Here is a 55772-nt window from a genome sequence, read left to right on the forward strand (position 1 = left end):
AGGCGCGACAGGGTCATCACGATGCGTGGCGGGTTCATTGCGGAGCCTTTCTCACCGTGGCCCAGAGGCCGTAGTCATGCATGGCCTGCGCGTGCAGCTCCATCTGCTCGCGCGGGCCCTCGGCGACCACGGCGTGGCCGTGCTCATGCACCTCGAGCATGCGGCGGGTGGCCTCGGCGGGGCTGAACCCGAAGTACTGCCGAAAGACGTGGACGACGTAGCTCATGAGATTGACGGGGTCGTTCCACACGACCGTCTGCCAGTTGATCGGATGATCCACGGACTGCGCCGCGATGGTGTCGAGGTCGGGCAGGGCAGGAGCGATCATGCCCACCCCAGTTCGTGCAGTCGGTCGTCGTCGATGCCGTAGAAGTGCGCGATCTCATGGACGAGAGTGGTGTGCACTTCATCGCGCAGGGCGTCCATATCGTCACACACCGCGAGGTGCGGCTCTCGATACACGATGATGCGGTCGGGAAGCTCGCCGACGCCGTACCGGTCGCGCTCCGTCAGAGCGGTGCCGTCGTAGAGACCCAGAAGGTCGAGTGAGCCGTCTTCGGGGCGATCTTCGACCACGAAGACGACGTTGTCGAGACCATCGACCATGTCATCGGGCAGCAGGTCGAGTTCACCGACCACGAGGGTCTCGAATGTCTCGGCATCCATTTCGATCATTGGGGTGAGTAACGGGACTTGAACCCGCGGCCCCCTGGACCACAACCAGGTGCTCTACCAACTGAGCTATACCCACCATGTGCCCACGCGTGCGGGCAACCCGCCAATTGTATTACACCCCGGGAGCGAACGACGACACGACGGCGGCCGCCGCGGCGCGCGCGCCGTCACTCGTGGGACCGGGCTGCGGCACGAACACGGCCTGCCGGTAATAGGCGAGCTCACGCACCGATTCCCGGATGTCGGCCAGCGCACGATGCCCGCCATCCTTGGCGGGGGCGTGGATGTACGCCCGGGGGTACCACCGCCGCGCGAGCTCCTTGATGCTGGACACATCGACGTTGCGGTAGTGCAGGTAGCGGTCGAGACGGGGCATGTACTTGGCCAGGAACATGCGGTCGGTGCCGATCGTGTTGCCGGCCAACGGGGCCTTGCCTTCGATGGGTGCGAACCGCTGCACGTACTCCAGCGCGAGGAATTCGGCCTCGGCGAGGCTGACGCCGTCCGGGATCTCTTCAAGCAGGCCCGAGGAGCGATGCATCTCCGTGACGAAGTCGTTCATGTTCGCCAGGGCTGACGCGTCGGGCTTGATGACTACGTGGAAGCCCGGGTCGAGCACTCGCAGCTCGAAGTCGGTCACCACCACCGCGATCTCGACCAATTCGTCGACCGCAAGATCGAGCCCTGTCATCTCGCAATCGATCCACACGAGGCGATCGTTGTCGCTGCCTGCCATTGGGCCATCCTAGCCAGGGGCTCGGACGGCCCACCCGCGACGCCGCGCAGGGTTTCCCGATGTGCGCGATAACCTGGGTGGCAGATGCCCCCGTAGCTCAATGGATAGAGCATCGGCCTTCTAATCCGGTGGTTGCAGGTTCGAGTCCTGCCGGGGGCGCCGTCGTGGGTCTGGCTTTCTCGACGACGCCGGCGTAGCGTCGGCCTCGTCGAAGGGAGTTCGAAGATGAGCCAGACAACGACACACCATGCACTGTGGGTCGCGTACGGAAGTTCGGGCGTGGTCGGAACGATCCGCAAGGACGATGAGGGGTACACGGTCACCATGGCGGATGCCGACACCGTGACGGGGACCTATCCGTCGATGGAGGTCGCCAAGAGCGCCCTCTACTCCCACATGCGGGCCGGGAGCGACTGGCCGACGTTCCGAGAGCACTGAGAGTCCGCGGGCTGCGGGATCTCCGCGGCCCGCGGCCTTTCGGCCCTGGCGATTCGGCGGGTGTCGAAGACACGCAGGAACGCGTGGGCCAACGGTCCGATGGTGAGCGCGAACGCGACCGTGCCGATGCCGATAGTGCCTCCCAGCATCCATCCCACGAGGAGGACGCTGAGTTCTACGCTCGTGCGTGAGAGCCAGATCGGCCAGCCGAACCGGGCGGAGATGCCGGTCATGAGGCCGTCACGGGGCCCCGGACCGAAGTGGGCGCCGATGTAGAGCCCGCTCGCGAATCCCACGATGACGATCCCCGCAGCGAACATGAACGCGGCGGGAACGAATCCTGAGGGCCGGGGGAGCACCGAAAGCGCAAGCTGCATGGCCGTGCCGACCAGAAGGATGTTGAGCACCGTGCCCGCACCGGGCCGCTGACGCAAGGGAATCCACAGAGCGAGAACGGCGAGGCCGATCAGGTTGGTCATCCAGCCGATCCCGATGCCCGTCACCTCGGAGAGGCCCTGTGCGAAGACGGTCCACGGGTCCAGCCCAATCCCCGCGGCCACCATCACCGCGCACCCGGTGCCGTACAGCGGCAGGCCGAGGAGGAGTTGGATCAGGCGGCGGGTCATGGCATCCATTCCACGCGCAAAGTGGACTGGTCACCAGAGGCCAATCTGCCTAAGGTGGACCCATGCCGGACTCACGACTGTCATCACGCGCCTTCATCCAGATGCTCGGTGAGTGGCGCGGTCGCGGGCCGGCCTACCGCGGGCTCGCCGACGCCGTGCGTGTGCTCTGCCTCGACGGGCGCATCGCGCCCGGCACGGCGCTGCCGGCGGAGCGCGACCTCGCCACCCGTATGCAGGTCAGTCGGACCACCGTCGCCGCCGCATATCGCGACCTGCGCGATTCCGGACACATCTCGAGCCTGCGTGGATCAGGCAGCATCGTGCGTGCTCTCGGCCGAACGGCTCCACCGCCCGAAGGCGGTGAGGGCCACACGATCGATCTGCATCAGGCGAGCCCGGCGGGGTGGCCGGGGCTCTCCGACCTGTATGCGCAGGCCGCGGCCGATGCGGGCCGCTGGGTGAGGCGATCCGGGTACGACACGGTGGGCAATCGTGCCCTTCGGGCGGCCATCGCGCAGCGTTACGAGAATCGCGGTCTTCCCACACACCCCGACCAGATCGTCGTCACCACGGGGGCGCAGAGTGCGATCGCGCTCGTCGCCGACGTCATCGTGCGTCGGGGTGATCGGGTTGCCATCGAGACGCCGACCTACCCGCACGCGGCTGACGCGCTCCGCGAGTCGGGCGCGCGGCTCGTGGCGATCCCGGTCGACCCGGTGCGCGGCTGGGACATGGATCGAGCCGACAATGTTCTGCGGCGCACGGCTCCCAGCCTCGCCTACCTCATGCCGGACTTCCAGAACCCGACGGGGGCGTCGATGGATGCTGCCACCCGTGAGCGTCTGCTGGTGCTGGCTGCCGAGTCCGGTGCCATCCTTGTGGCCGATGAGACCACGGCTGAGCTCGACATCGACCGCGGCTCCGTGATGCCCCCGCTGGGAGCGGGCATGGGAGCGGACCACGAGCGCGCACTCGTCACGGTCGGATCGCTCGGCAAGACCGTCTGGGGCGGACTGCGCATCGGATGGATCCGCGCAGACCCCGATCTTGTGCCTCGTCTGATCGCGGCCCGCCCTCGGCGCGAACTCGGCACACCGGAGTTCGAACAGGAGGTCGCACTGCTCGCCTTCGACCGCATGCCGGAGATCCTCGCGCAGCGCGCTGACCTCTTGCGGGCCGGGCGCGACGCGCTCGTCGATGCACTGCGGACGCGTCTGCCGGAATGGGGTGTGCCGGAGGTGCACGGGGGCGTCGCCCTGTGGATCGCGCTGGGGCTGCCGGTGAGCTCGCCCCTCGCGCTGGCGGCGCGGGAGCGTGGGCTGATCCTGTCATCGGGACCGAGGTTCGGCGTCGACGGCGGTCACGAACGGCATCTGCGGATTCCCTTCACGGCGGCGCCGGACGTGCTCGAACAGGCTGTCGAGATCCTCGCCGAGGTGTGGCCGCAGGCGCGCGATCGTGGGCGACCGCTCGCGGAGCCTCCGCTGACCGCGGTGGTCTGACGATCACGATCCGCGCAGCACGCTGACGGCCTCGTCCGCGGTCCAGAAGTCGCCGATTGAACGGAATCGGGCGAGCGCGGGCTGATACCGGAGCGCCGCGAACCGCGCCCCGAGCGGATGGGCGAGGACGGCGAGGTGTCCGAGGATGCGCCCCGTCGAATCGGCGACGCGATACAGCGCGGGCCCCGCGGGCAGGATCCGGACGCGCAGAGCGGGGTCGACGGCGGGGGGCTCGGCCGTCGCGGTCAGCGGGTCGAGCGATCTGGGTGAGGCGGTCATGGTGGGTCTCCTTTCGCTACTCGAACATACGTCCGGCCGCCGACATCGCCTCGGTCGGGATGATTCCTCCACAGGCCGCCCTCGCATCGGGCGCTGCACCGATGATCGCTCCCGCGCCCTGCGGTCCCCCCGTGCTGCTCGATCCTGGCGGGGGCCGCGGCCCGCGTCCGGGAGAGTCCCGGCGCAGAAGGGAAGAACAGTGACTGACTCCATCACCATCGCAGGCAACATCGCGGGGGAGATCCGCCATACGGTGACGGCGAGCGGTGTGCCCATCACCGCATTCCGGGTGGCGAGCCCCCAGCGGCGCTACGACCGCGTCTCCGGCAGCTGGGTCGAGGGCGATCCGAACTGGTTCTCCGTGTCGGCCTATCGTTCACTCGCCGTGAACGCCTTCGCCTCGCTGCAGCGCGGACAGCGGGTGATCGTCACCGGCCGGCTCAAGGTGCGGCGATGGGAGAACGGCGAGCGCTCGGGGATCGCCGTCGAGATCGACGCCGACGCGCTGGGTCCCGATCTGCTCTGGGGCACCGCGTCCTTCCAGCGCGTCACCGGCGCTCGCGACGGCCAGTCCGGGTCCGACACGGCGGGGGCGACCGATGGTGAGGCGAGCGAGGCCGCCTGGCACGTGCCCGGCGCCGAGGAGCCGGCGAGCGCGCCGATCGCGGCGGGTGGGATGGACGGCATCGCAGCCGGCGATGACGAGCCTCAGGGTGCGGAATGGGCGGGTGCCGTGACGCCGTTCTGAGGTTCGTCGATGATGGGCGGGCCCGCATAGACTCGCAACGTGCCCCGCTCCCCACGCTCCGCCCTCACCGGCGCGCAGCGGATGCTGGTGCTCGTCGCCGTCGGAGCGGTTGTGACCGCGTGCACGGCCGCCCCCGAGCCCGTCGCGTCGACTCCGTCGGCCACCGTCGCGCCCGCGCCCGTCGAGTCGCCCTCCGAGCCGGCGGCGCCCGCCTTCGTGCCGGACGGGACGGCGACGGAGAACCTGCCGTACTTCGCGGAGGTCGTCGGGGGAGTGTGGGCCGGGCCCGACTCCGCGGCCGGCCGCGCGTACATCGATGCGTTGGTGGCGGCGGGATTCGATCGCAACGCGATGCAGGTCACCAACGACACCACGACGCTCGGCAACCCGGTTGAGAGCATCCAGTTCTCGGTGCTCTTCGCCGACGAATGCCTCGTGGGGCAGGTGGGCCCCGAGACGGGAGACCCCGTCACGGTCGTGCTTCCGGTGATCGAAGGAACGCACTGCCTCGTGGGACAGACGCGCCCGATCGACTGGTGAGGCGGGGCGCGGTCCGCCGACGCCCGTAGACTGGACCGGATATGGCTGAGTACATCTACCAGATGGTGCGCGCCCGCAAAGCGGTCGGCGACAAGGTGATCCTCGACGACGTCACGATGGCGTTCCTCCCCGGCGCGAAGATCGGCGTCGTCGGACCGAACGGCGCGGGAAAATCGACGATCCTCAAGGTCATGGCGGGTCTCGACCAGCCATCCAACGGCGAGGCGAAGCTCTCACCGGGCTACTCGGTCGGCATCCTCATGCAGGAGCCCGAGCTCGATGAAGACAAGACCGTGCTCGAGAACGTGCAGCAGGGTGTCGGCGACATCAAGGGCAAGCTGGATCGCTTCAACGAGATCTCGGCGCTGATGGCTGACCCGGACGCAGACTTCGACGCGCTCCTGGCTGAGATGGGCACGCTGCAAGAGGACATCGACACCGCCGACGCGTGGGACCTCGACTCCCAGCTCGAGCAGGCGATGGATGCCCTGCGCTGCCCGCCGCCCGAGGCGATCGTGGCGAACCTCTCCGGCGGCGAGAAGCGTCGAGTGGCGCTGTGCAAGCTGCTGCTGCAGAAGCCGGATCTGCTTCTGCTCGACGAGCCGACCAACCACCTCGATGCCGAGAGCGTGCTCTGGCTCGAGCAGCACCTGGCCAAGTACCCCGGTGCGGTGCTCGCTGTGACGCACGATCGGTACTTCCTCGACCACGTCGCGGAGTGGATCTGCGAGGTCGACCGCGGCCGCCTCTACCCGTACGAAGGCAACTACTCCACGTATCTGGAGAAGAAGCAGGAACGTCTGCAGGTACAGGGCAAGAAGGACGCGAAGCTCGCCAAGCGCCTCGCCAGCGAACTCGAGTGGGTGCGCAGCAACGCGAAGGGACGGCAGGCCAAGTCCAAGGCTCGCCTTGCGCGGTACGAGGAGATGGCGGCCGAGGCCGACCGCACCCGCAAGCTCGACTTCGAAGAGATCCAGATTCCGCCGGGCCCGCGCCTCGGCCAGATCGTCCTCGAGGCCAAGAAGCTGCGCAAGGGCTTCGACGACCGTGTGCTGATCGATGACCTCTCCTTCTCCCTGCCCCGCAACGGGATCGTCGGCATCATCGGTCCCAACGGCGTCGGCAAGACGACGCTGTTCAAGACGATCGTCGGCCTGGAGCCGCTCGACGGTGGCGACCTGAAGATCGGCGAGACCGTCGAGATCTCCTACGTCGACCAGAGCCGCGGCGGCATCGACCCGAACAAGTCGCTCTGGGAGGTCGTCTCCGACGGACTCGACTACATCCAGGTCGGCAAGGTCGAGATCCCCTCCCGCGCGTACGTCTCGCAGTTCGGGTTCAAGGGGCCCGATCAGCAGAAGAAGGCCGGCGTGCTCTCCGGTGGTGAGCGGAACCGGCTGAATCTGGCGCTCACCCTCAAGCAGGGCGGAAACCTCCTCCTCCTCGACGAGCCGACCAACGACCTGGATGTCGAAACGCTCGGCAGCCTCGAGAACGCACTGCTGGACTTTCCCGGCTGCGCCGTCGTGATCACACACGATCGCTGGTTCCTCGACCGCATCGCCACGCACATCCTGGCGTACGAGGGCACCGACGACGATCCCGACAACTGGCACTGGTTCGAGGGAAACTTCGAGGCCTACGAGCAGAACAAGATCGAGCGACTCGGCCCCGACGCCGCCAAGCCGCACCGCTCGGCCTACCGCAAGCTCACTCGTGACTGACGTCCCGGCAGGCTCCGAGCCCGTCTCGACCGGGTCGGGATCCGTCGCGACGGGCGCCCGGCTGCACATGCCGATCCATTTGCGCTGGGGCGACCTCGATGCGTTCAATCACGTCAACAACACCTCCATGCTCAAGCTGCTGGAGGAGGCGCGCGTGCGGGCCTTCTGGCGTCCGGCAGCGGGTGAAGACGCGCCGCCGACGGCCGTCCTGGATTCCGGTGTCGAGCACGGCGCGCTGACCCTGATCGCGCGGCAGGAGATCGAGTACCTGCTGCCGGTGCCGTACCAGCGGCATCCGCTGGATGTGCAGATGTGGTTCGGCAACCTCGGCGGATCGAGCATGGAGGTCTGCTACGAGGTCTGGAGCCCGCGCGAGGGCGGCGAGCAGCGCCTGTACGCGCGGTCGAGCGCGATCGTGGTGATGGTGGATGCCGATTCCGGCCGCCCGCGCCGACTCAGCGACCAGCAGCGTGCGGCCTGGCAGCCCTACGTCGGCGAGCCGATCGCGTACGCACGTCGGCGCTGAGGCGCCCGGCCGCGAAGCCGGCGCCGGGGTCAGGGCACCCGGATGACGACCTCCTGCGCGATGCTCGCCACCAGCATCCCGTCGCGGGTGTACATGCGCCCGGTCGCGAGACCGCGGCCGCCGCTCGCGCTCGGAGATTCCTGCACGTAGAGCAGCCAGTCGTCGACCCGCGCGGGGCGGTGCCACCACAGGGCGGAGTCGAGGCTCGCCAGTTTGAGGCCGCTGCGCACCCACTCGATGCCGTGCGCGCGCATGATCGGCTCCTGGATCGTGATGTCCGAGATGTAGGCGATCGCCGCGCGGTGCAGCGCAGGGTCATCCGGGAGGGCGCGCCGGGCGCGCACCCACGCGATATTGGTCGGGCGGCGTTCGGCGTCGGGACGCAGGTAGATGTCGGGCAGCACGTGGCGTACCTCGACCGGGCGATCATCGAGCAGGCGTCGCGAGAGAGGATGCTGCGCGCCGGCGGACGGATGCAGGGGGGCGACCTCGTCGGGGCCGGGGACTCCCTCGGGCATGGCCGCGGCGTGGTCCAATCCCGCGCCCTCGGCCTGGAACGAGGCGATCATCGAGAAGATCGGCTCGCCCTCCTGATACGCCTGCGTGCGCCGCGCCGAGAAGGAGCGTCCGTCGTGGATGCGGTCCACGGAGAAGGTGATGTCGCGCGTCGCATCCCCCGGTCGCAGGAAGTATCCGTGCATCGAGTGCGCCGCGCGGCCTTCGGGCACCGTGCGTTCGGCGGCGATCACGGCCTGCCCGAGCACCTGTCCGCCGAACACCCGGCCCGAGGGCATCGGTTCGGATCTGCCGACGAAGATGTCCTCCGTCGTCCGTGCTTCGCCGCCGCGCAGCTGCAGCGTCTGCAGAAAGCGGCCGACGGGATCGGATGCTGCGGCGTCGGGCGAATCGGTCACGGCACTCCTCGGGCGGTCGGTCGGGAGCACCGCCGCCTGTAGTTTAGAAGGGATGCCTGCCGCCCTGAGATTCGCCGACTCCGAGGCGCGTGACGACCTCCTCACCTTCGCCTCGCGCACGGCCAGGCTCTCCGACCCGGAGGTTCGGCTCCAGGCGGCCGGGGGAACGCTGGCGATGTGGGCGCCGGCCCTCATCCCGCGGGGAATCCTCGATGCGACGCCCACCATCCTCGCCCTGCGCGTGCTTCCGGTGGACCCCGAGCTCGTGTGCGATCTGACGGTCAACGCGTCGGGCATCGCCGCCGATCCGCAGGATCCGCGAGGTGCGACCCTGCCGGCGAGCGCGGTACGGGCGGTCTGGGCGGGCGTGGGTGCACCACGCGGCGCCTGGCGGCGGGTCGGCGAGATCGACGCGGCCGCGCTGGCCGCGCGTGCGCACGAGGGAATCGCCCGCGTCGCGGACGATGTGCCGCGTGACGCGGGAGCCGAACTCGTGCAGAAGGTGCGCTCCGCCGTCTGGGGCGAGCCGGTCTCCGAGTGGTTCGGTCTGCCCCGCGGCGTGGGGTTCGCGGCCTTCTCCCTCGGATTCATCGCGGGGGGCGAGGCGGCGGGTGTGCATCGATCCGGCGCGTGGGCGCGCGTGAGCCTTCGCCGTGGTCACGTCCTGGTGCGCGGCGCCGAGCTCACGGTCTGAGCGCGGGCGATCAGTCCTCGTTCGACGACGCGGGCGCGGCGGGCGCGGCCAGCCCGCCCGGGATCTCCGCCCGGCCCGCCCGGGTGGGGCCGATCGAGCTCGCCTCGAAGGTGTTGACCATGGCCATGGCGGCACGCTGGAGGTAGTCCCACAGCGTCGCCTCGTGCAGCGGCGCCAATTCAAGCTCGTCGACGGCGGCGCGCATGTGGCGCAGCCACCGATCGCGGGCGTCGGGATTGACGTGGAACGGCGCGTGCCGCATGCGCAGCCGAGGGTGCCCGCGGGTCTCGCTGTACGTCGTGGGCCCTCCCCAGTACTGCTCGAGGAACAGCGTCAGCCGCTCGGCGGCGGGGCCCAGGTCCTCTTCGGGATACATGGGGCGCAGCACCTCGTCGTCCGCGACTCCCCGATAGAAGGCGTCCACCAGGGCGACGAACGTCGCGTGGCCCCCGACCTCCTCGTAGAACGAGCGCGGGGTGCCCTCTTCGGCGGTCACGGCTTCTCCTCGTGGTCGGTGTCCGCTTGGTCGGATGCTGTCGCACTCTCGTCCGCGCCGTTTCCGGCAGGTTTCTCCGTCGCGCGCTTCGAGGTGCGTTTGGGCTTCCAGACGGGACGTTCCGCGACGGCGACCGGCGTGGGGCGCGTCTTGGGTGGATTGGCGCCGCGCACACGCTGCGCGCCTTCGAGCCCCGTGAGGGTGATCGAGTTGAGCTGGGGGAGGGTGAGTCCCATCGCGTCGATGGCCCGTTTGAGGCGCATGCGCAGTTCACGGGCGACATCGTCCTTCGCGTTCGCGCGTGTCTTCATGACGAGACGGATGACGAGCGCATCGCCGGACACCGACTCCAGGCCCCACACCTCGGGGGCCTCGATGATCCGCGTGCGCCACTTCGGCTCTTTCGCCAGTGCTTTGGCGGCGCCGAGCATTGCCGTCTCGACGGCCTCGATGTCGGCATCCACCGGCACGGCGAGATCGATGATGACGCGCGACCACCCCTGCGACATGTTGCCGATCCGCGTGATCTCGCCGTTGCGCACGTACCAGAGCGTGCCGTTGACGTCACGCACGTGCGTGATCCGCACACTGACGTACTCGACGACGCCGGTGGCGAGCCCGAGATCGACGACGTCGCCGATGCCTACCTGGTCTTCGGCGACGATGAAGATGCCGTTGAGCACGTCCTTGACGATGTTCTGCGCGCCGAAGCCGAGGCCCGCGCCGATCGCGGCCGTCAGCAGGGCGAGGGAGCCCAGGGCGTTGGGGGCGATCGCATTGATGACGAGCACGATCGCCACGACGCCGACGGCGACGTTGACGATGTTCTGCAGGATCGAGCCGAGGGTGCGCGTGCGCTGCACGAGCCGGACCGCCGCGAGCGGCGATCGCTCGAGGGCCTGGGTGTCGTCGACGTTGGCCTTGTTCTTGGCACCGCTGACGATGCGGTTGACGACGCGGCGGATCACGATGCGCAGGATCCAGGCCAGCAGGAGTGCGCCGATGATGATCAGCGCGGCGTTGATGAGGCGGAAGCCGCCCGTCGCGGCACGGTCGAGCAGTTCGGCCCACCAGCCGGGATCGGTGATGGTGTCTTCGCCGGTTGCCGCTGTGAACATCGGGACCGATCCTACCCAGGCAAGCCTCGTGAAACCTGGGCGGCCGGCGCCGCGCCGGACTCGGGCATCGGCGCCGACGTGGTGACGCCGAGACGGTGCGCGAGGATGACCGCCTGCACGCGATCTCGCGCGCCCAGCTTGGCGAGCACCCTGCCGACATGCGTCTTGACGGTGGACTCGCTGACGAAGAGCGCGGCGCCGATCTCGGTATTGGTCAGGCCGGCGCCGATCGCGGCGAACACATCACGCTCGCGCTCGGTGAGGACGGCCAGCGCGGATCGATCGGTGCCGGCGTGTGGCAGTCGGCCGCCGACGAGGTCGAGCAGGCGGCGCGTGACGCGCGGGGACAGCGTGGCGTCACCGTGATGCACCGCCCGGATCGAGGCGGTGAGCTCGCTCGCCTGGGCGTCCTTGAGGAGGAAGCCGCTGGCGCCTGCCGCGAGGGCACCGAAGGCGTATTCGTCGAGATCGAAGGTGGTGAGGACGATGACGCGGCACGCGGGGCGTTCGGCGAGGATCTGGGCGGTCGCCGAGATGCCGTCCATACGCGGCATGCGCACATCCATCAGCACGACGTCGGGTGCGTGCGCGCGAACGGCGTCGAGCGCCTCGACTCCATTCGCGGCCTCACCGACGACGAGAAGGTCGGGTTCGGCCTCCAGGACCATGCGGAAGCCGATGCGGATCAGCTGCTGGTCATCGACCAGCAGCACCCGGATCGTGGCCGGTTCACTCATTCGCCCCCTCCAGCGGGATTCGGGCGCGCAGGCGCCATTGATCGGGTGAGATCATTCCGGCCTCGAGGGTGCCGCCGAGGTGCTCGAGCCTCTCGCGCAGTCCCATCAGTCCGAGGCCCGTGCCGCGGGAGGGCTCGTGCGGACGGGAACCGTCGTTGCGGACGTCGACCGTGATCTCGGCGGGCGCGTGGGTGACGTGCACCCGGATGAACCGCGGGTCGTGCGCATACCGCATCGCATTGGTCAGACCCTCCTGGACGACGCGGCGGATCGCCTGCATGATCGCCGGCGGAGAGGTCGGCGATCCGGTGAGGGCGAGCTGCACCGGAAATCCCGCGCGGCGCGCGGCATCCACGATGTCATCGAGCGAGCCGTCCTGCGCGGGGGCGAGGGGTGCGTCCTCCGGCCGGTCATCGCGAAGCACGCCCAGCATCTCCCGCATCTCCGTCAGCGCATCGCGGGCGGTGGTCGCAACGGCCCGCGACGCCTCGCGCGAACGCTCCGGATCGGCCGTGACGCTCGCGCCTTCCGAGAGGGCGACGATCACCGTGAGCGAGTGCGAGACGACGTCGTGCATCTCGCGGGCGATCCGCGTTCGCTCTGCGGCCGCCGCGAGTCGAGCCTGCTGATCACGTTCGACGAGCAGCTGCCGGGAGCGTGCGATGAGGGCCTCGAGGTATCGCTTGCGGTTGCCGACGTTGACGCCGATCAACGCCCCGAGCAGAAGGAAGACGACTGTGCTGATATCGACGTTCAGGTACGTTCCCGCACTCGATGGTTCGGCGGAAACGCCCACGAGCGTCTGGGTGGCGATCAGACCGCCGGCGACGGCGAAGGCGATCCAGCACACTCGGGCGCCCCGGTAGACGGCGATCGTGTACATCGCGATGACCGAGACGGGGCCGCTGAGCGTCGTCGACAGACTGGGGTCGAACAGCAGCGTCGGAACCAGCGACAGGGAGAACACCGACACGGGCCATCGTCGGCGCCACACGAGCGCGATGCAGCCGACGATCAAGAGGGCGAAGGCGGCGCCGAGCGACCAGCCGCCTGCGGGTGCGGCAACCGGAGACCGCATGACGAGCGCCGGGGTCGTGAGCACGAAGGCGAGCACCGCGAGCAGGATGTCGGCGGCGAGAGGATGCCGAGACCAGAACCGCCGGATCAGCCCGGGAGGACGCGGCAGACGCAGCTCGTCCTCGGCCGGGTGGACGCCCTGGCCGAGGACGAGGTCGCGTGCTGCGGGCATCGACCGACTCTACGCGTCGCGTGTCTTCAGGACCGCGATGCCCCCGACGAGAGCGGCCACGGCCCACGCGATGATCGTGACGACCGCGGGCGCGGTCTCGAGCGGGTTGCCCGAGATGCCGCTGGAGAGGAAGAGCGACTGCCCGGCGTTGGAGGGCAGGTAGCTGGCGAGGTCGTGGATCCATGCGAAGTCGTCGACCCGCGGAAAGAAGCTCACGATCAGCGGCGCGACGAACACCAGCCCGATGCCGACGGCGAGCGCGCCGGGGCCGTTGCGGATGATGAAGCCGAGGCCCACGCCCATCATCGCCATCAGCGCGAGGTAGCCCGCGGCACCGAGCAGCGGCATGAGTGAGGAGTCCGCGTCGCCGATGTCGAGCGCGTTCGCGTCGAGGATCGGGGCTGTCACCACCGCCGTGACGGCGAAGACGACGACGCTCGTCACGAACATCGTGACTCCCACGACGAGAGCCTTTGCGAGAAGGGCGCCGAGCCGGGCGGGCGCCGCGGTCAGGGTCGAGCGCACCATTCCCGTCGAGTACTCGCCGGTCACGGTGATCGCGCCGAGGATGACGGCGAGCAGCTGGGTGAGCACCGTGCTGAAGACGATCACCTGCACGGCCACCGAGTTGCCCTCCGGCATTCCCCCGCCCGTGCCGGCGAAGCTGGCGAAGGATGCCGCCATCAGCAGGCTCAGCCCGATCGACAGCGCGATCACCAGCGCGATCGACCACCAGGTCGAACGCACCGTCGTCAGTTTGATCCACTCCGAGCGCACGAGACGACCGACCGTGAGGTGGACGCGGGGGTCGGCGGGGCGCTTCGAGGTGAGGTCCGGGGCGGGCGTGGTGAGGGTGCTCATGCGATGTCCTTGGTCTTGTACTCGACGTCGTCGCCGGTCAGGCGCAGGTAGGCGTCCTCGAGGGTTCCGGATGTCGGGGTGAGTTCGTGCAGGGTGATTCCGGCGCGGGCGGCGAGATCACCGACGGCTGCGGCGTCGATCCCGGCGATCTCGAGCACGCCCGTCTCGACGGAGGTGATGGTGATGCCCTCGCCCGCCAGCGCCTCGGCGAGCGCACCCGCCTGCGGGCTGCGCACGTGCACCGAATGACGCGTCCACTGGGAGACGATGTCGCCGACGGAGGCATCTGCGAGCACCCGGCCGCGCCCGAGGACGATGATGTGGTCGGCGGTCACCGCCATCTCGCTCATCAGGTGGCTCGAGAGCAGCACGGTGCGACCCTCCGCCGCCGCCTGCCGGACGAACCGTCGCACCCACATCACGCCCTCCGGGTCGAGGCCGTTCACCGGCTCGTCCAGGATGAGGGTGTGCGGGTCGCCGAGGAGTGCAGCGGCGATGCCGAGGCGCTGCCCCATACCCAGGGAGAATCCGCCCGCGCGCTTGCGAGCCACCGACCCGAGACCGGTGATCTCGATCACCTCGTCGACCCGGGAACGGGGGATGCCGTGGGTCGCGGCCATCGCGCGCAGGTGATTGGTTGCGCTCCGTCCGGTGTGGACGGCCTTGGCATCCAGCAGCACACCCACTTCGGTCAGGGGAGCGCGCATCGAGGCGTAGGAGTGCCCATCGACGGTGACGTGCCCACCGGTGGGACGGTCCAGGCCCACGATCATGCGCATCGTGGTCGACTTGCCGGCACCGTTGGGCCCGAGGAAGCCGGTGACCCTCCCGGGCCTGACGGTGAAGCTGGCGTCTGCGACGGCGTGCCGTGCCCCGAAGTCCTTGCTGAGGTTCTCTGCGACGATCATGGCTTCACGCTACGGAAGAACCCCCCTGGATCGCGTCCGACCCAGGGGGGTTCTTGCTCCGTCGCGGGTCGTACCGTGGTACCGGTCCGCGCGGGTGAGAGTCAGGCGGCGTCGCGCTCCTGCACCGAGAGCGCACGCTCGACCCCGGCGAGGTTCTCGTTGACGAGCCGGCGCAGAGCCGCGGGAGCATCCGGGTTCGCGGCCAGCCAGGCGCGGGTCGCATCCTGCAGCGCGGCGTTCGCCAGCGGCGCAGGATACAGACCCGTGATGAGGTATTGGGCGATCTGGTAGGTGCGCGACTCCCAGATCGGCAGCAGCATCTCGAAGTACGCCGGGACGAAATCCTCGAGCAGGTGCGCCGTCGCGGGGTGGGTGAAGCCGAGGGCCGCCTGTCGCACGATCGTGTTGGGCAGGTCGGCCTTGGACACGAGCGAGTCCCAGGCGGCTCGCTTCGTCTCTCGATAGGGCTGGGCGGCACGGGCGAGAGCGGCGAACTCGGCGCCCTTCGAGGTGTTGTCGGCGGCCAGCGCATCCTCGATGTCGGCGGCCGTCACCACGCCTCCCGCGGCGAGCGAAACCAGGAGCTGCCAGGAGAGGTCCGTGTCGATCTCGAGGCCGGGGAGAGTCGTCTCGCCGGCACGCAGCGCACGCACCGTCTCCCACTGCGCCGGCACCGCGGCGGCGTTGGCGAACGCGGTCACGAACTGCAGTTGGCTGTCGCTGCCGGCCTCGGCGCTCTGCGCGAGATCCCACAGGCCGTCGGCGACACGCACGCGCGTGGCATCGCGCGTTTCGGGCGCGACGTAGGAGTTGGCGGCGAGCTGGAGTTGGGCGAGAGTCGTGCGCACGGTGGTCGACTCGGTCTCGGCGCCGATGTTGCGCAGCACCAGATCGACGTAGTCCGAGGGCGAGGCCTCGGCATCCCGGGTCTGATCCCATGCGGCGCCCCAGACGAGCGAGCGCGCGAGCGGATCGGAGATGTCGCCGAGATGGGCGATCGCGGTGGCGAGAGAGCGCTCGTCGAGCCGGATCTTGGCGTACGCGAGATCGTCGTCGTTCAGCAGAACGAGATCGGGACGCGGCAGGCCGGTGAGCTCGTCGACATCGGTGCGATCGCCGTCCACGTCGAGCTCGATGTGGTGCACGCGGGTGAGCGCGCCGTCCTTCACCGAGTAGAAGCCGACACCCAGCCGGTGGGGGCGGATGGTCGGGTAGTCGGCGGGAGCGGTCTGCACGATCGCGAAACGCGAGATGGTGCCGTCCGCCGCCTCTTCGATGAGCGGGGAGAGCGTGTTGACTCCGGCCGTCTCGAGCCACTTCTTCGCCCACGACGACAGTTCGCGGCCGCTCGTGGCCTCGAGCTCGGCGAGCAGGTCGCCCACCTCGGTGTTGCCCCACTCGTGGCGGGCGAAGTACGCCGCGACGCCGGCGAAGAACTGCTCGATCCCCACCCAGGCCGCGAGCTGCTTGAGCACCGATCCGCCCTTGGCGTAGGTGATGCCGTCGAAGTTGACCTGCACGTCTTCGAGGTCGTTGATCTCGGCCACGACGGGGTGCGTCGAGGGCAGCTGGTCCTGCCGGTAGGCCCAGGTCTTCTCCATGGCGTTGAAGGTCGTCCAGGCAGCCGTCCACTCGGTGGCCTCGGCGGTCGCGATCGTCGACGCCCACTCGGCGAAGGACTCGTTCAGCCAGAGGTCGTTCCACCACTTCATGGTGACGAGGTCGCCGAACCACATGTGCGCGAGCTCGTGCAGGATCGTCACGACGCGGCGCTCCTTGACCGCGTCGGTCACCTTGCTGCGGAAGACGTAGGTCTCGGTGAAGGTGACCGCGCCCGCGTTCTCCATCGCACCCGCGTTGAACTCGGGCACGAACAGCTGGTCGTATTTGGCGAAGGGGTAGGGGTAGTCGAACTTCTCCTCGTAGTAGGCGAAGCCCTGCCGCGTCTTCTCGAAGATGTAGTCGGCGTCGAGGTGCCGCCAGAGGCTCTTGCGGCCGTACACGCCGAGCGGGATCACACGGCCGGAGGCGCTCGTGAGCTCGGAGAACGTGGACTCGTAGGGCCCCGCGACGAGCGCGGTGATGTACGAGGAGATGCGCGGAGTGGGCTCGAAGGCCCACGTCGCCGATCCGTCGCCCTCGGGTGCGGGCTCGGGCGTGGGGGAGTTGGAGATCACCTTCCACACCTGGGGCGCCCGGACCGTGAAGCGGAACTCGGCCTTCAGATCGGGCTGCTCGAAGACGGCGTACATGCGTCGGGAGTCGGGCACCTCGAACTGCGAGTAGAGGTACACCTCGCCGTCGACGGGGTCGACGAAACGGTGCAGGCCCTCGCCGGTGTTGGTGTACAGGCAGTCGGCGTCGACGATCAGCTCGTTCTCGGCAGCCAGGTCATCGAGCGCGATGCGCGAGTCCGCGAACGCCGTCGCGGGATCGATGGAGCGCCCGTTCAGGGTGATCTCGCGGACCTCGCGCGCGATCAGGTCGATGAACGTCGAGGCGCCGGGGGTGCCGCCGAAGCGCACGAGCGTGCGGGATCCGAAGACCTCCGCACCCTTCGTCAGGTCGAGATCGACGTCGTAGGAGTGCGTCTCGACGACGGCGCGGCGCTCCTGCGCCTCGATGCGGGTGAGGTTCTCTCCAGGCACTGCGATGCTCCCGTGGGTGGTGGGTGGAGGCGCGGACGCGCCGACGCGGATGTCGCGACCGGGCTGCTGGCGCCGGTGGCAACCGCCCCAGCCTACGCCCCGTGACGCGGCGCCGACCATGTCGCCGGGTGGCAGGATTGGGGACGTGCCCATCGACACCCCCGCGACAGATCCGGTCGTCCTCCACGCCTCGCCCGCCGCGGCCGGCGGCGCTGCCCACATCGAGACCCCGGTGCCGTACGACGGCATCCTCCTCGCCAGTTTCGGCGGCCCCGAGGGCCAGGAGGACGTCATCCCGTTCCTGCGCAATGTGACCCGCGGGCGGGGTATTCCCGACGAACGCCTCGAAGAGGTCGCGCACCACTACCGGCACTTCGGGGGCATCAGCCCCATCAACGCGCAGAATCGCGAGTTGAAGACCGCGATCGAGGGTGAGCTCGCCCGCCGCGGCATCGACCTGCCGGTCTACTGGGGCAACCGCAACTGGGGCCCTTTCCTCGACGAGGCGGTGCGAGAGGCCGCCGAGGCCGGTGACACGACCCTCCTCGCCGTCGCCACGAGCGCCTACAGTTCGTTCTCGAGCTGCAGGCAGTACCGGGAGGACTTCGCGCGCGTCCTGACCGATACGGGGCTGGCAGGCACCGTCACGATCGACAAGGTGCGTCAGTTCTTCGATCACCCGGGCTTCGTCGCGCCCTTCGTCGCCGGCGTGCGCGAAGCCGTCGCCGGCTTCCTCGCCGAGGGCGTGGAGGCCGCCGCCATCCACGTCCTCTTCTCCACCCACAGCGTGCCGATCGACGACGCCCGTCGCTCCGGCCCGCGCGACCGCGAATGGGGCGACGGCGGAGCATACGAGGCGCAGCACCTCGCCGTGGCCGAGTACATCATGGCGCAGGTGGCCGACGAGTACGCGGATGCCGCCACCGTGCCCTGGCAGCTGGTCTATCAGTCGCGCTCGGGCCCGCCGACCCAGCCCTGGCTCGAGCCCGACGTCTGCGATGTGATCGAGACGCTGCCCGCTCAGGGAGGCAGAGCGGTCGTCATCGTGCCGCTGGGCTTCGTCAGCGATCACATGGAGGTCAAGTGGGACCTCGACACCGAGGCGATGGATGCCGCCGCCGAGGCGGGTCTGCGTGCCGTGCGCACGCCCACCCCGGGCATCGACCCCGCCTACGTCGCGGGTCTGGTCGATCTCGTCGAGGAGCGACTGCACGGCACCCCGGCCGCCGATCGACCGCACGTGACCGACCTCGGACCGTGGTTCGACGTGTGCCGGCCCGCCTGCTGCGAGAACATCCGTGCGGGGTTCAAGCCGGCAGCATCCGGGATCGCCCCGTAGGCGCTCCCTAGGATGAATGCCATGCGCATCCACATCGCGACCGATCACGCAGGTCTCGAATTCTCCACCCGCCTGCAGCACCACCTCAGCGACCAGGGCCACGAGGTCATCGATCACGGGCCCCTCGAGTACGACCCGGTCGATGACTACCCGGCGTTCTGCATTCGTGCGGCGGAGGCCGTCGTGCGCGATCAGGCCGAGGGCGTCGAGGCTCTGGGTGTGGTCTTCGGCGGCTCGGGCAACGGCGAGCAGATCGCGGCCAACAAGGTGCGGGGCGTGCGCGCCGCCCTCGCCTGGAGCACGGCGACGGCGGAGCTCGCCCGGGAGCACAACGATGCGAATGTGATCGCGATCGGTGCACGTCAACACACCTTCGAAGAGGCCGCGTCGTTCATCGACACCTTCATCGCCACGCCGTTCTCGCAGGACGAGCGGCATGTCCGCCGTATCGCCCAGGTCGGCGCCTACGAGATCGACGGCTCGCTCCTGCCCGACCCGCGGGCGGCAGCGCCCGCCGGCGGCGAGTCGGCCGACGCGATCGACCCCGAGGCGGGCTGATGCCCGAGGGGCACTCCGTCCACCGGATCGCCCGGCAGTTCGACCGCAACTATGTCGGGCGCGAGGTCTCGGCCTCGAGCCCGCAGGGCCGGTTCCTCGAGGGCGCCGCGGCCATCGACGGACGGTCGGCGGTCTCGGTGCGCGCCGTCGGCAAGCAGATGTTTCTCGAATTCGACGCCGATCTGTGGCTGCGGATACACCTCGGGATGTACGGGGCCTGGGACTTCGCGGGCGAGATCCTCGTCGACCCGACGATCGCGGCCGCCAACGGGCGTATGGGACAGACCAACCAGCGCGGCACCGCTCTCGAGGGCGAGCCCGTGTTCGATGCCGCAGGGGAGAACTCCCTGAGTTCGATCGGCGCGCCGCGCCGGGCGCGCGTGCACGTGCGCATGTCGGAGCAGACGACGGGGCTCGCGGACGAGGGCGACGAATGGCCCCCGCCCGTGGTCGGCCAGGTGCGTCTGCGTCTGCTCACGGGCAGCACCTGCGCCGATCTGCGGGGCCCCACTGCCTGTCAGCTGCAGAACCCCGACGAGGTCGCCGCGACCATCGCGAAGCTCGGACCCGACCCGCTGGTCGACGACGTCGCCGCGGGGGAGGAGCGCTTCGTCACGGCGGTGCGCAGGAAGACGACGCCGATCGGTCTGCTGCTGATGGATCAGGCGGTGGTCAGCGGCATCGGCAACGTGTACCGGGCCGAGATGCTCTTCCGCGCACGGCTCGACCCGCACACGCCGGGCCGGGACGTGCCGACCGATGTAGTCCGCGAGCTGTGGCGCGATTGGGTGCGGTTGCTCGCGATCGGCGTCGAGACCGGCCAGATGATGACGATGGACGACCTCGACCCCGACGCGTACCGACGCGCGATGGCCCACCGCGACGACCGGCACTGGGTCTACCACCGCGCGGGTCTGCCGTGCCGGGTATGCGGCACCGAGGTGCTGCTCGAGGAAATGGGTGCCCGCAAGCTCTACTGGTGCCCGAGCTGTCAGCGCTGACAGCATCCATCCGCACGCGCGGATCGTAGGCTGATCGGGTGCGCCAGAATCCCTCGTTCGCGATGACCGACGTCGGCGAACTGCGTCGGCTGATCGACCTGAATCCCTGGGTGACCCTCGTCAGCCACACCGCCGACGGAGCCGTCGCCTCGCACTACGCGGTCCTTCTCGACGACGCGCGCGACGACCTCACGATCGTGGGGCACGTCGGCAAGCCCGACGACCTGATTCACGGTCTCGGCGACCGGGAGCTGCTCGTGATCGTCCAGGGGCCGCACGGCTACATCTCGCCGGGATGGTACGGCGATGTCGCGGCGGTGCCGACGTGGAACTTCGTCTCGGCCCACCTCTCCGGCGTACCCGAGCTGCTCAGCACCGAGGACAACCTCCGCGTGCTCGAGCGCCTCGTCGACCGGTTCGAGGGCACGATGGCTCACCCCCGGCCGATGTGGCAGGCGCCGAACGATCCGGTCTTCGTCGAGCGCCTCGAGCGCGGCACGGTGGGGTTCCGGCTGACGCCGACACGTGTGGTCGCCAAGCGCAAGCTCAGCCAGAACCGCCCCGCCGAGGTCGTCGAGACGATCATCGCCGAACTCTCGGGCGACGGCGTGTACGCTCAGCCCGCCCTCGCCGACGAGATGCGACGTGCTCTCGACGCACGACGGGCGCCGACGCCGTGAACCACGGCGAGCACGTCACGGCCGTCCTCGGCGCACGCATCGTTTCGGCGGGATCGCCGCTGCCCGGCGGCGACGACGAGCCGCACGACGTCTTCGTCGCCGACGGCCGCATCATCGACATCGCCCCGGCCGGCGCACTGCGACCGCGGGGCGCCGCGCTCGACGGCACGGGATGCTGGCTGACGCCGGGCCTGTGGGACCACCACGTGCATGTGATGCAGTGGGCACTGGTCGCCCAGCGGGTCGAGCTCGGCTCCGCCGCGTCGGCGGTCGACGCGGCGCGCATCATGGCGGATGCACCCGTGCTCCACGGTGTCCAGGACGACGGTCGACGTGTGGGCACGGGATACCGCGACGCCCTCTGGCCCGACGCGCCGAGCCTCGGTCTGCTGGATTCGGTGACGGGCGAGGTGCCGACCTACCTGATCAACGCCGACGTGCACAGCGTCTGGCTGAACTCCGCAGCGCTGCGTCGGGAGGGATTCGTCGACCTCGCCGACGACGGCGTGCTGCGCGAGGGGCCGGCGTTCGAGATCTCGCGCCGTCTGAACGACATCGAGCCCGCGATCGCCGACGCGTTCGTCACGCGCGCCGCACGGGCCGCCGCGGCGCGAGGGGTGGTCGGGATCGTGGATCTCGACATGGCCTGGAACGAGGGAGCCTGGACCCGCAGACTCGTCGGGGGGTTCGACGCGCTGCGCGTCGAGTTCGGCATCTACCCGGAGTATCTCGATCGCGCGATCGCCGAGGGGCTGGTCTCCGGCGCTCCCGTCCGCGGAGCCGACAGCGACCTGGTGCACGTGGGCCCCCTCAAGGTGATCACCGACGGATCGCTCGGCACGCGCACGGCGGCGTGCTCGCATGCCTATCCCGACGACCCGCACAACACGGGACTGCTCACCGTTGCGCCCGAACGGCTGATCGAGCTCATGACGCAGGCGACGGGAGCGGGCCTCCGATGCGCGGTGCACGCGATCGGCGACGTCGCCAACACCCGAGCCCTCGACGCGTACGCCCTGACCGGCGCCACCGGCACGGTCGAGCATGCGCAGCTGGTCGCCCACGCCGACATCCCCCGGTTCGCGCGCCTCGGCGTGGGTGCGAGCGTGCAGCCCGTGCATGCGCTCGATGACCGCGACATCACCGAGCGGGAGTGGGCGGCGCAGACGGCGCTGGCCTATCCGCTGCGTGCGCTGGCCGATTCCGGGGCTGCGCTGCTGTTCGGTTCGGACGCGCCCGTGTCACCGCTCGATCCGTGGGCGGCGATGGCTGCGGCGGTCTTCCGCAGCCGGGGCGGCCGCGCGCCGTGGCGTCCGCAGGAGGCCGTCCCGATCGGCACGGCGCTCGATGCATCGACGCACGGCGGCAGCGGCGGAGGCGCCGCGCGCATCGAACCCGGTGCGCGCGGCGATCTCGCCCTGTGCACGGCCGATCCCCGGACCGCGGATGAGCCGGGCCTGCGCGCCATGGGGATCGCCGCGACCCTGCTCGGCGGTCGGCTCACGCACATCGCCTGAGCTCGAGCCGTCCGAGGGACCTGCCCGGCGTGCACAGCTTCGGACGGAAGCGCCGACACGCCGGTTCATTGAGCCTGCGCGCGGCGCGTCGGGGACAGCATCCGCCGTTGTGCACGGGCGGGGATGCCGGGGCCCGGGCATGACGAAGCCCCCGGGCCGTGCGGCACCGGGGGCTAGATGTACTTCCCCGGCAGGTTGTGAACGGCTGAGGTAGGCGAAGACCTCCGGGCAGGATGTGGGTTACCACACTCGCACCCTGACCACGGAGGTCTTCGTGACTCACGCTAACGCGCCTTTGACGCCGGAGGGGCGTCGTCGTCTTGCTGTTCTCATCGTCGATGAGGGATGGACGTTGCAGCGCGCGGCGGAACGGTTCCAGTGCTCACCGGCGACCGCGAAGCGGTGGGCCGACCGGTATCGGGCCGGGTTGGCGTTGACGGACCGCAGCTCGAGGCCGCAGTCGTCGCCGAATCGGCTGCCGCAGAAGACGGAGCGGCGGATCGTGTCGTTGCGGTTCACCCGCCGGTGGGGGCCGCATCGGATCGCGTATCAGCTGCGGTTGCACCGCTCCACGGTCGGGCGTGTCCTCGCCCGATACGGCATGCCGAAGCTCGCGAATATCGACCAGGCCACCGGGCTCCCGGTCCGCAAGCCCAAGCCGAAGCGGTATGAGCTCGACACGCCGGGCCAGCTCGTGCACGTGGATATCAAGAAGCAGGGCCGGATCCCGGACGGCGGCGGTTGGCGGGTGCACGGCAAGGGGTCCGTGCAGGACCGGGCTGCCGGCGTCGCTCGCGGGAAGGCGACACGTGCCGGCGCTGCGGGCTCACGCGGATACCGGTATCTGCACCACGCCGTCGACGACCACTCGCGTGTCGCGTACTCGGAGATCCTCGACGACGAACGCAAGGAGACCGCCGCCGGGTTCTGGACCCGCGCGAACGTGATGACAGACAACGGCGCCTGCTACCGCTCACATGCCTTCGCCGCGGCGCTCGGCGACGATGTCAAGCACAGATGGACCAAGCCCTACCGGCCGCAGACCAACGGCAAGGTCGAACGGTTCAACCGCACCCTCGCCGCCGAATGGGCCTACGCGAAGCCCTACGCCAGCGAAGCCGAACGGACCTCCGCCTACGAGGCCTGGCTGCATCACTACAATCACCACAGACCCCACACCGGCATCGGCGGCCAGACCCCCTCAGCCCGCGTTCACAACGTCACGGGGAAGTACAGCTAGACGACAGCTGCTACGCGCTGACGTGGGCGACGAGGAACCAACGGTCCTTCTCGAGGCCCCGCTTGATCTCGATCGCGACGTCCTGGCTCGTCAGATCGACCTCGTCGAGGCCGTCGATGGCGGCCTGGAGGTCGGCGAGCACGGCGTCCATGTCGGCGATCACGTCGCGCACCATCTCGTCGGAGGCCGTGAAGCCGGCCGGGACGGCCGTCGGCGTCACCTTGCCTGCGATCGTCGAGAGGCGTGCGTCGATGGGCAGGCCGAGGGCGACGATGCGCTCTGCAGCGGTGTCGGCCCAGTCGCCCGCGTGGTCGACGATCACGTCGAGCAGTTCGTGCACGCCCACGAAGTTCGCCCCGCGCACGTGCCAGTGGGCCTGCTTGCCGTTGACGACGAGGGCCTGGAGGCCGAGCACGACGGGGGAGAGGAACTGGGCCGCGCCGACGGCGACGGTGGGGTCGACGGAACTGGTCGAAACGGTGTTGGAATCGGTGTGTGCCTTGGTCATGACATCCCCTCCTGCCACGGTTCTCGTGGCTCATTGGGCCCAACGCTACTCAGCCTCAGACATTCCGCAAGCAAGCTGAGGCTGGGCTAAGCGCCGCGGAACGACGCGGAAATACCGGGATCGGGTGCACGGGCGGGTACCGTCATCTGGTGCCCTCCGCAGACCACGACCTCGGCCCCCAGAACCTCGGGTCGCCTGCCCGCACCGTCCTGAGAGAGCCGCCCGCGGCGTCGCCGGAGCACGCGGAGCCGTCGCGCTTCATCCCGCACGTGCAGGGCCTGCGCGCGATCGCGGTGCTCTTCGTCGTGCTGTACCACTTCTGGCCGGGGCGCCTCTCCGGCGGGTACGTCGGCGTCGACGTCTTCTTCGTCATCTCCGGCTTCCTGATCACGGGCCACCTGATGCGCGAGATCGAGGCGACCGGAGGCGTGCGCCTGGCCCAGTTCTGGGCGCGTCGCGCGCGGCGGCTTCTGCCGGCATCCCTGCTCGTGCTGCTCTTCAGCGCGCTGGTCGTCGCGTCGCCGTATCTGTTCCCCCTGTCCGCGCTGCCCAACGAGGTGCGCGAGATCATCGCCTCGACCTTCTACGTCGAGAACTGGTACCTGGCGATCTCCTCCACCGATTACCTCGCGCTCTCGGGGGAGCCCACGACGGTGCAGCATTACTGGTCGCTCTCGCTCGAGGAGCAGTTCTACGTGCTGTGGCCCCTGATCATGCTCGGTGCGGCATACATCGCGGTGCGATTCGCGCGGGGCGCCCGTCGCCGCGCGATCCTCTGGACGCTGGGCGTGGTCACGCTGGCCTCGTTCGTGTTCTGCGTGATCTTCACGATCACAGATCCCGCACCCGCCTACTTCGTCACGTTCACGCGCATGTGGCAGTTCGGCGTCGGGGCGATGATCGCCCTCATCCCGATGCTGCGCGTGCGGCACGCGGTCGGCAGCTTCGTCCTCGGCTGGGCGGGCGTCTTCGCGCTGCTGTATGCGGCGTTCTTCTTCGACGGTCAGACGCCCTTCCCGGGATACATGGCGCTCGTGCCGACTCTCGGCGCGGCAGCGGTGATCGCGGCATCCAACACGCAGCGCTGGTGGTACCCGACGCGGATGCTGTCCATCCGGCCCGCGCAGTTCGTCGGCGACATCTCCTACAGCCTCTACCTGTGGCACTGGCCGCTCATCGTCATCGCCCCCTCGGTGCCCTTCTGGGGGCTCACGATCTACCACCGCGTCGCACTGCTGGCGCTCTGCTTCGTGCTCGCGTGGCTCACCAAGCGCTTCGTGGAGGACCCGGCGCGTTCCTGGAAGGTCCTGACCCGCCGCCGCCCGCGCGTGACGCTGTGGTCGTCGCTGGTCGCCATGATCCTCGTGGCCGCCACCGCCGCGGGCGCGTGGGCCGTCAACGCGCCCGCCTACCGCGACGGCGTCGCGGCGATCGCCTCGCTGCGCGAAGACCCGCCGGAATGCTTCGGCGCGCAGAGCGTGCTCGACCCCGCCTGCGCCGGCACCGACTTCGGCGACCAGGTGCTCCCCGCACCCGGATTCGCCGCCGCGGATCGGCCCGCCGAGGAGCAGTGCTTCGTGCAGTTGAACGACACGCGCCCCGTGACGTGCGAGTTCGGCTCGGACGCCCCCGACGCGCCCGAGATCGTGCTGATCGGCGACAGTCACGCCTTCCAGCTGCTGTCGACGTTCGAGCGCATCGCGACCGACAACGGGTGGCACCTCACGACCCTCTTCAAAGGCGCGTGCCCGTGGAGCACGACACCCCTGTCCACCCCCGGCGCGTTCGGCGAGGCATGCACCCAGTGGCGTGAGAACGCCGTGGAGGTGCTCGAGCAGCGAGCACCCGACGCGATCTTCACCGCCGCCATCTCCACCACCCCCTACTCGACCGCGGGCTTCGACTCGCAGCACGACGCGGCGGTGGCCGGATATCGCGAGGCGTGGGCCCCGATGCTGGATGCCGGCATCCCGATCGTCACGGTCGTCGACAACCCCGTGTGGGAGAACGATCCCAACAAGTGCCTGCGCACGCGCGGTGTCGCCGCGTGCGACGGTCCGCGCGATGCGCTGCTGGGCGACCAGGATGCGCTGCGCGACGCCGCCGACGGTCTGGATGGTGTCACCGTGCTCGATTTCACCGATGTCTTCTGCGACGACACGACGTGCTTCCCGGTCATCGGCGGGGCGAACGTGTATCGCGACGAGGATCACCTCACCGTCAGCTTCGTCGATTCGCTCGCGCCGCAGTACGAGGTCGCGCTGAGATCGGCACTGGGGATGGGCGACGGCTCGCTGACGCAATAGCCTCGAGCGCATGACGATCTCACCCGACGCCTCGCTGATCGCCCTCGAGGGGGCGGAGCCCGTCGTGCACCCCGCATCCTTCATCGCCGCCGGCGCGCGCGTGGTCGGCGGGGTGACCCTCGCCGAGGGTGCCAGCGTCTGGTACAACGCCGTGCTGCGGGGCGACTCCGCCTCGATCCGCGTGGGTCCGGGCAGCAATCTGCAGGACAACGTCTCGGTGCACGTGGATGCCGCGCACGGCGTCGAGATCGGCGCCGACGTCTCGGTGGGGCACAATGCGGTCGTGCACGGCTGCCGCATCGGCGACGGCACCCTCATCGGCATGGGAAGCGTCGTGCTCTCGGGCGCCGTCATCGGTGCGGGGTGCCTGATCGCGGGCGGTGCAGTGGTGCTCGAGGGGACCGTCGTGCCCGATGGCTCGCTCGTGGCGGGAGTTCCCGGCAAGGTGCGCCGGACGCTGAGCGATGACGAACGCGCGGGGATCCTCCGCAACGCGCACGTCTATCGAGAGCACTCCGCGCGCCACGCGGCGGCGCTCGGCTGAGTTCGGAATCGGAGGGGCTGACGGGAATCGAACCCGCATCATTAGTTTGGAAGACTAAGGCTTTACCACTAAGCTACAGCCCCGCATTCGACGGGTGGCCGTCGAGGGTGGGTGTTCAGTTGTGGGGGACTGCGGCGGTGAGCCGCGGCATCCGTCAGTGTAACGGAGTCTGCGAGGGCCCACGAATCGCCGACGAGACTCAGCTAAAAGGTCCGGGAAGGGCTGCGCGTGCCTCACGTAGGAATGTCCGCGTAGTTCCCTGGGGTGATGAGCAGGGAGTTGTCGATGGCGGCGCGCCGTGAGATCACGAAGAAGTTCGCCCGCGAGTATGCGAAAGCAGGCAAGGAAGAGAAGGGCCGGCTGCTGGACGAGCTTGTGCACGCGACAGGCTGGACGCGTGATCACGCGCGCCGCGCGATCCGTGCCGCGAACGCACGCAAAGGTGCCGCGCGCGATCAGCAGCGTAAGCCGCGTGAGCGGAAGTACTCCTACGATGCGCTCGTGGTGCTGCAAGAAGTCTGGCGGCTGTCCGGGCAGCCGTCGGGAAAGTACTTCGCGGCGATCATGGACGACACCCTCGAACGCCTCGTCCGCTTCCGTGAGCTCGGCAAGGTCGAGCAGCGGGTCACACCGGAGGTGCTGGACGAGTTGCGATCGATGAGCGCCGCGACGATCGACCGGTACCTGAAACCGCACAAGGACGCCGCCTACCCGGTCGCGGTCTCGGGCACGAAGCCGTCCCACATCCTGCGCTCTTCGATCCCGACGCGCACCAGCATGGACGCCCCGCTGACCGTCCCGGGGTTCCTGGAGCTGGACACCGTCGCGCACTGCGGCCACTCCCTCAAAGGCGAGTTCCTGCGCACCCTGACCGGCACCGACCCGGTCGCGGGGTGGACGATGCTGCGCACGATCCGCAACAACGCCTACGTGCACGTGCACGGCGCCCTGGAATGGATGGTGAAGAACGCGCCCGTCCCGGTCGCCGGGCTCGACTTCGACAACGGATCCGAGTTCATGAACTGGGGCGTGATCGCCTGGGCGGACAAGAAGGAGATCCCCGTCACCCGGGGGCGTCCCTACAAGCACAACGACAACGCGCACGTCGAGCAACGCAACGGCGACTGGGTCCGCAAACACGCGTTCCGCTACCGCTACGAGACCGAGGCGGAGATGACCCTGCTCAACGAGCTCTGGGATTTCGTGATGGCCCGCAAGAACCATCTGCTGCCCTGCGTGAAAGCGATCGACTGGACCCACACCGCAGCCGGCCGGAAGAAGCGCGTCTACGACAAGCCACGTACCCCCTACCAGCGGTTGCTCGACGCCGGTGTGCTCGACGAGAAGACCCGCGCCCGACTGGAGCGCGAGCATGCGAAGCTGAACCCGGCACGGATCACCCGACGGATCAACCAGATCCAGCAACAACTCATCGAACTCGCCGCCGCCCGCACCCAGGGCACCCGCCCCGCCGCCTGAGCTACGCGGACATTTCACGTGAGGCAAGCATCACTCACTCCCGGACATCTTGACGTGAGGCAAGACGATCGCCGCGGCGGTGGGGCGATGGCGCGCGCACCTCGCCGCGTGCGACCGTCGGCTAGACTCGCATGGGCCGTTTCGTGTCCGCGCGCCTGCGTGGGTACCGCCCGGGGCGTAGCTCAGCTTGGTAGAGCGCCCGCTTTGGGAGCGGGAGGCCGCAGGTTCAAATCCTGTCGCCCCGACATACGTGCCCCCAGACCTCACAGACCTTCACCCGCCGCGTCCGCGTGTGCGGAACACCACCGAGGAGAACAACAAGCATGGTGAACAGCACCGTCGAGCAGCTGAGCCCCACCCGCGTCAAGCTGCGCATCACGGTCACCCCCGATGAGCTCAAGCCCAGCATCACGCACGCGTACGAGCACATCGCGCAGGACATCCAGATCCCCGGCTTCCGCAAGGGCAAGGTGCCCGCGCCGATCATCGATCAGCGTGTGGGCCGCGGTGCCGTCATCGAGCACGCCGTCAACGAGGGGCTTGACACCTTCTTCCGTCAGGCCGTCTCCGAGCACAAGGTGCGCATCGTGGGCCGTCCGGCCGCCGACATCGTCGAGTGGCCCAACGAGAAGGACTTCTCGGGCGACCTGCTGGTGGATGTCGAGGTCGACGTCCGCCCCGAGATCACCCTGCCCGAGCTCGAGACGATCACCCTCACGGTCGACGCCGTCGAGGTCGACGAGGCTGCGGTCGACGCCGAGCTCGATCGCCTGCGCGGCCGCTTCGGCACGCTCTTGACGGTGGACCGCCCCGCCAAGACGGGCGACTTCGTCGAGCTCGATCTGGTCGCCACGATCGACGGCGCCGAGATCGACCGCGCCGGCGGCGTGTCGTACGAGGTCGGCTCGGGCGAACTGCTCGAGGGTATCGACGACGCGATCGAGTCGCTCACCGCGGGTGAGGAGACCACATTCCGCTCGACGCTCGTCGGGGGCGACCACGCCGGTGAGGAGGCCGAGGTCGCCGTGACGATCAAGGCCGTCAAGGAGCGCGAGCTGCCCGAGGCCGACGACGACTTCGCACAGATGGCGAGCGAGTTCGACACGATCGCCGAGCTGCGCGAGAGCCTGAGCGCGCGCGTGAGCGAGCAGTCCGTGTTCACGCAGGGCGCGGCGGCGCGCGACAAGCTGATCGAGACGCTGCTCGAGCAGCTCGAGATCCCGGTGCCCGCGCAGCTCGTCGAGGACGAGGTGCACAACCACCTCGAGGGTGAGGGTCGTCTCGAGGACGACGTGCACCGCGCCGAGGTGACCGAGGCCAGCGAGAAGCAGTTCCGCACGCAGGTTCTGCTCGACACGATCGCCGAGCAGTCCGACGTGCAGGTCTCGCAGGAGGAGTTGACCCAGTACCTCATCCAGTCGGCGGCGCAGTACAACATGGCCCCGCAGGAGTTCATGCAGGCGCTGCAGCAGGGCAACCAGCTGCCCGCGCTCGTCGGCGAGGTCGCCCGCAACAAGGCGCTCGCGATCGCGCTCGGCAAGGTCACGGTGATCGACACCGACGGCAAGTCCGTCGACCTCTCGGGCTTCGTCGCCGTCGACGACGAGGAAGAGATCGACGAGGCCGAGCTCGAGGCCGCCGAGGAGGCGCAGGACATCGCCGACGAGGCGGCCGCCGCCGAGGCCGAGAAGCCCGCCAAGAAGACTCCGGCCAAGAAGGCTCCGGCCGCCAAGAAGGCCCCCGCCGCCAAGGTTCCCGCCGAAGACGCCCCGGCCAAGAAGGCTCCCGCCAAGAAGGCCCCGGCCAAGAAGGCCGCGGCCGAGACGGAGTAATCGACTGAACGCCAAAGGGATGGATGCTGCAGCATCCATCCCTTTGGCGTCTCCGGGCCGCGAGTGCCGTGCCTCGACGCGTCGGCCCCATGCCCCGCGTCGGCCCCGTGTGTTCGGCGTTGGGGCGTCGGAATCACGTTGGGGCGCGCTGCAGCGCGCCCCAACGTGATTCCCGCGCCCCAACGTGCGGATCGAGGGTCGATCTGCCCACGGCGAACACGACCGGCGGCGCCGATGCGCGCCGGTAGATTCGTCGCAGACGTAAAACGAAACGGAGCAACAATGGCCGAACCATTGATGGCAACGAGTGTCTTTGACCGGCTGCTGAAGGATCGCATCATCTGGCTCGGGTCCGAGGTGCGCGACGAGAACGCCAACGAGATCTGCGCGAAGATCCTCCTCCTCGCCGCCGAGGACTCGCAGCGCGACATCTACCTGTACATCAACTCGCCCGGCGGGTCGATCACGGCCGGCATGGCCATCTACGACACGATGCAGTTCGTGCCGAACGACATCGTCACCGTCGGCATCGGCATGGCAGCATCCATGGGTCAGCTTCTGCTGACCAGCGGCACCAAGGGCAAGCGGTACATCACCCCGAACGCCCGCGTGCTGCTGCACCAGCCGCACGGTGGTTTCGGCGGCACGGCGTCCGACATCCAAACGCAGGCGCAGCTGATCATCTCGATGAAGAACCGTCTCGCGGAGATCACCGCGGCGCAGACGGGCAAGAGCGTCGAGCAGATCAACGAGGACGGCGACCGCGACCGCTGGTTCACGGCGGACGAGGCGCTCGAGTACGGCTTCGTCGACCACATCCGCGAGCACGCAGCGGACGTCGCCGGCGGCGGCGGAACCGCGAACTGACGGCACCGGGCGAAAGACAAGGAACGACACGCATGGACATCCCCACCTTCGGCGCTGCGGCGCAGGGTCTCGCCCACCGCGGTGTGCAGGCCCCCGGGTCGCGCTACATCCTCCCGCAGTTCGAGGAGCGCACGGCCTACGGCTACAAGCGGCAGGACCCCTACAACAAGCTCTTCGAAGATCGCGTCATCTTCCTGGGCGTGCAGGTCGATGACGCCTCGGCCGACGACGTCATGGCTCAGCTGCTCGTGCTCGAGAGCCAGGATCCCGATCGCGACATCATCATGTACATCAACTCGCCCGGTGGCTCGTTCACCGCGATGACGGCGATCTACGACACGATGCAGTACGTCTCGCCGCAGATCTCCACCGTCGTCCTCGGCCAGGCGGCCTCGGCCGCGGCCGTGCTGCTCGCCGCCGGCGCCCCCGGCAAACGACTCGCGCTGCCGAACGCCCGAGTCCTGATCCACCAGCCCGCCATGGGTGAGGCGGGTCACGGTCAGGCGTCGGACATCGAGATCCAGGCCGCCGAGATCCTGCGCATGCGCACGTGGCTCGAGTCGACGCTGTCGAAGCACTCGAACCGCACGCCCGAGCAGGTCAACCGCGACATCGACCGCGACAAGATCCTCGGGGCGACCGAGGCGCTCGAGTACGGTCTCGTCGACCAGGTGCTCACGACGCGCAAGCGCGTGCCCGCGGCGCTGACCACCTAACAGTCTGCAACGATCCAGCCCCGGCATCCGTCAATACGTACGGATGTCGGGGCTTGCCGTTAGGCTCGAGTAGACCTGAGCCCACCCGGGCAGCACGAGGAGGAGCCTGATGGCACGCATCGGTGAGAGCGCCGACCTGTTCAAGTGCTCCTTCTGCGGAAAGAGCCAGAAGCAGGTCGTCCAGCTGATCGCAGGACCGGGTGTCTACATCTGCGACGAGTGCGTCGAGCTGTGCAACGAGATCATCGAAGAGCGCATGGCCGAGTCCGGCTCCGGCGTCGTCTCGGACTTCGATCTGCCGAAGCCGCGTGAGATCTTCTCGTTCCTCGAGGAGTACGTCGTCGGGCAGGACGACGCGAAACGAGCACTCTCGGTCGCGGTCTACAACCACTACAAGCGGGTGCGCGCGCACGGCACCATCCAGTCCGCCGAGCAGCGCGCCGACGAGATCGAGATCGCCAAGAGCAACATCCTGCTGCTGGGCCCGACCGGCTGCGGCAAGACCTACCTCGCGCAGACGCTCGCGAAGCGTTTGAACGTGCCCTTCGCCGTCGCCGACGCCACCGCCCTCACCGAGGCCGGGTATGTCGGAGAAGACGTCGAGAACATCCTGCTGAAGCTCCTCCAGGCCGCAGATTTTGACACCAAGCGCGCCGAGACCGGCATCATCTACATCGACGAGGTCGACAAGATCGCCCGCAAGGCCGAGAACCCCTCGATCACGCGCGATGTCTCCGGCGAGGGTGTGCAGCAGGCGCTGCTGAAGATCCTCGAGGGCACCGTCGCCTCCGTGCCGCCGCAGGGCGGACGCAAGCACCCGCACCAGGAGTTCATCCAGATCGACACCACGAATGTGCTGTTCATCGTGGCCGGGGCCTTCGCCGGGCTCGAAGAGATCATCTCCTCCCGTGTCGGCAAGCATGGTGTCGGCTTCGGCGCTCCGCTGCAGGAGAAAGACAAGGTGCAGAACCTCTTCAGCGACGTCCTGCCCGAAGACCTGCACAAGTTCGGCCTGATCCCCGAGTTCATCGGGCGCCTGCCCGTCGTCGCGTCGGTGTCGCCGCTCGACCGCGAGGCGCTGATCGAGATCCTCACCGGCCCCCGGAACGCGCTCGTCAAGCAGTACGAGCGCATGTTCGAGCTCGACGGCGTCGGCCTCGAGTTCGAGCACGAGGCGCTAGAGGCCATCGCCGAGCTCGCGGTGCTGCGCAAGACCGGCGCGCGCGGCCTGCGCGCCATCCTCGAAGACGTGCTCGGGCCGATCATGTTCGAGATCCCTTCCGCCGAGAACGTCGCGAAGGTCGTCATCACGCGGGCAGCCGTCGAAGACGGCGCCGCGCCGACGCTCGTGCTCAACCGGGCGAAGAAGAGCGCCTGATCGGGTCTCTTCACGCAGGTGAGGGTCAGGCCGTCAGGCCTCGGCGCTCCAGCAGGGGCCGGATGTCGGCATCCCGGCCCCGAAAGTCGCGGTAGGCCTCGAGCGGATCCTTCGATCCCCCCACTCCCAGCAGGCGTCGGCGGAACCGCTCTCCGTTCGTGCGCGTGAGTCCGCCGTTCTCGCGGAACCACTCGACCGTGTCGGCGTCGAGCACCTCGCTCCAGATGTAGGAGTAATAGCCCGCGCTGTAGCCGCCCGAGAACACGTGCGCGAAGTAGGTGGAGGAATAGCGCGTGGGTACGGCGGGGGAGTCCAGCCCGATGTCCGCGAGCGCCGCGGCCTCGAAGGCGGCGACGTCCTCGACCGCTGCCGCCTGCGCCGGCGAGAGCGAGTGCCATGCCTGGTCGAGCCAGGATGCTGCCAGATACTCGCTCGTCGCGAAGCCCTGGTTGAACACCTCGCTTCCGCGCAGGCGCTCGACGACGTCAGCCGGTAGTGGCTCGCCGGTCTCGACGTGGCGTGCATACTCGGCCAGCACGTCGGGCCAGAGGATCCACATCTCATTGACCTGGCTCGGAAACTCCACGAAGTCGCGGAACACGTTCGTTCCCGCGAAGCGAGGGTAGGTGACGGTGGCGAACAGGCCGTGGAGGGCGTGCCCGAACTCGTGGAAGAGGGTCGTGACCTCATCGAGAGTCAGGAGCGTGGGCATCCCCGTGCCGGGCGCGGCGACGTTGAGGTTGTTCACGACGATCGGGAGCGTGCCGCGCAGGGCCGACTGCGAGACGATCGAGTTCATCCAGGCGCCTCCGCGCTTGGAATCGCGCGTGTACAGATCGAGGACGTAGAGCCCGACGGGGGACCCGTCCTCGTTCGACACCTCGAACACCCGGGCTCCCGGGTGGTATGCGGACAGATCACCCCGCTCGGCGAAGGTGATGCCGTACAGCGCCGTGGCGGCGCGGAAGACGCCGTCCTTCAGCACCCGCTCGGCCTCGAACCACGGGCGCAGCGCCGCGCTGTCGAGGTCGTATCGCGCCTGACGCACCTTCTCGGTGAGGTAGGCCCAGTCGTGCGCCCCGACCGTGAACGGCTCGGGCTCGGCGTCGGCCATGTGCTGCAGCTCTTCTCGTTCGGCCTCGGCATTGCGGGCCGCGGGTGCGGCGAGCCGCCGCAGCATCCCATGCACCGCGTCCGGCGAACCCGCGGTCTCGTCGGCGGTGACATAGGCGGCGTGCGAGGGGTACCCCAGCAGTTCGGCGCGCTCGGCCCGCAGCCGCACGATCTCGAGGAGGACCGCCGAGTTGTCGTTCACCCCTCCGCGCGCCGCGCGGGATCGGGATGCCGTCATGATGCGCTCGCGCGTGGCGCGATCGGTCAGCGTCGCCAGATAGGGGTGGCCGGTGAACAGCGGAAGAGTGATCGCGTAGCCCTGAACGCCGCGGTCGGCGGCCGCGTGCCGCGCTGCCGACAGCTCGCCCTCGCCGAGACCCGCGAGCTCAGCCTCGTCGGCGAAGATCACCGCCAGCTCGTTGGTGTCGGCGAGCAGATTCCTCTCGAAGGTCGTCGTCAAACTCGACAGGCGCTGATTGAGTTCGGTCAATCGCGCCTTGGCTTCGTCGTCGAGCGCGGCGCCCGCGTGGGTCATCTCGCGGAATGTGCGCTGCACGAGATACCGCTGTTCGGGGGTGAGGGGGAGGTCGTCCAGCTGCTCATGCAACGTGCGCACCCGCCCGTACAGTGCGGCATCGAGCTGGATGGCATCCTGATGGGCCGACATGAGCGGGGCGAGCGTCTCATCGACCTCCTGGATCTCGGGTGTCGCGTCGGCCGAGCTCACCGTGTAGAAGGTGCGCGCGACACGGTCCAGCAGTGCGCCGCTGCGCTCGAGCGCGTCGAGGGTGTTCTCGACGGTGGGCATCGACCGCTGTCGGGTGATCGCGTCTACCTCTGCGAGCTGTTCGGCGAACGCGATCTCGAAAGCCGGCAGGTAGTGCTCGGGCTCGATCGTGGCGTAGTCCGGCAGGCCGTACGGCAGCGGGCTGGGGGAGAGCAGGGGATTGGCGGACACGTCGGACATCCGACCAGCGTAGCCGCGGCGGCACCCCGAGGTCCGGGACGACGCAGAGCCAGGGACGTCCACGCAGTCACAAACGCAAACAATTGCTTGCAAAGGACCATTTGCAAAGATATGCTTGCGTCGTGGCAGATGAGCATCAGACAGCATCCGACCGGATCCCCCGGGACGCACGCGTGCTCGGGGTCGGCGCGTTGCGGGCGCTCGCCCACCCCCTGCGCATCCGCATCTACGATCTGCTCGCGGCCCACGGTCCGCAGACGGCGAGTTCGCTGGCCGACCTCGTCGGGGAGTCCTCGGGCGTCACCAGCTACCATCTGCGCGCGCTGGCCAAGCACGACCTCATCCGGGAGGTCGAGGGTCTCGGCACCGCGCGCGAGCGCTGGTGGGAGCGCCCCCGCGGGGCGGTGTCGCTGTCGAATCCCGAGACGGCCAAGACACCGTCGGGACGCGCCGCCACCGAGATGGTGCTCGCCGAGTTCTACCGGCAGCGTCACGACGAGCTCATGACCTACATCGCGACCAGCATGAAGCAGGACCCCGACGAGTGGCCCGGAACCCTCCTCACCGCCAACGCCCGCCTCACCCGCGCCCAGGCCGACGAACTCGGCCGCAAGATCCAGATGCTCGTCAACGACACCCTCGACAAGCACCGCGGACAGATCGGCGAGGGGCTGCTGCCCTACGCGGTGCGGGCCGACGTCTTTCCCCTCATCGTGGGTGAGGTGCGCACGTGACCGCACTCGCGGGCGCGCGGACGACGATCGCCGGCATCCGCCCGACTCTCCTCGAGCGCGGGATGCTGTCGCTTGCCACCGCGCTCGAGAACAGGGTCGCCCGTAGGCTCGAGCGTCGCGCCGACGCGGGGTCGCACCGCGGCCGACGGATCGATCACGCCCGGGTCGCGGACGCGCAGGAACGCTGCGTCGTGCGTGCCCACGCGCTCGGTGTGCTGCGCGCCTGACTCAGGCGAATTCGTCACCGGCGTCGTGGCGGACGACGACCTCGCCGTCGCGGTCGATCGTCACGATGACCCCGGTGTCGAGCTCGGCGACGGGGCGCCCTTCGAGCCACGTGAGCGTCCACCGCGGGGCGGGTGCACCCTCACTCAGTGACAGTTGCTCGACGTCGCGGATCGCTCCGTGCAGCGCCTGCGGCACCGCCACAGGCGGGACCTCACCGGCGCTCCAGCGTGTTCCCAGTTGCATCAGGCCGAGACCTCCTCGAACTCGATGGCCGCGACCGCCGTGGTCTCGGCCTCTGTGAAATCGATGCGGGCGATGCGGCCGACGGCGCGCAGGTCGCCCTCCGCGAGGCGGAGGCGCTCGATGTTCTCGGCCGTCGCCGCGATCGTCGCCCGGGCGACGGGGGTCTTCTGCGAGACCTTCGCCTCGGTCTTCGCGCGGCGGATGCCGATCAGTGCCTCGCCGGTCGCCGTCAGCACCGCGGGGTCTCCGGGCCGTGCACCGGGCGTCGGCCAGGGGCTCGTGTGCACCGAGTCCGCGTGGAACCACGACCAGGACTCCTCGGCCGCGAACACGAGCACCGGGGCGAGCAGGCGCAGCAGTGTCTCGAGGGCGGTGCGCAGAGCGAGGGCGGCAGAGGCCTGTCCGTCGTTGCCGCCGTCGTAGGCGCGCTCCTTGACCAGTTCGAGATAGTCGTCGCAGAACGTCCAGAAGAACGACTCGGTGACTTCGAGTGCGCGGGCGTGGTCATATGCCTCGAACGCCTTCGTCGCCTGTGTGATGACCTCGTCGAGGGTCGCGAGCATCGACGCGTCCAGTGCCTCGGTGATCTCGGCACCCTCCGGCACGGGGAACGAGAGCACGAACTTCGCCGCGTTCAGCACCTTGATGGCAAGACGCCGTCCGATCTTGATCTGCGTGGGGTTCTGCGGGTCGAAGGCGGCGTCGGTGCCCAAGCGGCTCGAGGCCGCCCAGTAGCGCACGGCGTCCGAGCCGTGCTGGGCGAGGATGTCGGCGGGGGTGACCACGTTGCCCTTGGACTTCGACATCTTCTTGCGGTCGGGGTCGACGATGAAGCCGCTGATGGCAGCATCCGTCCAGGGCGCGCGGTCGTCCTCGAGCGCACTGCGCAGCATCGTGGAGAACAGCCAAGTGCGGATGATGTCCTGGCCCTGCGGGCGCAGATCGAAGGGGGCGACCAGGCTCCAGAGGTCCTCGTCGCGTCGCCAGCCGCCCGCGAGCTGTGGCGTGAGGCTCGACGTCGCCCAGGTGTCGAAGACATCGGTCTCGGCGTCGAATCCGCCGGCCACGCCCCGCTGTTCGGCGGTGTAACCGGCGGGGACGTCACTGGTGGGATCGATCGGGAGGGCACCGGCATCCGGGGTCAGCACGCGCGAGTAGTCGCGCTCGCCGTTCTCATCCAGCGCGTACCAGACGGGGATCGGCACTCCGAAGAAGCGCTGGCGAGACACGAGCCAGTCCCCGGTGAGGCCGCCCACCCAGTTCTCGTACCGGACGCGCATGAAGTCGGGATGCCACGCCACCTCCTGGCCGAGCGAGATCAGTCGCTCGCGCAGCTGCTCGTCCCGCGCGCCGTTGCGGATGTACCACTGGCGGGTCGAGACGATCTCGAGCGGCCGGTCCCCCTTCTCGAAGAACTTCACGGCGTGCGTGAACGGCTTCGGATCACCGACCATCTCGCCGGACTCGGCGAGCAGCTCGACGATGCGCTTCTTGGCGCTGAACACGGTCTTGCCGGCGATCTCCGCGTAGGCGCTGCGTGCAGCATCCGTCACGAGCGCCTCGGGGGCGTCGGCCAGCACGCGCCCGTCGCGCCCGATGATCGTGCGATTGGGCAGGTCGAGCTCGCGCCACCAGATGATGTCGGTGACGTCGCCGAACGTGCAGATCATCGCGATGCCGGAGCCCTTGTCGATCTGCGCGAGCGGGTGCGCGAGCACGGGAACCTCGACGTCGAACAGCGGGGTACGGACGGTCGTGCCGAACAGCGGCTGATAGCGCTCGTCGTCGGGATGGGCGACCAGGGCGACACAGGCCGCGAGCAGCTCGGGGCGCGTCGTCTCGATGTGCACATCGCCGCTGCCGTCGGTCTTGTGGAAGGCGAGGCGGTGGTAGGCGGCCGGCTGGTCACGGTCCTCGAGCTCGGCCTGCGCGATCGCGGAGCGGAAGTCGACGTCCCACAGCGTCGGCGCGAGCGCCTGATACGCCTCCCCGCGCTCGATGTTGTGGAGGAAGGCGAGCTGGCTCGTGCGGATCGTCTCGTCGCTGATGGTGCGGTAGGTCTGGGTCCAGTCGACGCTCAGCCCGAGGTCGCGCCAGAGCGCCTCGAAGTGCTTCTCGTCTTCGACGGTGAGCTTCTCGCACAACTCGATGAAGTTGCGTCGGCTGATGGGCCGCTGGTCGGCTGCCTTGCTGCTCTTGTTGTCTCCGCCTTCGAAGGGCGGAGTGAACTCGGGGTCGTACGGCAGGGTCGGGTCGCAGCGCACGCCGTAGTAGTTCTGCACACGGCGCTCGGTGGGCAGTCCGTTGTCGTCCCAGCCCATCGGGTAGAACACCGTCTTGCCGCGCATGCGCTCGAAACGCACCTTGACGTCCGTGTGCGTGTAGCTGAACACATGGCCGATGTGGAGGCTGCCCGACGCCGTCGGCGGGGGAGTGTCGACGCTGTAGACGCCTTCGCGACCGGATGCCGCGGCCGCTGCACGATCGAAGAGATAGGTGCCTGCGGCATCCCATGCGCTGTCCCACTTGTGCTCGAGGCCCTCGAGGGCGGGCTTGTCGGGAATCTCGGCCATGGGTGTCTCCTCGATATGTGCGGCACGGTGTGTGCGTGCCTGAGTGTGGGATGCGCCTCGAGTTTATCGCGCGGGGTGGGCCCCCGGCATCCGGTCTCCGATCAGCCTCGATCCCGCCCCGCCCCGCCCGGTCCTGCCCCGTCCTGCCCCGTATGGGAGGAGATCCCCGTTGCGGAGGATGCTTTGCGCCGATTCCATCCTCCGAACGCGAGATCTCCTCCGAAACGGAGACCGGTGGTACGAGCAGTGCCTCCTCCACAGCGCGAGGTGGCGGGAGATCCTGCTCGAAAGCGCCGCGACCACCCTGTGCGGTCCTGCGGGGCGCTCCAGACTCGGCGGGTGGGTGTGGCGGACCAGGTTCGAGCAAGCGGAGGCGTGATGCGGGTGCGCACGCTGCGTGAGCTCGGCGTCAGCGATCACGTCCTGCGTCGCGCGCTGGGGTCGGGTCACATCGAGCGAGTGCGCCGGGGCTGGGTCGCGTCGCCCGGGGCGGATCCGATGCTGGTGGCCGCGGCGCGACGGGGAGTCGTGCTCACCTGCGTGACCGCTGCCCGAAGACTCGGGCTGTGGGTTCTGGAGGAGAGGCAGCCTCATGTCGCCGCGCCTCAGCATGCCGGGCGGATCGACATCCCGAGCGCGACGGTGCACTGGCACAGGCCTGTGGTCCCGAGGCATCCCGATGCGCTCGTCGATCCGATCGAGAACGTGCTCGCGATCGTGGCGCTGTGTCAGCCGTCTGAGGCCGCGCTCGCGATCTGGGAATCGGCGCTGAACAAGCGCCTGCTCGAACCAGAAGTGCTGAGACGGATGCCGCTACCCGCCGCCGCCCGCCAGCTTCTGGAACGGGCGAGCCCGTGGTCGGACTCCGGGCTCGAGACGTTCGTCGTGCCGCGCCTGCTATGGCTGCGCCTGCCGTTGCGGCGGCAGATCTGGATCGCCGGGCACCGCGTCGACCTGCTGATCGGGGACCGGCTGATGCTGCAGATCGATGGCGGGCACCATGTCGGGGCGCAGCGCGAGGAGGACATCGCACACGACGCGGCGCTGTGCCTGCTCGGGTACCACGTGATCCGGGTGGGTTATGCGCAGGTGATCGACCGTTGGCACGAAGTGCAGGACCTGATCATGCGGGCGGTCGCCCAGCGACTGCACCTGGCGTGAGAGAGTCACCCGCGATGTGGCCGTCGGCTTCCCACGTCGAACGCGATGCGGCGAGCGCCGGGGCGAGGCGCTCGACCTGCACGGCACTGAGCGTCGTGCCTCGAGGGCCGCGGCATCCGTGAGCGACACCATTTCGAGTCCACGCAAACCCTCAGGCGAACGGGTGCTGTCGGCGACGGGGCATCCGTCGACGGTGCCGGCTCGCTCGCTGCGGCACCGGCCTACCGCGGCATCCGTGAGGCTCGTCTGCCCGGGATGCCACCTTAGCGGCCTCAGCCGGGCACTGCCGCCCCGCGGATCCTCCCGGATGTTGACCTCGCCGCCGGAACACGCGGGGCCCCGTCCCGTTAGACTGAGAACACGAGCATCGATCCGGCCATCACCGGGGAGCTCTCGGAAGAACAGGCTCCCGGTGTCAAGACGGGGTCCTCAGTAGAACCGAGCGGGGCAGGCCCGTTACAGCCGCTGTGAAAGTGGCTGCGCATAGCGGCAAGCAGGGTGGTACCGCGGCTCGATTGGATCGCACTCCCGCATGGGAGAGGATGCAACGGGTCGTCCCGGCAGGAAGCACACGACAGCACCTGCGAGAAGCCATGACCTACCCCCGCAACACAAACCGGTCCCTGAGCGGCGGCGAAGCCGACAGTCGAATGGTCGGACCCGCCGCCGATGCGGTCCCCGCGAGCCCCCGCTTTCCTGAGATCGAGCGCGAGATCCTCGAATTCTGGCAGGGCGACGACACCTTCCGCGCGAGCATCGCCAACCGCGAGGGCGCGCAGGAGTGGGTCTTCTACGACGGACCGCCTTTCGCGAACGGACTGCCGCACTACGGCCACCTGCTCACGGGCTACGCGAAAGACCTGTTCCCCCGGTTCCAGACCATGCGCGGCAAGAAGGTCGATCGCGTCTTCGGCTGGGATACGCACGGCCTGCCCGCCGAGCTCGAAGCGATGAAGCAGCTCGGCATCACGGAGAAGGCGCAGATCGAAGCCATGGGCATCGACACCTTCAACGGCAAGGCGCGCGAGTCGGTCCTGGCGTACACGCGCGAGTGGGAGGAGTACGTCACCCGCCAGGCGCGCTGGGTCGACTTCGAACGCGGCTACAAGACACTCGACACCTCCTACATGGAGAGTGTGCTCTGGGCATTCAAGACCCTGTACGACAGAGGCCTGGCCTACGAGGGATACCGCGTGCTGCCCTACTGCTGGCGGGACGAGACGCCGCTGTCGACCCACGAGCTGCGCATGGACGACGACGTCTACAAGTCGCGCCAAGACCCCTCCGTCACGGTGACCTTCCCCCTCGTCGGGGCCAAGGCGGAGGCCCTCGGCCTGACCGGTGTGCGGGCGCTCGCGTGGACGACGACCCCGTGGACCCTTCCGACCAACATGGCGCTCGCCGTGGGGCCGGCGATCCGTTACGCCGTCCTGCCGGCGGGTCCGAACGGCGCCGCCGACGTGCATCACACGCCCGAGGGCGCGGCCGACGACCTGCTCGAGGCGAGCGCGCATCGCTATCTGCTCGCCGAGGACCTGCTCGGCGGCTACGCGAAGGTCCTCGGCTACGAGTCCGCCGAGGCTGCGCGCGAGGCGGTCGAGCGCACGGTCGACGGTCGCGAGCTCGAGGGCGTCGCGTACGACCGGCTCTTCGACTACTACGCGGATGCCGAGACCTACGGCACGCAGAACGCCTGGCAGATCCTCGTCGACGACTACGTCACGACGACCGACGGCACCGGCATCGTGCATCAGGCGCCGGCCTACGGTGAGGATGACCAGCGGGTCAGTGAGGCCGCCGGCATCCCCACGATCCTGAGCCTCGACGACGGCGGGCGCTTCCTGCCCGCGGTGGGCGATGTCGCCGGCCAGCTGTGGATGGAGGCGAACACGCCCCTCATCCGGCTGCTGCGCCAGGCCGGGCGGCTCGTGCGCGAGGCCAGCTACGAGCACCCCTATCCGCACTGCTGGCGCTGCCGGAACCCCCTGATCTACAAGGCCGTGTCGAGCTGGTTCGTGCGCGTGACGGACTTCCGCGATCGCCTTGTCGAACTGAACGAAGACATCACCTGGGTTCCCGAGAACGTCAAGCACGGCCAGTTCGGCAAGTGGGTCGAGGGGGCGCGCGACTGGTCGATCAGCCGCAACCGCTATTGGGGCTCGCCGATCCCGATCTGGAAGAGCGATGACCCGGAGCACCCCCGCGTCGACGCGTACGGCTCTCTCGAGGAGATCGAGCGCGACTTCGGTCGCCTGCCACGCAACGAGGCCGGCGACGTCGACCTCCACCGCCCCTATATCGACGAGCTGACGCGCCCCAACCCCGACGACCCCTCCGGGCGGAGCACCATGCGGCGCATCGAGGATGTGCTCGACGTGTGGTTCGATTCCGGCTCGATGCCGTTCGCGCAGGTGCACTACCCGTTCGAGAACCGCGAGTGGTTCGACACGCATGCTCCCGCGGACTTCATCGTGGAGTACATCGGGCAGACCCGTGGCTGGTTCTACGTCATGCACGTGCTCTCGGGCGCGCTCTTCGACCGCCCCGCATACACCGCGGTGTCGGCGCACGGCATCGTGCTCGGCAGCGACGGGCAGAAGATGTCCAAGTCGCTGCGCAACTACCCCGATGTCAGCGAGGTCTTCGATCGCGACGGTTCGGACGCGATGCGCTGGTTCCTGATGTCGAGTTCGGTGCTGCGCGGCGGCAACCTCGTCGTGACCGAAGAGGGGATCCGTGCGGGCGTGCGGGAGTTCCTGCTGCCGCTGTGGAGTTCGTGGTACTTCTTCTCGACGTATGCGAACGCCGCCTACGCGGGCGGCCCTTCGACAGACTCAGGGACCGCCGGGTCGACAGGCTCCGGGACCGCCGGGGCGGACCCCGCAGGATACGAGGCGAGCTGGCGCACCGACTCTGCCGATGCCCTCGACCGCTACATCCTCGCTCTCACGGGAGACCTCGTGCGGGGCGTCGCGACAGACCTCGAAGCGCTCGATTCGACGATGGCCGCGGCAAAGCTGCGGGACTTCGCCGAGGCACTCACCAACTGGTATATCCGGCGCTCGCGCGACCGCTTCTGGGCGGGCGTCACCGCAGACCCCCGGAGTCGCGAGGCATTCGACACGCTGTACACGGTGCTCGAGACTCTCACGCGTGTCGCGGCACCCCTCATCCCTCTCGTCAGCGAGCGCGTGTGGCAGGGGCTGACCGGGGGGCGCAGCGTGCACCTCCAGGAGTGGCCCGACGCCGATGCGTTCCCCGCGGCCGCCGACATCCGCACCGCCATGGATGCCGTGCGTGAGGTGTCGAGTGTCGCGAATGCCCTGCGCAAGAAGCAGGGCAAGCGCGTGCGGCTCCCACTCTCCCGCATGACGGTAGTGGTGCCGGATGCTGCAACCCTGTCGCAGTTCGAGGGGATCCTGCTCGACGAACTCAACGTCAAGAGCGTGGAGTTCGTCGAGTTTCGCCCCGAGTCCTACGACGACCACGGGCTGGCGCAGCGACTCGTCGTCAACGCGCGGGTGGCCGGGCCTCGGCTCGGAAAGCGCGTCCAGCAGGTCATCCAGGCCGCGAAGGCCGGCAACTGGATCGAAGATGACCGCGGGATCGTCGTCCAGACCCCGGAGGGCGAGGTCGTCATGCAGGACGGCGAGGCCTCGCTCGACAGCGACACATCGGTACGCCCCGAGGGCGAGGCGGTCGGGCTGCTGGCGGGCACCGACGGATTCGTGGTGTTGGACACGACCACGACGCCGGAGCTCGAGGCAGAGGGGCTGGCGCGCGATGTCATCCGTGCCGTGCAGGACACGCGCAAGGCTGCGGGCTTCGAGGTCAGCGACCGTATCCACCTCGTGATCACGTTCGCCGACGGCGCCGACGCGCGAGCGGTCTCGGACGGATTCGAATCCGCGGACGTCGCGGGCGAGACGCTCGCGGTCGAGTACCTGCTGGGCACGAAGGACGACACACTGCGCGGATCGTCGCGCAGCTTCGCGGGCGGGACGACCAAGCCCGAGCGCGAGGCCTCCTTCGCGGCGGGTGCGTTCGCGAACGCCGGGGCCTTCACCGTGGGCGTGACCCGGGCGGAGGGTCGCGCATGAGCGAGGATCCGGACGAGGGCCGGGCGCGGGCGGATGCCGTCTATGCGGCGCTGCTGGCGCGGGCGGGGGAGCGCTGGGTGCAGCCGCGCAAGGAGCGCACCGCGCGCCTGCTCGACTATCTGGGCGATCCGCAGCGCACCTACCGCGTCGTGCACGTCACGGGCACGAACGGCAAGACCTCCACGAGCCGCATCATCGAGAGCCTGCTGCGCGCCCACGGGCTGCGGACGGGCCTGTTCACGAGCCCGCACCTGGAGCGCTTCACCGAGCGCATCATGATCGACGGCGCACCCGTCCTCGACGACGCCGTCGCCGATGCGTGGGACGAGATGGCGCCGTTCGTTGCTCTGGTCGACGCCGAGCTCGGCGACGCGGGAGAGGAGTCGCTGACCTTCTTCGAGCTGCTCACCGCGCTCGCCTTCGTGGCCTTCGCGGATGCTCCGATCGACGTGCTTGTGCTCGAGGTCGGCATGGGCGGGTCATGGGATTCGACGAACACGGCCGACGGCGACGTCGCGGTGTTCGCGCCTATCGACATCGATCACGCCGATCGGCTCGGACACACCATCGCCGACATCGCGGCGGTCAAGGCGGGGATCATCAAGGACGGCGCCGCCGTCGTGTCGGCCAGGCAGCATCCTGACGCCGTCGCCGTGCTGCGGGCGGAGGCTGCCCGCCGGGAAGCGAGCATCGCGTTCGAGGGCGCGGAGTTCACTCTCACGGCGCAGCGCCTCGCCGTCGGCGGTCAGGTCATCTCGGTGCACGGCCTCGCCGGCACCTACGACGAGGAATACCTGCCCCTGTACGGCGCGCATCAGGGGGCGAACGCCGTGCTCGCGATCGCCGCGGTCGAATCCCTGATCGGCGGCGGGTCGCAGCGGATCGCATCGGAGGTGCTCGCCGAAGGGCTCGGCCAGGTGATCTCGCCCGGTCGCCTGCAGCTGGTCGGCACGGAGCCCACCGTGCTCGTCGATGCGGCGCACAACCCGCACGGCGCACGGGCGCTCGTGGATGCCCTGCGCACAGCCTTCGACTTCGACGAGTGGGGCGTGGTGCTGGGCGTCCTGGCCGACAAGGATGCCGCGGGCATCGTTGCCGCGTTCGCTCCGATCGCGACCGAGGTGTTCGTCACCGCGCCCGATTCCGATCGCGCCGACGATCCGGACGCGCTCGCCGACATCGTCGAGGCGGTCGGGATGCGTGCGAGCGTGCACCGTGACCTCGACGATGCGGCGGCATCCGCGCGGGAGTGGGCGGCAGCATCCGCCCGCCGCGCCGTCGTGATCGCCGGATCGGTCGTGCTCGCCGGCGAGGCGCTCGGTATCGCGGCGCGCGAGGGCTGGAAGGGCGGATCATGAGCGCCCGACCGCGTCGCGCACGTCCACCACGGAGCCTCGTCGCCAAGCTCGCCTCTGTGGTGCTGGCCTTCGAAGCCATCATCGTCTTCCTCGGCGGCTTGGCCGTCTACGGTCTGCGTGCTCTGCCGGAGGGCGTCGAGCCGTGGTGGGGAATCGTCGGGGGGACGCTCGTGGCCGTGCTGATGCTCGCCACCAGCGGGTTCGTGCACACCCGAGCGGGTATCGTCACGGGGTGGGTGCTGCAGGCGATCGTGGCGCTGTCGGCGTTCCTCGTGCCGGCGATGCTGCTGATCGCCCTCATCTTCGGAGGCATGTGGGCCTTCGCCACCATCCAAGGACCGCGAATCGAGGCACGCGCACGCCGCGCGCAGCCGGAAGGAGAATGACATGGCCACCGAAGAGACTCTCGTGCTCGTCAAACCGGACGGGGTCGCCCGCGGCCTGACCGGCGAGATCCTCGCGCGCATCGAGCGCAAGGGTTACGCGCTCGTCGACCTCGCGCTCGTCGAACCCGATCGTGAGCGTCTCGAACGCCACTACGCGGAGCACGAGGGCAAGCCCTTCTACGAGCCGCTGCTCGAGTTCATGATGTCGGGCCCCTCCGTCGCCATTCGTCTCGCGGGCAACCGTGTCATCGAGGGCTTCCGATCGCTCGCGGGCACGACCGATCCCACGACCGCGGCCCCCGGGACCATCCGCGGCGACTTCGGCCGCGATTGGGGCCTCAAGGTGCAGCAGAACCTCGTGCACGGCTCCGACAGCACCGAGTCCGCCGAGCGCGAGCTGCAGATCTGGTTCGGCTGAGCGAGGAGCGCGGCCTCCGTCAGAACAGGCTGCCCAGCACATCGAGGCGCAGCTGCGCGATCACGGCGATGATCGCGTAGCTGCCCACGGTGAGCAGCAGGATCCAGCCCATCAGCGTCTGCGCGGATCGGCGCACCGACGCGGGGGCGGGCAGGATGCCGGAGCGCAGCACGTGCAGCGTCACGGCGTAATACGTGGGAAGAGTGACGGCCCACGTCACCATGCACCACGGGCACAGGGTGCCGAGCACGAAGATGCTCTGGAAGATCAGCCAGATGACGAACGCCATGGCGAGCGTCATGCCGAGCTCGAACAGCCACCAGAACCACCGGGCGAAGCGCGCCCGGGCAAGGAGTGCGGCGCCGACGACGAGCGGCGCGACCCACCCCGTCAGGCCGAGAACGGGGTTGGGGAAACCCAGGACACTGCCCTGCCACGACTCGAGGTTGGCGCGGCACTGGACGAGCACGCTGAAATCGCAGGACAGGATCGCGTCGGGATCCGCCAGCAGCTCGAAGCGTTCGAGCGTGAGCGCGAAGGCCGCATACCAGCCGATGACACCCGCGATCATGAGCCATACCGCGAGCGTCGTGGGGCGGGTGTGCGTCTGAGCGGCGTGCGGCATGAGTGGGATTATGGCACCCGGCGGTGCGTGCAACCTGCCCGCGGCAACCGTGAGAATCCGGTGCCGGGGCCGCGCCGGCGGCGTCGCGACGACGATTCGCGTCGAATGATGCGATAATGACTCATCGATGCACCCGCGGCCGCGCCGCGATCCGCATCGACGAAGACTTCGGGCGATGACTGCCCTTCGCAGCACGAGCCACGGGCCTGCTGCAGACCGAGTGAGTTCGCGGCACCGCAGGTGCGGAGCCGCACGAGATTTCGCCGGGCGACGCGCGGCTGTCGCCCGCAGGGAGTGCGCCAGCAATGGCTGATGAGAACAGTGACCTCGACCGCAACGACCAGAACACCCCGGATGCGCCGCTAGAGCAGGGCGCCGTCCCTGTCGCCGCGGATGCGGCTGAGCCCGCCGCGCCAGAGCAGAACCCGGCCGCGGCGCAGCCCGAGCCCGCTGCTCCCGAGCAGCCTGAGCAGGATGCGGCGGAGCCCGAGCAGCCGGCCCAGCCCGAGCAGCCGGCCCAGCCCGAGCAGCCGGCCCAGCCCGAGCAGGCGGAGTCGACCGCGACCGAGCAGCCGGCCCAGCCCGAGGCGGAGCCGGCGTCGACCTATGCCGTGTCTGCGGCAGCCGATCCCGAATCGGAGGCCGCGTCCCAAGAGCCCGACCCTGAGCCCGGCCCCCTGACCGCCGCGGCGCTCGGGCTGCTGCCCGAGACCTTCGTCTCGCAGGTGTCGACGCAGCTGCACTTCTACGCGCCCGAGATCGTTGCGCTGCCCGCCCTGCCGGAAGAGCCCGCCGCCGACGCATCGCCGCAGGGTGGCGGCCAGGGATCCTCCCGTCGTCGCAACCGCCGCCGAGCGGGCGAGGATGCACCGAGCGAGACCGACCCGGGCACCGTCGTCAAGGTGCGGCAGCCGCGCGCGGTCGAGATGATCACCGAGCCGCAGCGCATCAAAGGCTCGACGAGGCTCGAGGCCAAGAAGCAGCGACGTCGGGACGGTCGCGAAGCCGGTCGCCGCCGCGCCGTGGTCACCGAGGCCGAGTTCCTCGCACGCCGCGAGGCCGTCGATCGTGTCATGGTCGTGCGCTCGAAGAACGGGCGCATCCAGATCGCCGTGCTCGAGGACAACGTGCTCGTCGAGCACTACGTCGCGCGCAACCAGGACGCCTCTCTGATCGGCAATGTGTACGTCGGCCGCGTGCAGAACGTGCTTCCGAGCATGGAGGCGGCCTTCGTCGACATCGGCCGCGGTCGCAACGCGGTGCTGTACTCGGGCGAGGTGGATTGGGATTCGGTCGAGACCGGCAACCAGCCCCGGCGCATCGAGCTGGCGCTCAAGTCCGGCGACAAGGTCCTCGTGCAGGTCACGAAGGACCCGGTGGGCCACAAGGGAGCGCGCCTGACCAGCCAGATCTCGCTCCCGGGCCGCTACCTCGTGTACGTGCCGGGCGGCGCGATGAACGGCATCTCGCGCAAGCTCCCCGACACCGAGCGCGCGCGCCTGAAGCGCATCCTCAAGGAGGTGCTCCCGGAGTCATCGGGAGTGATCGTGCGCACGGCCGCCGAGGGGGCGACCGAGGATCAGCTCACCCGCGATGTCGGTCGACTCATGACGCAGTGGGAGCACGTGAGTGCCCAGGTGGATCACGTGCAGGCACCCGCACTGCTGCACTCCGAGCCCGACCTGCTCGTCAAGATCGTGCGCGACGTCTTCAATGAGGACTTCTCGCGGATGCTGATCCAGGGCGAGGAGGCTCACCGCACCATCGAGGCGTACCTCGAATCCGTCGCGCCCGACCTGCTCGAGCGGATCGAGGCCTTCTCCGGCGACCACGACCCGTTCGATGAGTTCCGCATCACCGAGCAGATCGAGAAGGCCCTGGACCGCAAGGTGTGGCTGCCCTCGGGCGGCTCGCTCGTGATCGACCGCACCGAGGCGATGACGGTCGTGGATGTCAACACCGGCAAGTTCGTGGGGTCCGGGGGAAACCTCGAGGAGACCGTCACCAAGAACAACCTCGAGGCGGCCGAAGAGATCGTCCGTCAGCTGCGCCTTCGCGACATCGGCGGCATCATCGTCGTGGACTTCATCGACATGGTGCTGGAATCCAACCGCGATCTCGTGCTGCGCCGGCTCATCGAATGTCTGAGCCGTGACCGGACCAAGCACCAGGTGGCGGAGGTCACCTCGCTCGGCCTGGTGCAGATGACCCGCAAGAAGCTGGGCCTCGGTCTGCTCGAGACCTTCAGCGAGGCCTGCGAGGTCTGCGCGGGGCGCGGCGTCATCGTGCATCACGATCCCGTCGTCAAGCACCGGTCGGCGCAGCCCTCAGGCGGAACCGGCTCCAACCGTCGCTCTCGCGGCGGGGCCCAGCCCTCGTCGGCGGCTCCGGCCACGTCGGGCACCCACGTCATCACCGAGGGCGTCAAGTCCGCGCTCGCGCAGATCGCCGCGTCCACGCTCGGCCACGGACCCGAAGCGGATGCTGCCGCCGAAGCCGCATCGGCCACCGTCACGGCCGATGCCATCACGATCGTGCTTCCGGAGGGTCCCGGCGGATCGCCGGAGGGGGATCGGCCCAAGAAGCGCCGCAAGCGCGGCGAGCGTTCCGAGCGCGGCGAGCGGGGCGGCGGCGAGCGCGGCGATCGGCCCGGTGGCGAGCGATCCGATCGCTCCGGCTCCGATGCCGCGGAGCGTCAGGGCGCGCCGCGGACGGAGAAGCAGCAGCTTCTCGAGTCGGTGCTGCAGGCACTGCCCGAGCCGAAGGCGCCGGGCCAGGGGCGTGCCCGCCGGCGGGTGTCGACGGGTGTGCTCACGGGCACCCCGGTCACGATGCCCGGTGCGGACGAGTGAGCAGCATCCGCTGACATCATCCTGCGCTCAGGCGCCGGGTGCTCAGGCCTGGGAGCGACGCTCGCGCGCGGTGACCCGTAGACCCGAGTCGCGCAGCGCGTAGACGATCTCCCGACTCGAGACGTGCCGTGCCCCGCCCGCGATGAGGCGGGGGACGGCGTCTTCGGGGACGTCGTAGTGGTCGAGATCGAATCCTCGACGGGGGATGCCGTGCGCTGCGGCGAAGGCGTGGAGCTCGTCGAGGGTCGCGTCGCTGATCAGGTGCGCCCAGAGGCGGCCGTGGGCGGGCCAGCGTGCGGTGTCGATCAGGATCGCCATGGCGTCACTCTAAGCGGCCTGTGCCTGCAGCATCCCGTGCAGGACACCCGGGGGCCGCTTTTGCCACCGGGGTGAGCATCGGGTAGACTCGACCCTTGGTGCGTCACGTGCCGCCACCTCGTGTGCGCGGCGCGACAAGAGCCTAGCTTCCGCACCACGCTCGACGAAGCCGCGGCTTCCCGTGAACATCCCGAGTCGTACGGCTCTCCACATAACGGAGCCGAACAGCTCTCCAGACAGAAGGCGCCCGCCCGGGCTCCCCAGAGAAAAACAGGTGTGAAGTGGTTTACGCAGTAGTGCGCGCCGGCGGCCGCCAGGAGAAGGTGGAGGTCGGCACCATCGTCGTCCTCGACCGCCAGAAGGCGAAGCAGGGCGAGAAGATCGAGCTTCCCGCGGTGCTGCTGGTCGACGGCGACACCGTCACCACCGACGCCGACACGCTCGCGAAGGTCACCGTCACCGCCGAGGTGCTCGGCGAGCTGCGCGGACCCAAGATCATCATCCAGAAGTTCAAGAACAAGACCGGTTACAAGAAGCGCCAGGGGCACCGTCAGGACCTCACGCGCGTCAAAGTCACCGGCATCAAGTAAGCCGAGGGAGACTCGAGATGGCACATAAAAAGGGCGCAAGCTCCACCCGCAACGGTCGTGACTCCAACGCACAGCGACTCGGCGTGAAGCGCTTCGGCGGTCAGGTCGTCGGCGCCGGCGAGATCATCGTCCGGCAGCGCGGCACCCACTTCCACCCCGGCGTGAACGTCGGCCGCGGTGGCGACGACACGCTGTTCGCCCTCTCGGCGGGTGCCGTCGAGTTCGGCAACAAGGGCGGCCGCAAGGTCGTCAACATCGTCGCGGCCGCCGAGTAGTCGAAGCGACACTCCAGGCGCGACAGACGCGATTTCTGTGAGGGGGCGGGCTTCGGCTCGCCCCCTTCTTTTTCTTCAAGGAGGTGCGACGTGGTCACATTCGTCGACCGTGTGACGTTGCATCTGCGTGCCGGAAAGGGCGGCAACGGCTGCGTCTCGGTCAAGCGCGAGAAGTTCAAGCCGCTCGCCGGCCCCGACGGGGGCAACGGCGGACACGGCGGCGACGTCGTCCTCGTCGCCGACCCGCAGGTGACGACGCTCCTGTCGTACCACCACTCGCCGCACCGCTCCGGCGGGAACGGCGGATTCGGCATGGGGGATCACCGCCAGGGGGCGGCGGGGGAAGCCGTCGAACTGCCCGTGCCGGTCGGCACGGTGGTCAAAGACCCCTCGGGCGAGGTGCTCGTCGACATGATCGAGCCGGGCATGCGTTTCATCGCGGCCCCCGGCGGCATCGGCGGTCTCGGCAACGCGACGCTGGCCAACCCCAAGCGCAAGGCGCCCGGCTTCGCCCTCCTCGGCACGCCCGGATGGGAGGGCGATGTCCTCCTCGAACTGAAGACGGTCGCCGACGTGGCCCTCGTGGGCTATCCCTCGGCCGGAAAGTCGAGCCTGATCGCGGCCATCTCCGCGGCGCGGCCCAAGATCGCCGATTATCCGTTCACGACCCTGCACCCCAACCTCGGCGTCGTGCAGGCCGGCGACAACCGCTACACGGTCGCCGATGTGCCGGGGCTCATCGAGGGCGCGAGCGACGGTCGCGGGCTCGGGCTGGAGTTCCTGCGCCATGTCGAGCGGTGCACGGCCCTCGTGCACGTGCTCGACTGTGCGACGCTCGACCCGGGACGCGACCCGATCTCGGATCTCGAGGTCATCCTCGCCGAGCTCGAGGCCTACCCCGTGCCCGAGGGGCAGGTGCCGCTGATCGATCGCCCGCAGGTGATCGCTCTGAACAAGCTCGACGTCCCCGAGGCCCGCGAGCTCGCGGAGCTCGTGCGGCCCGACCTCGAGGCCCGAGGATTCCGCGTGTTCGAGATCTCGACGGTGAGCCGCGACGGTCTGCGCGCCCTGACCTTCGCGCTCGGCGACATCGTCGCCGAGCACCGCGCCGCGAAGGCGGCGGAGCCCGTGCCCGAGCGCATCGTGATCCGGCCGCGCGGGTCGGAGAAGGACTTCGTCGTGCGTGTCGACGGCGGCACGTACGGCAACATCTACCGGGTGCTCGGCGAGAAGCCGGTGCGGTGGGTGCAGCAGACGGACTTCCAGAACGAGGAAGCCGTGGGGTACCTCGCCGACCGTCTCGAGCGACTGGGCGTCGAGGACGAGCTCTACCGCGCCGGCGCCGTGGCGGGCTCCACAGTCGTCATCGGCGAGGGTGACGGTGTCGTCTTCGACTGGCAGCCCTCCCTCTCCTCGGCCGCGGAGCTGATGACCGCTCCGCGCGGCACCGATCCCCGCCTGCTCGAGGGCAATCGGCGCACGACGTCCGAACGGCGCGAGCGGTACCACGCGCGCATGGACGCGAAAGCCGAAGCCCGTGCCGAGCTGGAACAGCAGCGGCTCGCGCGGCCGGCAGATCACGACGAGGACGACGCGTGAGCGCACGCGCGCGCGCCGACATCCCCGGTGCCCGTCGGATCGTCGTGAAGGTGGGCTCGTCATCGATCAGCGGTGAGAACGCCGGCAAACTCGAGGGGCTCGTGGATGCTCTCGCGGCGGTGCACGCGCGGGGCACGGAGCTCGTCCTCGTCTCGTCGGGAGCGATCGCCACCGGCATGCCGTACCTCTCGCTCGATGAGCGGCCGACCGATCTCGCGACGCAGCAGGCCGCGGCCGCGGTCGGTCAGAACGTCCTCATCTATCGCTACCAGGACAACCTGCGTCCCTACGGCATCGTCGCCGGCCAGGTGCTGCTCACCGCGGGCGACCTCGAGAATGCGACGCCGCGCTCCAATGCCCGACGGGCGATGGAGCGGCTGCTGGGGCTTCGCATCCTGCCGATCGTGAACGAGAACGACACGGTGGCCACCCACGAGATCCGCTTCGGCGACAACGACCGGCTGGCGGCTCTCGTGGCCCAGCTCATCGGAGCGGATGCGCTGGTGCTGCTGAGCGACATCGAGTGCCTGTACACCCGCCCTCCGGACGAGCCCGGAGCGCGTCCCATCGACCATGTGTCGTTCGGCGACGATCTCAGCGACTACGAGTTCGGCTCGGGAGTGGTCAACTCCGTGGGTACCGGAGGCGCCGCCACGAAGGCGTCCGCCGCGCGCCTCGCATCGCAGGCGGGCGTGGGAGTGCTCGTCACGAGCACGGTCCTCGTCAGCCCGGCGCTGGACGGCGCGGACGTGGGCACGTGGTTCGAGCCGGGACCGCGCACAGCCGGCCCCCTCATGACGGGTCCCGTCCACACGAGCTGAGCGCTCCCGCGCCCGGCCCCCTCGTCGGTAGGCTGGAGGGATGACCGAAACGACCATCGTGTCGGCGCGGGACCGGATGCTGCAGGCCAAGCGCGCCTCGCGCCAGATCGCGCTGCTCACAGATGCAGAGAAGGCGCGTGCGCTGCACGCGATCGCGGATGCGATCGCCGCAGCGACCCCGGAGATCGTCGCAGCGAACGCCGAAGATCTCGAGCGTGGCGCCGCGAACGGACTGACCGCCGCCCTTCTGGATCGATTGCGCCTGGACGCTCCGCGCGTCGCCGCCCTCGCCGAGGCCGTGCGCCAGATCGCCGGACTCGACGACCCCGTGGGCCGTGTCCTCGATGAGCGCACGCTTCCCGGTGGGGCGACGCTGCAGAAGGTCTCGGTGCCCTTCGGCGTCGTCGGATCGATCTACGAGGCGCGCCCGAACGTCACCGTCGACATCACCTCCCTCGCCCTGCGCTCAGGCAACGCCGTGGTCCTGCGCGGGGGATCGGCGGCGGAGCGCACCAACGCCGCCCTCATCGCCGCGATGCGCTCCGCGCTCGAGAGCCTCGGCATCGATCCGGAGGCGATCCAGACCGTCGACGAGTTCGGTCGCGACGGTGCGCGCGAGCTCATGCAGGCGCGCGGACTGATCGATGTCCTCGTCCCGCGAGGCAGCGCCCAGCTGATCGAGACCGTCGTCACCGAGTCGACCGTGCCGGTGATCGAGACGGGTGCCGGCGTCGTGCACATCGTCCTCGACGACTCCGCGCCCCTCGACTGGGCCCGCGACATCGTCGTCAACGCCAAGGTGCAGCGGCCGAGCGTCTGCAACGCGGTCGAGACGGTCCTCGTGGTGCGTGAGGGCGCCGCGCGGCTGCTGCCGCCGCTCGCCGAGGCTCTCGCCGCAAGGGGCGTCACCGTGCACGGCGATGACGAGGTCGCTCGGCTCGTCCCCGGCGCCGTGCCCGCCACCGAGGCCGATTGGTCGACCGAATACCTCAGCCTCGACGTGGCGGTGCGGATCGTCGACGATCTCGACGACGCGCTCGAGCACATCCGGACGTACTCGACGGGCCACACGGAGTCGATCATCTCGACCGACGATGCCCACATCGAGCGATTCCTCGCGGAAGTGGATTCGGCCGTCGTGATGGCCAACACCTCGACGCGCTTCACCGACGGCGGCGAGTTCGGCTTCGGCGCGGAGGTGGGCATCTCGACGCAGAAGCTGCACGCCCGCGGTCCCATGGGTCTGGCCGAGCTCACGAGCACGAAGTGGCTCGCGCGCGGCGCCGGGCAGACCCGACGATAGTTGCCTAGACTGGTCCCGCACGTCCCCCTGAGAACGGAGCCCCGATGCACTTCGCCACGACACTCCTGGCGGCCGCCGAAGAGGCGCACCACGGCAATGTGATGGCCGAAACGGTCATCGCCGGGATCATCGCCTTCGTGGTCTTCATCGCCCTCGCCGTCGTGACGTTCTCGTACCGCGACGTGGCCAACCGGCACGCGGGCAAGGCCGAAGCCTATGCCCACGCGCAGGGCACCGATCTCGAGCACAAGGCGGGGCACGGCCACTAGGTCGCGTATGTCGGTGGCTGGAGATCGACCTCGCATCGGGGTGATGGGCGGGACGTTCGATCCGATCCACCACGGTCACCTGGTCGCCGCCAGCGAGGTGGCACAGCATCTCGACCTCGACGAGGTGGTCTTCGTTCCCACAGGAATGCCGTGGCAGAAGTCGAATGTGACCGACAGCGAGCACCGGTACCTGATGACCGTCATCGCGACAGCATCCAACCCTCGTTTCACCGTCAGCCGGGTCGACATCGACCGAGGCGGACAGACCTATACGGTCGATACGCTGCGGGATCTGCGCGCTCAGCGGCCGGAGGTGGAGCTCTACTTCATCACCGGGGCGGATGCCGTGGCGCAGATTCTCAGTTGGAGGGACCATGATGGCCTGTGGGACCTCGCGCGCTTCGTCGCGGTGAGCCGGCCGGGGCACGTGCTCGACACTCGGGGGCTCCCCGATG

55 protein-coding genes and 4 tRNA genes (2 of these 59 cut by a window edge) are annotated in these 55772 nt (G+C 69.2%); 37 read left to right on the plus strand and 22 right to left on the minus strand.

Annotated features, from left to right (window positions below; all coding sequences use genetic code 11):
- The 5 genes from AB2L57_RS10300 to orn form a co-directional block, all read right to left on the minus strand.
- On the minus strand, positions 1-38 hold the start of the coding sequence (locus AB2L57_RS10300) for a DUF2017 family protein (protein WP_292810971.1). 490 nt of this gene lie to the left of the window's left edge; the window shows 38 of its 528 coding nt (coding positions 1-38); it begins with the start codon at positions 36-38; its stop codon lies off the left edge, out of view.
- Complete coding sequence (gene clpS / locus AB2L57_RS10305; protein ID WP_292810973.1) at positions 35-328, minus strand: ATP-dependent Clp protease adapter ClpS; 294 nt, start codon at positions 326-328, stop codon at positions 35-37. The genes AB2L57_RS10300 and clpS overlap by 4 nt, the downstream gene beginning before the upstream one ends.
- Positions 325-675, minus strand: a complete 351-nt coding sequence (locus AB2L57_RS10310; RefSeq protein WP_292810975.1) for a metallopeptidase family protein — start codon at positions 673-675, stop codon at positions 325-327. The genes clpS and AB2L57_RS10310 overlap by 4 nt, the downstream gene beginning before the upstream one ends.
- Positions 676-751 (minus strand) — tRNA-His (locus AB2L57_RS10315).
- Between the two features lie 36 nt (positions 752-787).
- The gene (gene orn / locus AB2L57_RS10320; RefSeq protein ID WP_292810977.1) at positions 788-1411 is read right to left on the minus strand and encodes an oligoribonuclease; all 624 of its coding nucleotides are present in this window, start codon (positions 1409-1411) and stop codon (positions 788-790) included.
- An 86-nt stretch (positions 1412-1497) separates the two neighbouring features.
- Here orn and AB2L57_RS10325 point away from each other — a divergent pair.
- Together AB2L57_RS10325 and AB2L57_RS10330 are read left to right on the plus strand one after the other, a co-directional pair.
- Positions 1498-1570 (plus strand) — tRNA-Arg (locus tag AB2L57_RS10325).
- 66 nt (positions 1571-1636) lie between these two features.
- Positions 1637-1849: a methyltransferase gene (locus AB2L57_RS10330; RefSeq protein WP_292810979.1), complete on the plus strand. Its 213-nt coding sequence runs from the start codon at positions 1637-1639 to the stop codon at positions 1847-1849.
- Here the strand turns inward: AB2L57_RS10330 and AB2L57_RS10335 are convergent.
- On the minus strand, positions 1798-2475 hold the full coding sequence (locus AB2L57_RS10335) for a YitT family protein (RefSeq protein WP_292810981.1): 678 nt from the start codon (positions 2473-2475) through the stop codon (positions 1798-1800). The two genes, AB2L57_RS10330 and AB2L57_RS10335, sit on opposite strands and share 52 nt — an antisense overlap.
- Positions 2476-2537: 62 nt before the next feature.
- Between AB2L57_RS10335 and AB2L57_RS10340 the strand changes: the two genes are divergently transcribed.
- Positions 2538-3977 carry a PLP-dependent aminotransferase family protein gene (locus AB2L57_RS10340; protein WP_292810983.1) on the plus strand — a complete coding sequence of 480 codons (1440 nt, stop codon included), beginning with the start codon at positions 2538-2540 and terminating at the stop codon, positions 3975-3977.
- Between the two features lie 3 nt (positions 3978-3980).
- On the opposite strand, the gene AB2L57_RS10345 is transcribed toward AB2L57_RS10340, so the two are convergent.
- Positions 3981-4256 (minus strand): hypothetical protein, encoded by a 276-nt coding sequence (locus AB2L57_RS10345; protein WP_292810985.1) that lies wholly within the window; start codon positions 4254-4256, stop codon positions 3981-3983.
- 199 nt (positions 4257-4455) lie between these two features.
- Between AB2L57_RS10345 and ssb the strand changes: the two genes are divergently transcribed.
- The 4 genes from ssb (at position 4456) to AB2L57_RS10365 (ending at position 7794) form a co-directional block, all read left to right on the plus strand.
- The gene (ssb, locus tag AB2L57_RS10350) at positions 4456-5004 is read left to right on the plus strand and encodes a single-stranded DNA-binding protein (RefSeq protein ID WP_292810987.1); all 549 of its coding nucleotides are present in this window, start codon (positions 4456-4458) and stop codon (positions 5002-5004) included.
- A 39-nt stretch (positions 5005-5043) separates the two neighbouring features.
- On the plus strand, positions 5044-5544 hold the full coding sequence (locus tag AB2L57_RS10355) for a DUF6993 domain-containing protein (RefSeq protein WP_292810989.1): 501 nt from the start codon (positions 5044-5046) through the stop codon (positions 5542-5544).
- Between the two features lie 41 nt (positions 5545-5585).
- Complete coding sequence (ettA, locus tag AB2L57_RS10360) at positions 5586-7268, plus strand: energy-dependent translational throttle protein EttA (protein ID WP_409047021.1); 1683 nt, start codon at positions 5586-5588, stop codon at positions 7266-7268.
- A 67-nt stretch (positions 7269-7335) separates the two neighbouring features.
- Positions 7336-7794, plus strand: a complete 459-nt coding sequence (locus tag AB2L57_RS10365) for a thioesterase family protein (RefSeq protein WP_292811011.1) — start codon at positions 7336-7338, stop codon at positions 7792-7794.
- Positions 7795-7823: 29 nt separating this feature from the next.
- Here the strand turns inward: AB2L57_RS10365 and AB2L57_RS10370 are convergent, their stop codons facing one another.
- Complete coding sequence (locus AB2L57_RS10370; protein WP_409047022.1) at positions 7824-8708, minus strand: acyl-CoA thioesterase; 885 nt, start codon at positions 8706-8708, stop codon at positions 7824-7826.
- Positions 8709-8760: 52 nt separating this feature from the next.
- On the opposite strand from AB2L57_RS10370, the gene AB2L57_RS10375 reads away from it, so the two are divergent.
- Entirely contained in the window at positions 8761-9402 is a 642-nt protein-coding gene (locus AB2L57_RS10375) for a hypothetical protein (RefSeq protein WP_292810993.1), read from the plus strand.
- Positions 9403-9412: 10 nt separating this feature from the next.
- Here the strand turns inward: AB2L57_RS10375 and AB2L57_RS10380 are convergent, their stop codons facing one another.
- From AB2L57_RS10380 to pepN, 7 genes are all read right to left on the minus strand, one after another.
- Positions 9413-9898 carry a globin gene (locus AB2L57_RS10380; protein WP_292810995.1) on the minus strand — a complete coding sequence of 162 codons (486 nt, stop codon included), beginning with the start codon at positions 9896-9898 and terminating at the stop codon, positions 9413-9415.
- Complete coding sequence (locus AB2L57_RS10385) at positions 9895-11016, minus strand: mechanosensitive ion channel family protein (RefSeq protein WP_292810997.1); 1122 nt, start codon at positions 11014-11016, stop codon at positions 9895-9897. Before AB2L57_RS10385 ends, AB2L57_RS10380 begins: the two co-directional genes overlap by 4 nt.
- 11 nt (positions 11017-11027) lie before the next feature.
- Positions 11028-11753, minus strand: coding sequence for a response regulator transcription factor (locus tag AB2L57_RS10390; protein ID WP_292810999.1), 726 nt, complete (start codon positions 11751-11753; stop codon positions 11028-11030).
- On the minus strand, positions 11746-13002 hold the full coding sequence (locus AB2L57_RS10395; RefSeq protein ID WP_292811001.1) for a sensor histidine kinase: 1257 nt from the start codon (positions 13000-13002) through the stop codon (positions 11746-11748). The genes AB2L57_RS10390 and AB2L57_RS10395 overlap by 8 nt, the downstream gene beginning before the upstream one ends.
- Before the next feature lie 9 nt (positions 13003-13011).
- A complete protein-coding gene (locus tag AB2L57_RS10400; RefSeq protein ID WP_292811003.1) occupies positions 13012-13863 on the minus strand; it encodes an ABC transporter permease in 852 nt (283 codons plus the stop codon).
- Complete coding sequence (locus tag AB2L57_RS10405) at positions 13860-14771, minus strand: ABC transporter ATP-binding protein (RefSeq protein ID WP_292811005.1); 912 nt, start codon at positions 14769-14771, stop codon at positions 13860-13862. Before AB2L57_RS10405 ends, AB2L57_RS10400 begins: the two co-directional genes overlap by 4 nt.
- Positions 14772-14872: 101 nt before the next feature.
- Entirely contained in the window at positions 14873-17419 is a 2547-nt protein-coding gene (gene pepN / locus AB2L57_RS10410; RefSeq protein WP_292811007.1) for an aminopeptidase N, read from the minus strand.
- 118 nt (positions 17420-17537) lie between these two features.
- Between pepN and AB2L57_RS10415 the strand changes: the two genes are divergently transcribed.
- The 6 genes from AB2L57_RS10415 to AB2L57_RS10440 all read left to right on the plus strand — a co-directional run bounded on the left by AB2L57_RS10415 (position 17538) and on the right by AB2L57_RS10440 (position 23754).
- Entirely contained in the window at positions 17538-18758 is a 1221-nt protein-coding gene (locus AB2L57_RS10415; protein WP_409047023.1) for a ferrochelatase, read from the plus strand.
- A gap of 21 nt (positions 18759-18779) precedes the next feature.
- Positions 18780-19316 carry a ribose-5-phosphate isomerase gene (locus AB2L57_RS10420; protein WP_292814484.1) on the plus strand — a complete coding sequence of 179 codons (537 nt, stop codon included), beginning with the start codon at positions 18780-18782 and terminating at the stop codon, positions 19314-19316.
- The gene (locus AB2L57_RS10425; RefSeq protein ID WP_409047024.1) at positions 19316-20317 is read left to right on the plus strand and encodes an Fpg/Nei family DNA glycosylase; all 1002 of its coding nucleotides are present in this window, start codon (positions 19316-19318) and stop codon (positions 20315-20317) included. Before AB2L57_RS10420 ends, AB2L57_RS10425 begins: the two co-directional genes overlap by 1 nt.
- Before the next feature lie 38 nt (positions 20318-20355).
- Complete coding sequence (locus AB2L57_RS10430) at positions 20356-20997, plus strand: FMN-binding negative transcriptional regulator (RefSeq protein WP_292814478.1); 642 nt, start codon at positions 20356-20358, stop codon at positions 20995-20997.
- Positions 20994-22514 (plus strand): amidohydrolase, encoded by a 1521-nt coding sequence (locus AB2L57_RS10435; RefSeq protein WP_409047025.1) that lies wholly within the window; start codon positions 20994-20996, stop codon positions 22512-22514. The genes AB2L57_RS10430 and AB2L57_RS10435 overlap by 4 nt, the downstream gene beginning before the upstream one ends.
- Positions 22515-22788: 274 nt before the next feature.
- Positions 22789-23754 carry an IS481 family transposase gene (locus AB2L57_RS10440; RefSeq protein WP_409047026.1) on the plus strand — a complete coding sequence of 322 codons (966 nt, stop codon included), beginning with the start codon at positions 22789-22791 and terminating at the stop codon, positions 23752-23754.
- Positions 23755-23764: 10 nt separating this feature from the next.
- Here AB2L57_RS10440 and AB2L57_RS10445 read toward each other — a convergent pair whose 3' ends face one another.
- Positions 23765-24262: a Dps family protein gene (locus AB2L57_RS10445; RefSeq protein WP_409047027.1), complete on the minus strand. Its 498-nt coding sequence runs from the start codon at positions 24260-24262 to the stop codon at positions 23765-23767.
- 149 nt (positions 24263-24411) lie between these two features.
- Here AB2L57_RS10445 and AB2L57_RS10450 point away from each other — a divergent pair, with 149 nt between their 5' ends.
- Both AB2L57_RS10450 and AB2L57_RS10455 read left to right on the plus strand, forming a co-directional pair.
- Positions 24412-26568 carry an acyltransferase family protein gene (locus AB2L57_RS10450; protein ID WP_409047028.1) on the plus strand — a complete coding sequence of 719 codons (2157 nt, stop codon included), beginning with the start codon at positions 24412-24414 and terminating at the stop codon, positions 26566-26568.
- A 10-nt stretch (positions 26569-26578) separates the two neighbouring features.
- The gene (locus AB2L57_RS10455; RefSeq protein WP_292814469.1) at positions 26579-27112 is read left to right on the plus strand and encodes a gamma carbonic anhydrase family protein; all 534 of its coding nucleotides are present in this window, start codon (positions 26579-26581) and stop codon (positions 27110-27112) included.
- A 12-nt stretch (positions 27113-27124) separates the two neighbouring features.
- Here AB2L57_RS10455 and AB2L57_RS10460 read toward each other — a convergent pair.
- A tRNA-Gly gene (locus tag AB2L57_RS10460) sits at positions 27125-27195 on the minus strand.
- Between the two features lie 184 nt (positions 27196-27379).
- Here AB2L57_RS10460 and AB2L57_RS10465 point away from each other — a divergent pair.
- The 6 genes from AB2L57_RS10465 to clpX all read left to right on the plus strand — a co-directional run bounded on the left by AB2L57_RS10465 (position 27380) and on the right by clpX (position 33384).
- Positions 27380-28591: an integrase gene (locus AB2L57_RS10465; protein ID WP_409046856.1), complete on the plus strand. Its 1212-nt coding sequence runs from the start codon at positions 27380-27382 to the stop codon at positions 28589-28591.
- 171 nt (positions 28592-28762) lie between these two features.
- Positions 28763-28836: transfer RNA gene (locus AB2L57_RS10470), tRNA-Pro, on the plus strand.
- A gap of 81 nt (positions 28837-28917) precedes the next feature.
- Complete coding sequence (gene tig, locus AB2L57_RS10475) at positions 28918-30423, plus strand: trigger factor (protein WP_409048617.1); 1506 nt, start codon at positions 28918-28920, stop codon at positions 30421-30423.
- A 282-nt stretch (positions 30424-30705) separates the two neighbouring features.
- Positions 30706-31290, plus strand: coding sequence for an ATP-dependent Clp protease proteolytic subunit (locus AB2L57_RS10480; protein WP_409047029.1), 585 nt, complete (start codon positions 30706-30708; stop codon positions 31288-31290).
- Positions 31291-31322: 32 nt separating this feature from the next.
- Positions 31323-32006, plus strand: a complete 684-nt coding sequence (locus tag AB2L57_RS10485; RefSeq protein WP_409047030.1) for an ATP-dependent Clp protease proteolytic subunit — start codon at positions 31323-31325, stop codon at positions 32004-32006.
- A 109-nt stretch (positions 32007-32115) separates the two neighbouring features.
- Positions 32116-33384 (plus strand): ATP-dependent Clp protease ATP-binding subunit ClpX, encoded by a 1269-nt coding sequence (clpX, locus tag AB2L57_RS10490; protein WP_409047031.1) that lies wholly within the window; start codon positions 32116-32118, stop codon positions 33382-33384.
- A gap of 25 nt (positions 33385-33409) precedes the next feature.
- On the opposite strand, the gene AB2L57_RS10495 is transcribed toward clpX, so the two are convergent.
- Positions 33410-35464 carry a M3 family metallopeptidase gene (locus AB2L57_RS10495; RefSeq protein WP_409047032.1) on the minus strand — a complete coding sequence of 685 codons (2055 nt, stop codon included), beginning with the start codon at positions 35462-35464 and terminating at the stop codon, positions 33410-33412.
- 122 nt (positions 35465-35586) lie between these two features.
- Here AB2L57_RS10495 and AB2L57_RS10500 point away from each other — a divergent pair, with 122 nt between their 5' ends.
- A complete protein-coding gene (locus tag AB2L57_RS10500; RefSeq protein WP_292815608.1) occupies positions 35587-36198 on the plus strand; it encodes a helix-turn-helix domain-containing protein in 612 nt (203 codons plus the stop codon).
- On the plus strand, positions 36195-36425 hold the full coding sequence (locus tag AB2L57_RS10505) for a hypothetical protein (protein WP_292815610.1): 231 nt from the start codon (positions 36195-36197) through the stop codon (positions 36423-36425). Before AB2L57_RS10500 ends, AB2L57_RS10505 begins: the two co-directional genes overlap by 4 nt.
- Before the next feature lies 1 nt (position 36426).
- Here the strand turns inward: AB2L57_RS10505 and AB2L57_RS10510 are convergent, their stop codons facing one another.
- Positions 36427-36669 carry a hypothetical protein gene (locus AB2L57_RS10510; protein WP_292815612.1) on the minus strand — a complete coding sequence of 81 codons (243 nt, stop codon included), beginning with the start codon at positions 36667-36669 and terminating at the stop codon, positions 36427-36429.
- On the minus strand, positions 36669-39242 hold the full coding sequence (gene valS, locus AB2L57_RS10515; RefSeq protein ID WP_292815615.1) for a valine--tRNA ligase: 2574 nt from the start codon (positions 39240-39242) through the stop codon (positions 36669-36671). Before valS ends, AB2L57_RS10510 begins: the two co-directional genes overlap by 1 nt.
- 378 nt (positions 39243-39620) lie before the next feature.
- On the opposite strand from valS, the gene AB2L57_RS10520 reads away from it, so the two are divergent.
- The 5 genes from AB2L57_RS10520 to ndk all read left to right on the plus strand — a co-directional run bounded on the left by AB2L57_RS10520 (position 39621) and on the right by ndk (position 46665).
- Positions 39621-40403, plus strand: coding sequence for a DUF559 domain-containing protein (locus AB2L57_RS10520; RefSeq protein ID WP_409048618.1), 783 nt, complete (start codon positions 39621-39623; stop codon positions 40401-40403).
- 593 nt (positions 40404-40996) lie between these two features.
- The gene (ileS, locus tag AB2L57_RS10525; RefSeq protein WP_409047033.1) at positions 40997-44503 is read left to right on the plus strand and encodes an isoleucine--tRNA ligase; all 3507 of its coding nucleotides are present in this window, start codon (positions 40997-40999) and stop codon (positions 44501-44503) included.
- Positions 44500-45861, plus strand: a complete 1362-nt coding sequence (locus AB2L57_RS10530; protein ID WP_292815776.1) for a folylpolyglutamate synthase/dihydrofolate synthase family protein — start codon at positions 44500-44502, stop codon at positions 45859-45861. Before ileS ends, AB2L57_RS10530 begins: the two co-directional genes overlap by 4 nt.
- Entirely contained in the window at positions 45858-46247 is a 390-nt protein-coding gene (locus tag AB2L57_RS10535) for a DUF4233 domain-containing protein (RefSeq protein ID WP_409047034.1), read from the plus strand. Before AB2L57_RS10530 ends, AB2L57_RS10535 begins: the two co-directional genes overlap by 4 nt.
- Before the next feature lies 1 nt (position 46248).
- A complete protein-coding gene (ndk, locus tag AB2L57_RS10540; RefSeq protein ID WP_292815541.1) occupies positions 46249-46665 on the plus strand; it encodes a nucleoside-diphosphate kinase in 417 nt (138 codons plus the stop codon).
- A 19-nt stretch (positions 46666-46684) separates the two neighbouring features.
- On the opposite strand, the gene AB2L57_RS10545 is transcribed toward ndk, so the two are convergent.
- Complete coding sequence (locus AB2L57_RS10545; RefSeq protein WP_292815539.1) at positions 46685-47290, minus strand: vitamin K epoxide reductase family protein; 606 nt, start codon at positions 47288-47290, stop codon at positions 46685-46687.
- 305 nt (positions 47291-47595) lie between these two features.
- On the opposite strand from AB2L57_RS10545, the gene AB2L57_RS10550 reads away from it, so the two are divergent.
- A complete protein-coding gene (locus AB2L57_RS10550; RefSeq protein ID WP_292815536.1) occupies positions 47596-50142 on the plus strand; it encodes an Rne/Rng family ribonuclease in 2547 nt (848 codons plus the stop codon).
- A 42-nt stretch (positions 50143-50184) separates the two neighbouring features.
- Here AB2L57_RS10550 and AB2L57_RS10555 read toward each other — a convergent pair whose 3' ends face one another.
- A complete protein-coding gene (locus AB2L57_RS10555; RefSeq protein WP_292815533.1) occupies positions 50185-50460 on the minus strand; it encodes a DUF4031 domain-containing protein in 276 nt (91 codons plus the stop codon).
- A 281-nt stretch (positions 50461-50741) separates the two neighbouring features.
- Between AB2L57_RS10555 and rplU the strand changes: the two genes are divergently transcribed.
- From rplU to nadD, 7 genes are all read left to right on the plus strand, one after another.
- The gene (gene rplU / locus AB2L57_RS10560) at positions 50742-51050 is read left to right on the plus strand and encodes a 50S ribosomal protein L21 (protein ID WP_409047035.1); all 309 of its coding nucleotides are present in this window, start codon (positions 50742-50744) and stop codon (positions 51048-51050) included.
- A gap of 17 nt (positions 51051-51067) precedes the next feature.
- The gene (gene rpmA / locus AB2L57_RS10565) at positions 51068-51325 is read left to right on the plus strand and encodes a 50S ribosomal protein L27 (RefSeq protein WP_409047036.1); all 258 of its coding nucleotides are present in this window, start codon (positions 51068-51070) and stop codon (positions 51323-51325) included.
- Between the two features lie 90 nt (positions 51326-51415).
- Positions 51416-52924 carry a GTPase ObgE gene (obgE, locus tag AB2L57_RS10570; RefSeq protein WP_409047037.1) on the plus strand — a complete coding sequence of 503 codons (1509 nt, stop codon included), beginning with the start codon at positions 51416-51418 and terminating at the stop codon, positions 52922-52924.
- Positions 52921-53745 carry a glutamate 5-kinase gene (gene proB / locus AB2L57_RS10575; protein WP_292815302.1) on the plus strand — a complete coding sequence of 275 codons (825 nt, stop codon included), beginning with the start codon at positions 52921-52923 and terminating at the stop codon, positions 53743-53745. Before obgE ends, proB begins: the two co-directional genes overlap by 4 nt.
- A gap of 40 nt (positions 53746-53785) precedes the next feature.
- Positions 53786-55048 carry a glutamate-5-semialdehyde dehydrogenase gene (locus AB2L57_RS10580; RefSeq protein WP_292815299.1) on the plus strand — a complete coding sequence of 421 codons (1263 nt, stop codon included), beginning with the start codon at positions 53786-53788 and terminating at the stop codon, positions 55046-55048.
- Positions 55049-55092: 44 nt separating this feature from the next.
- Positions 55093-55317, plus strand: a complete 225-nt coding sequence (locus AB2L57_RS10585; RefSeq protein WP_292815292.1) for a hypothetical protein — start codon at positions 55093-55095, stop codon at positions 55315-55317.
- 7 nt (positions 55318-55324) lie between these two features.
- Positions 55325-55772, plus strand: partial view of a nicotinate-nucleotide adenylyltransferase gene (nadD, locus tag AB2L57_RS10590; RefSeq protein WP_292815290.1) — the 5' portion only. It continues 152 nt past the right edge of the window; 448 of the gene's 600 nt are visible here — the first part of the coding sequence; it begins with the start codon at positions 55325-55327; its stop codon lies beyond the right edge, outside the window.

Origin of the sequence: Microbacterium sp. HA-8 (genome assembly GCF_046111165.1) — a bacterium.
In the GTDB taxonomy this organism is placed as follows: Bacteria; Actinomycetota; Actinomycetes; order Actinomycetales; family Microbacteriaceae; genus Microbacterium.

Coding starts and splice junctions, on each gene's coding strand:
- AB2L57_RS10375 (WP_292810993.1), top strand. CDS start 8,761: ATGCCTGCCGCCCTGAGATTCGCCGACTCCGAGGCGCGTGACGACCTC.
- ettA (WP_409047021.1), top strand. CDS start 5,586: ATGGCTGAGTACATCTACCAGATGGTGCGCGCCCGCAAAGCGGTCGGC.
- rpmA (WP_409047036.1), top strand. CDS start 51,068: ATGGCACATAAAAAGGGCGCAAGCTCCACCCGCAACGGTCGTGACTCC.
- AB2L57_RS10365 (WP_292811011.1), top strand. CDS start 7,336: ATGCCGATCCATTTGCGCTGGGGCGACCTCGATGCGTTCAATCACGTC.
- AB2L57_RS10340 (WP_292810983.1), top strand. CDS start 2,538: ATGCCGGACTCACGACTGTCATCACGCGCCTTCATCCAGATGCTCGGT.
- AB2L57_RS10510 (WP_292815612.1), bottom strand. CDS start 36,669: ATGCAACTGGGAACACGCTGGAGCGCCGGTGAGGTCCCGCCTGTGGCG.
- ileS (WP_409047033.1), top strand. CDS start 40,997: ATGACCTACCCCCGCAACACAAACCGGTCCCTGAGCGGCGGCGAAGCC.
- AB2L57_RS10345 (WP_292810985.1), bottom strand. CDS start 4,256: ATGACCGCCTCACCCAGATCGCTCGACCCGCTGACCGCGACGGCCGAG.
- AB2L57_RS10420 (WP_292814484.1), top strand. CDS start 18,780: ATGCGCATCCACATCGCGACCGATCACGCAGGTCTCGAATTCTCCACC.
- clpS (WP_292810973.1), bottom strand. CDS start 328: ATGATCGCTCCTGCCCTGCCCGACCTCGACACCATCGCGGCGCAGTCC.
- AB2L57_RS10555 (WP_292815533.1), bottom strand. CDS start 50,460: ATGGCGATCCTGATCGACACCGCACGCTGGCCCGCCCACGGCCGCCTC.
- AB2L57_RS10550 (WP_292815536.1), top strand. CDS start 47,596: ATGGCTGATGAGAACAGTGACCTCGACCGCAACGACCAGAACACCCCG.
- AB2L57_RS10535 (WP_409047034.1), top strand. CDS start 45,858: ATGAGCGCCCGACCGCGTCGCGCACGTCCACCACGGAGCCTCGTCGCC.
- clpX (WP_409047031.1), top strand. CDS start 32,116: ATGGCACGCATCGGTGAGAGCGCCGACCTGTTCAAGTGCTCCTTCTGC.
- AB2L57_RS10405 (WP_292811005.1), bottom strand. CDS start 14,771: ATGATCGTCGCAGAGAACCTCAGCAAGGACTTCGGGGCACGGCACGCC.
- AB2L57_RS10545 (WP_292815539.1), bottom strand. CDS start 47,290: ATGCCGCACGCCGCTCAGACGCACACCCGCCCCACGACGCTCGCGGTA.
- AB2L57_RS10465 (WP_409046856.1), top strand. CDS start 27,380: ATGAGCAGGGAGTTGTCGATGGCGGCGCGCCGTGAGATCACGAAGAAG.
- AB2L57_RS10455 (WP_292814469.1), top strand. CDS start 26,579: ATGACGATCTCACCCGACGCCTCGCTGATCGCCCTCGAGGGGGCGGAG.
- AB2L57_RS10520 (WP_409048618.1), top strand. CDS start 39,621: ATGCGGGTGCGCACGCTGCGTGAGCTCGGCGTCAGCGATCACGTCCTG.
- AB2L57_RS10530 (WP_292815776.1), top strand. CDS start 44,500: ATGAGCGAGGATCCGGACGAGGGCCGGGCGCGGGCGGATGCCGTCTAT.
- AB2L57_RS10580 (WP_292815299.1), top strand. CDS start 53,786: ATGACCGAAACGACCATCGTGTCGGCGCGGGACCGGATGCTGCAGGCC.
- AB2L57_RS10485 (WP_409047030.1), top strand. CDS start 31,323: ATGGACATCCCCACCTTCGGCGCTGCGGCGCAGGGTCTCGCCCACCGC.
- AB2L57_RS10480 (WP_409047029.1), top strand. CDS start 30,706: ATGGCCGAACCATTGATGGCAACGAGTGTCTTTGACCGGCTGCTGAAG.
- AB2L57_RS10415 (WP_409047023.1), top strand. CDS start 17,538: ATGTCGCCGGGTGGCAGGATTGGGGACGTGCCCATCGACACCCCCGCG.
- AB2L57_RS10425 (WP_409047024.1), top strand. CDS start 19,316: ATGCCCGAGGGGCACTCCGTCCACCGGATCGCCCGGCAGTTCGACCGC.
- AB2L57_RS10330 (WP_292810979.1), top strand. CDS start 1,637: ATGAGCCAGACAACGACACACCATGCACTGTGGGTCGCGTACGGAAGT.
- AB2L57_RS10310 (WP_292810975.1), bottom strand. CDS start 675: ATGATCGAAATGGATGCCGAGACATTCGAGACCCTCGTGGTCGGTGAA.
- AB2L57_RS10335 (WP_292810981.1), bottom strand. CDS start 2,475: ATGACCCGCCGCCTGATCCAACTCCTCCTCGGCCTGCCGCTGTACGGC.
- valS (WP_292815615.1), bottom strand. CDS start 39,242: ATGGCCGAGATTCCCGACAAGCCCGCCCTCGAGGGCCTCGAGCACAAG.
- ndk (WP_292815541.1), top strand. CDS start 46,249: ATGGCCACCGAAGAGACTCTCGTGCTCGTCAAACCGGACGGGGTCGCC.
- AB2L57_RS10390 (WP_292810999.1), bottom strand. CDS start 11,753: ATGAGTGAACCGGCCACGATCCGGGTGCTGCTGGTCGATGACCAGCAG.
- AB2L57_RS10495 (WP_409047032.1), bottom strand. CDS start 35,464: ATGTCCGACGTGTCCGCCAATCCCCTGCTCTCCCCCAGCCCGCTGCCG.
- AB2L57_RS10400 (WP_292811003.1), bottom strand. CDS start 13,863: ATGAGCACCCTCACCACGCCCGCCCCGGACCTCACCTCGAAGCGCCCC.
- AB2L57_RS10585 (WP_292815292.1), top strand. CDS start 55,093: ATGCACTTCGCCACGACACTCCTGGCGGCCGCCGAAGAGGCGCACCAC.
- AB2L57_RS10445 (WP_409047027.1), bottom strand. CDS start 24,262: ATGACCAAGGCACACACCGATTCCAACACCGTTTCGACCAGTTCCGTC.
- orn (WP_292810977.1), bottom strand. CDS start 1,411: ATGGCAGGCAGCGACAACGATCGCCTCGTGTGGATCGATTGCGAGATG.
- AB2L57_RS10385 (WP_292810997.1), bottom strand. CDS start 11,016: ATGTTCACAGCGGCAACCGGCGAAGACACCATCACCGATCCCGGCTGG.
- AB2L57_RS10395 (WP_292811001.1), bottom strand. CDS start 13,002: ATGCCCGCAGCACGCGACCTCGTCCTCGGCCAGGGCGTCCACCCGGCC.